Below are 57671 nucleotides of genomic sequence, written 5' to 3'. Positions count from 1 at the left end.
CCGATCCTCACCCCCATGAACATGTCGCTCGGCACCTTCTGCGCCCTCAACCTCATCCCCGGCTGGGGCGACGTCCTCGCCCTGCCCGTCCCCGAACGCATCGCGCGGCTGCGGCAGCCCGCCGTACGCGCCGAGATGCTGCGCCGCGCCGCCAGCCCCGAGGCCGGGGTCTTCCGCCGCCTCGCCGACTTCGGCCGCTACGTGATCGGCGACACGTACAGCGACGCGAATCAGGGGGTGTCGGGGCGGGTCGTCCGCGACATCGCGGCCGAACGCGGGCAGGAACCCTTCGAGACGATCGTCGAGATCTGCGCCAACGACCGCATGCGCACGGTGCTCTGGCCGATGCCCACCGACAACGACCCCGACTCCTGGGCGCTGCGCCGCCGCACCTGGGACCACGAGGACGTCATGCTCGGCGGCTCCGACGCGGGCGCCCACCTCGACCGGATGTGCGGCGCCCCGTACACCACCCGCTTCCTCGGCGACTGCCTGCGCGGACGCCAACTCCTCCCGCTGGAACGCGCCGTCCGCATGCTCACCGCCGACCCCGCCCGCCTCTTCGGCCTGCGCGGCCGCGGCGTGATCACCCCGGGCAACGCCGCCGACCTCGTCCTCTTCGACCCCGAACGCATCGACGCGGGCCCCGCCACCCTCCTGCACGACCTCCCCGGCGACAGCCCCCGCCTCGACTCCCGCGCCACCGGCATCCTCAGCGTCCGCGTCAACGGCGTCGAGACGATCCGCGACGACACCGTCACCGGTGCCATCCCCGGCACCGTCCTGAGATCCGGCCGCGACACGGCAACCGTCCGAACCACCCCCTGACCGGCGGGGGGCCGCGCGGCCGGTGCCATGCTGGGCGCTGCCGTGCTGGGCGGTGCGCGGGTGCCGAAATCCCCTCGCCGACACGGTCGTTGGCTCCCTAGCATGCGAGCGTGACCGAGGACGTGGAAGAAGAGGGTGAGCGGCGGAGGGTGCCCGTGCTGCGCGGGCGGGGCGTCGCGCTCACCCCGCTGGAGGCGGACGACGCCGAGTTGCTGCACGCGTGGCGGGCGGACCCGGTGGCCACCCACGAGATCGGCATCTGGCCGCGCCCGCTGTCCTGGCTGCGCGAGCGCGTGGAGCGCGACATCGACGACAACGACCGCGACGACTTTCTCGTCCTGTTGCCGGACGGCACCCCGATCGGGCACGTCGCCTTGATCGAACAGGACCTCGCCGACGGCACCGCCGAGCTGTACCTGTTGCTCGACGCCGCCCACCGCGAGCGCGGCCACGCCACCGCCGCCCTCGACGCGCTGATCGACCTCGCCTTCGGCGACCTTCCGCTGCACCGCCTCCAGGCCGTCACCCACACCGCCAACACGCCCGCGCTCGCCGTACTCGCCGCCTCCGGGTTCGTCCACGAGGGCGTACGCCGCTCCTGGTGCCAGCACCGGGGCCGCCGCCACGACGCCGCTGTCCTCTCGCTGCTCCGCCCCGAGTGGGAGGCGCTGAGCAGGCCCCGCGCGTGGGACCACTGAGGTACGGCCGCCGGTCCGCGTCGGTCGTCGCGTCGGTCGTCCCGTCGGTCGTCGCGTCGGCCGCCGCATCCGTCTTCGCGTCGGACTCCGGTCCTGGGCCCCGGGCCCGGCGGGACTGACAGACTGGCGCGTACGCGCGGCATTCGCGGCACCCCTGGCTCCCGCCCTCCTGCCCCCGTGCGCCGAGATCGGAGCGAAGTGATGAAGGCGGCCCGTTTCAGCCGGTTCGGGGGACCCGAGGTCCTGGAGATCGTGGACCTTCCCGATCCGCACCCGGGCCCCGGCCGGATCCGTATCGCGGTACGCGCGGCGGGACTCAACGCGAGCGACTGGAAGAAGCGGAAGGGCCTCATGGACGAGGAGCTTCCGCAGACCCTGGGGTACGAGGCGGCGGGCGTCGTCGACGAGGTCGGCGAAGGGGTCACCGATGTGGCCGTCGGCGACCGCGTGTTCGGCCTCTGCGCCGAGGGCGCCGCGCAGGCCGAACTGGCGGTGCTCTCCTTCTACGCGCCGATCCCGGCGTCGCTCGACTTCGCCGGGGCCGCCGCGCTGCCGTCCGCCGTCGAGACGGCGGCGCGCGGCCTGGACCAGCTCGGCGTCCGCGGCGGCACCGTCCTGATCAACGGCGCCTCCGGGAGCGTCGGCGCCGCCGCCGTGCAGCTCGCCGTGGCGCGCGGCGCCCGTGTCATCGGCACCGCGAGCCCGGCCAACCACGACTTCCTCCGCTCGCTCGGCGCCGAACCCGTCTCGTACGGCGACGGTCTCTCCGACCGCGTCCGCGCGCTCGCCCCCGACGGCGTGGACACCGCCCTCGATGTCGCCGGGAGCGGCGCCCTCCCCGAACTCATCGCCCTCGCGGGTGGCCCCGACCACGTCGTCACCCTCGCGGACTTCCTCGGCGCCCGCGAGCACGGCGTCACCTTCAGCCGCGGTGACAGCGGCCGGGCCCTCTACGTCCTCACCGAGATCGGCCCGCTGATCGAGGCGGGCCGCTTCTCACTGCCCGTCGCCCGGACGTTCCCCCTCGCCGACATCGCACAGGCGCACCGCCTCAGCGAGGAGGGCCACGTACGGGGCAAGATCGTGCTGACGGTCAACGCCGCGTAGCCGCCCGCGCGGTTCACGCCGTGCCAAGTGCGTGCGACTCACGGTCAACTCCCGCTCGGCGGGGGCGCCTTAGCCTTCCCGTACGAGGTGTCACCCCGACGTGTCACGCACAGAAGCGGAGCTGCCGTGTTCGCCGCCTATCTGACGGTCACCATCCTCGGCGCCCTCTTCAACGGCGCCGCCGCCGTCACCTACCTCATCGGCCACGAATACCCCAAGACCCAGGCCGACATGAAGGGCCTGCCCCGCAAGTGGGTGCCCGTCCTCGGCGCGTTGCTCGCCGCCGGCACGGTCGGCCTGCTGGCCGGGCTCGCCGTCCCCGTCCTCGGCACCCTCGCCGCCTGCGGCCTCATCCTCTACTTCATCGGCGCCGTCACCGCCCACCTCCGCGTCGGCTCCCGCGACATCCTCGGCGGCATCGTCTTCCTCGCCACCGCGGCAGCCGCCCTGACCCTGGGCCTCGCCCACCACGGCGCCTGGTAGTCCTCCGAGCGTGACGGTGCCGTCGGGGTTTCGGGAGGCCGACGGCCAGTAAGGGCGTACCGCGTACCGGACGCGCTCAGTGATGCGCCGATAACGCTCTGGATTTGAGCCGTTCACTGAAGCTAGGCTGCCGGGAGGGGGAACTGCGACCGTTTGGCCGGGCAGTGCTCGGCCGGGGAGGGACGGGCCGACGCGATGGAACTCGACCGAATCTTCGATCAGCGGAGAACGTCACCCGTTACCGTGGGTGACGTATTCGTCGATCGTGTCCGTTATGTGACGGCGTTCGAGGAGGCGTTGCGGGGGCTGCGAGACCATCCCGCCGCTGCCGGTTCGTCGGCGCCGCCTCGGCACAATGTCCTCGTCCTCTACGGGTTGGGCGGAATCGGGAAGTCGACGCTGTCCCGGCAGTTGGAACGGCGATTACGCGAAGGGGAATTGGACGGGGCGTCGGCGGACGGTCCTGAACGCCGCGTGACCTGCCGGATCGACCTGGAGGACAGCTCCCTGGCCGATCTGGAGACCGCGGTGATCGCCGTGCGGGGCACGCTCGGTGAGGTGATGCGTTCCTGCCCCGCATTCGACTTGGCCTTCGCCGTGTACTGGCGGCGCTGCCATCCGGGTGTCCCTCTTGAGGCCGCGATAGCGCGGAATTCCTCGCTCGGCAGGCTCGGCGAATCCCTGTCGCTGGCCGAACAGTTGGACGGCACACTGGATGCGCTGCTCGGCCCGATACCGCTCGCGGGTGTGGCCCGGCGGGCCGCGGGAATTCTGGTGGGCAGGATCCGCGAGCATCTGCGCAAAGACCGGCTGCTCGCGGAATGTCCCGGATTCGCCGAACTGCTGGATGTCGAGTCGCCCGCGGACATGCTGCCGTTCCTGCCGGCTCTCCTGTCCTGGGATCTGGCCGAGTACCGCCGTAGGAAATCCCTGGACGTCGTCATCTTCTTCGACACGTTCGAGCGGGTCGACGGGAGGCGCCGGGAAGCGGGTGGGCTCGAGGACCGGTTGGCCCGGCTGGTCTACCTGATGCCGAACGTACTGTTCCTCATCACGGGGCGGAACCGGCTGACCTGGGGCGACGGTCATCACCCGGCCATCCACTACTCGGGGCCCAACTACTGGCCGAGTCTGGTCACCGACCCCGGCACGCTTCCGGCCATGCAGCACCGGCTGTCGGGGCTCGAGGAGGACTACGCCGACACCTACCTCCGGCTTCGCCTGACGAGGGACGGGGAGCCCGCCATTCCGGCACCGTTGCGGCGTCGGATTGTCGACGCGGCAGGCGGGGTACCGCTGTATCTGGAGTTGTCGGCCGAGTATTTCGACCAACTGAGCGCGGAAGGCCGCGTCCCCGCGGTGGAACAATTCGGAGGGACTTTCGCCGAGATGGTGATCCGTGTGATGCGTGATCTGTCCGCGCAAGAGCGCGCGCTTCTGCGGGCCGCCTCTCTCGCCGAGCGCTTCGACGCCGACGTGCTGAGGGCGGCGGTCCCGAGCGTGGCGGACGCCGTCGTACGGCGATTCCTCGAACGCCCCCTGGTACAGAGCGATTCGTCGAGGTGGCTGACACACACCGTGGACGAGTACGTCCGCAACGCCGTCCGTCTCCACGACGGGAACACGGACGACGCCTGGTCGCAGGAGGAGTGGCGCGGCGCGGCCGAACGAGTCCTGGAACACCTCCGGGATCGGCTGCGCGGCGGGGTCAGAAATCCGACGTCGACCGACAGGAGCGAACTGGGCGAGGGCTTCACCACCGCCGGGCTCCTCACACTGAACACGAGCCGTGTCCCCGACTGGTTGTACGACCTTGCCTACGGTGTCGACCTGTGCGGCCTCGGGGCGGTGCTCACCGGGACCCGGAACTGGCCTGTGCAGTCCGGCAGTCACCCCGCCGGAGCGTTGGCGCTCACCTGCCAGGGGATGGCCGCGCGCAGCGCGGGCGACCGGACAGCGGCCCTGTCGCTGACCGAGGCGGCGCTGGCCCATCCGGGCCTCGGACCGTACCAACGCCTCTTCATCTCGCACCGGTTGGCCAAGACGCTGGAGGAGTTCGGCCGGTACGCCGAGGCGGAACGGCTGACCGCCGAGGTCGCCGCCGAGCCCGGACCCCTGCGGGAGAACGCGGAGAAGGACCTGGCCTGGATCCAATGGCTCCGGGGGGACGGACGGCGGCTCCAGACCTGGGCGCTGCCCCACTGCGACAGCCCCCTGGGCTTCCGCCGCGCGCAGTCCCAGGATCTCCTGGGCCAGTTCAGTTTTCTGCAGGGGGACTTCGCGGCGGCCGAGAGATATCTCCGCAAGGTGGCTGACGACGCCGAACTGGCCGCCGCGGGCATGTCCCGCGACACCAGCTACCGCCACCTGGGCATGGTGCTGTCGCTGGCCCGTCCGCTGGACGCCGAGACGGTGCTGGAGCACGCACATGAGGTCAACCAGGACGTCGGAACGCCGGTCGGTGTGGCGCAGACGCTGATCTGGCGGGCGGCGGCACGCACCGGGCGCGAACCGGCCGCGGAGGTATTGACACTTCTGACGAACGGTGAGGAGATGCTGGCGCGCAGCGGTGGCGGCGCCGACCGGTGGATGGTGCTGACCGTGAAGCTGTTCCTCGCCGCCGTCGAAGGCACGGACGCCGAGGTCCTCGCCGCGGGGCAGGAGCTGATCAGCCATGTGGAGGAACAGGACTGTCACCCCGGCCTCGGGGAGATCGCCCAGCGCTGGCTGGAGGTACGCGGCCTCGACGCCGCCGTTCCCCGGCGGGAGTTCTGGACGGACCGGGACCGGTCACTCGCGGCCTGGGAGAAAGTCCTCACCGACCGGCGCGGTCTCAGGGCCGCCACCTCGGACGGCTGAGATGTACGTTCACACCCGGTATCCGTCGACAATCCACCGGAGGTGCCCGTGCGGATCGCCGTCACGATCTTCCTGACCGATCAGACCATCGGGCCGGTGCGGCTCGCGCGGGAGTTGGAGCAGCGCGGGTTCGCCGGGCTCTATCTGCCGGAGCACACGCACATTCCGGTGTCGCGGGCGACGCCGTATCCGGCGGGGGAGCCGCTGCCGGAGGAGTACGGGCGGACGCTGGACCCGTTCGTGGCGCTCAGCGCGGTCGCGGCGGTCACCGAGCGGCTGGAGGTGGGGACGGCGATCACGCTGGTGGCGCAGCGCGACCCGGTGGTGCTGGCGAAGGAGATCGCGACGCTCGACCACCTGTCGGGCGGGCGGTTCACGCTGGGGGTGGGCTTCGGGTGGAATGTGGAGGAGGCCGCCGACCACGGGGTGGACTGGCGGCGCCGCCGCGAGCTGGTACGGGACCGGATGGCGGCGATGCGCGCGCTGTGGGCGGCCGAACCCGTCGCCTATGCGGGCGAATTCGCGTCCGTGCAGGCCAGCCAGGCGTATCCGAAACCGGCGGGCGGCCGGGTGCGCACCCTGGTGGGCGGCGCGGCGGGTCCGAAACTCTTCAGCCATGTGACGGATTACGCGGACGGGTGGATGCCGATCGGAGGCGGCGGTCTGGGTGAGTCGCTGCCCGGACTCCGGGCCGCGTGGCGGGAAGCGGGCCGCGGGGAGAAGGGCCCGGAGGTGGTGCCGACGGCCGTACGCCCGGACGCGGGCAAGCTCGCGTACTACCGCGACCTCGGCATCGAGGAGATCGTCGTCCAGCTCCCGCCGGCCGGGACCGACGAGGTGCTGCGGGCGCTCGACGACTACGCGCAGTATTTGTAGCCGGAGTATTCCTCGGACGGTCCGATCTCCGGGTGATATTGCCGACAGGGGGATCGGGCCGAAGACGGCCTGAGCCCCCAGCGAATTGTCGGCGGGGCCGCCTATCCTCGGAGAATGACTTCGCCGACGCCCACCGCCAATGCCATGCGCCGCGCCCTGCACCGCGCGGATGAAGGTGTCGCCCTGGACACGGGCGAGGCCGCCGTCCTGCTGCAAGCCCGTGGCCAGGACCTGGCCGGACTCGCGGGCACCGCGGCCCGGCTGCGGGACGCCGGCCTCGAAGCGGTGGGACGGCCGGGCGTCATCACGTATTCGCGGAAGGTCTTCATTCCGCTGACGCGGCTGTGCCGGGACAAATGTCATTACTGCACATTCGTGACCGTGCCCGGCAAGCTGCGCCGTGAAGGGCACGGCATGTACTTGTCGCCCGACGAGGTGCTGGACATCGCCAGGCGCGGCGCCGAAATGGGCTGCAAAGAAGCGCTGTTCACCCTCGGCGACCGCCCCGAGGAGCGCTGGCCCGAGGCGCGCGAGTGGCTGGACGCGCACGGCTACGACGACACGCTGGCGTACGTACGGGCCATGTCGGTGCGGGTGCTGGAGGAGACGGGCCTGCTGCCGCACCTCAACCCGGGCGTGCTGAGCTGGACCGACCTCCAGCGGCTCAAGCCGGTCGCGCCGTCCATGGGCATGATGCTGGAGACGACCGCCACCCGCCTGTGGTCGGAGCCGGGCGCCCCGCACTACGGTTCGCCGGACAAGGAGCCCGCCGTACGGCTGCGGGTCCTGGAGGACGCGGGCCGGTCCAACGTGCCGTTCACCACCGGCATCCTCATCGGCATCGGCGAGACGTACGAGGAGCGCGCCGAGTCGCTCTTCGCGATCCGCAGGACCGCCCGCCGCTACCACGGCATCCAGGAAGTGATCATCCAGAACTTCCGCGCCAAGCCGGACACCGCCATGCGCGGCATGCCGGACGCGGAGCTGGAGGAGCTGGCGGCGGCGATCGCGGTGGCCAGGATCGTGCTCGGCCCGTCCGCCCGCATCCAGGCGCCGCCGAATCTGGTGGACGGCGAGTACGCGCGCTTCATCGAGGCCGGCATCGACGACTGGGGCGGCGTCTCCCCGCTCACCCCCGACCACGTCAACCCCGAGCGCCCGTGGCCGCAGATCGACGAACTGGCCGCCCGTACGGCCGAGTCGGGCTTCGCGCTGCGCGAACGCCTCACCATCTACCCGGAGTTCGTCCAGCGCGGCGAGCCCTGGTTGGACCCGCGCCTGATCCCGCACGTCACGGCGCTCGCCGACCCCGCCACCGGTCTGGCGGACGAGGACGCGCCGGTCGTGGGCCGCCCGTGGCAGGAGCCGGACGAGGGCTTCACCTCGGCCGCCACGGGCCGCACCGACCTGCACCGCACGATCGACACCGAAGGACGTACGGCCGACCGCCGCGACGACTTCGACGAGGTGTACGGCGACTGGGCCGAACTGCGCGAGCAGGCCGCGCCCGGCATGGTCCCCGACCGGGTGGACGCCGACGTCAAGCAGGCCCTGTCGGTGGCCGCCGACGACCCGACCCGGCTCACCGACGCCGAGGCGCTGGCCCTGCTGCACGCGGACGGCCCCGCCCTGGACGCGCTGTGCCGGATCGCGGACGACCTGCGGCGCGCGGTCGTCGGCGACGAGGTGACGTACATCGTCACCCGCAACATCAACTTCACCAACGTCTGCTACACCGGCTGCCGTTTCTGCGCCTTCGCGCAGCGCCGCACCGACGCCGACGCGTACACCCTCTCCCTCGACCAGGTCGCCGACCGCGCCGAGCAGGCCTGGCAGGTCGGCGCCACCGAGGTGTGCATGCAGGGCGGCATCCACCCCGACCTGCCCGGCACCGCCTATTTCGACATCGCGCGCGCGGTCAAGGCCCGCGTCCCCGGCATGCACATGCACGCCTTCTCGCCGATGGAGGTCGTCAACGGCGCGACGCGCACCGGCCTGTCGATCAGCGACTGGCTGGCCGCCGCCAAGGAAGCGGGCCTGGACTCCATCCCCGGCACCGCCGCCGAGATCCTGGACGACGAGGTCCGCTGGGTCCTCACCAAGGGCAAGCTGCCCACCGCCACCTGGATCGAGGTCGTCAAGGCCGCCCACGCGCTGGGCATACGGTCCTCGTCCACCATGATGTACGGCCACGTCGACCAGCCCCACCACTGGCTCGGCCACCTCCGGCTGCTCGCGGAGATCCAGAAGGAGACCGGCGGCTTCACCGAATTCGTCACCCTCCCCTTCATCCACACCAACGCCCCGGTCTACCTCGCGGGCATCGCCCGCCCCGGCCCGACCGCCCGCGACAACCGGGCCGTCACCGCCATGGCCCGCCTGCTGCTCCACCCGCACATCACCAACATCCAGACCAGTTGGGTCAAGCTCGGTGCGGACGGCGCCGCCGAAATGCTCCGCTCCGGTGCCAACGACCTCGGCGGCACGCTGATGGAGGAGACCATCTCCCGTATGGCGGGCTCCAGTTACGGCTCCTACCGCTCCATCCGCGACCTCGTCGCCATCGCCGAGGCCGCGGGCCGCCCCTCCCGCCAGCGCACCACCCTCTACGGTCAGGTCCCCGAAGAGCGCATCACCACCGGTCTCGCCTCCGACGGCCACCTCCCCGATCTCCTCCCGGTCCTGGGCGACTGACGCCCGCCGCGCACCTGAGGGGTGAATTCGCACCACCGTCATGGCCGCGTTTCACCGTGTTCCGGTGCGGGGAGTGCGGGGGTGGTGGAGTCCTGTGGGATACACGGGACCTGAGACACCCTTGGGGGAGCAGTGGCGTGGAGCGGGCGGGCGGGCGTGGCCCTGGCGGTCGCGGCGGGGGTGCTCGCCGGGGGACTGGCGGGGGCGTCGGCCGTCGCGGCGGACAGCGGCGCCGGCGGCGGGCCGCCGTACGAGCGGGTGGAGCGGCTCGGGCCGGGCGTGGAGTACCGGGAGTTCTCGGTGGCGGCCTCGCGGGGGACCGTGCACGGGCATGTGCTGGCGGTGGATCTGCGCGAATCCCGTACGCGGCTCGACCTGTTGACGCCGGGGTCGGTGGCGGCGCGGCAGGCGGTGTCCGGGCTCGCCGACGACCGGCAGGCGGTGGGCGCGGTGAACGGCGACTTCTTCAACATCACCGAGGACCAGCACCCCGGCGTGGCGCCGACCGGTTCCTCGGTGGGCCCGGAGATCGGTTCCGGCCGGGACCTCAAGGCCGCCGTGCCCGACGGCCAGCGCTTCGGGCCCGCGATGCCGCCGGGGGAGACCACGCACGACGTGCTCGGCATGGGCAAGGACCGCAAGGTGCGGCTCGACCGGCTGGACCTGCGCGGGTCGGTCCGCACCCCGCGGGGGAGCATCCCGCTGGGCGGCTACAACCAGTACGCGCTGCCCGTCGGCGGCGTCGGCGCGTACACGGCGGACTGGGGGACGGTCTCCCGGCAGCGGGCGGTCTGCGGCACGGACACCTCGCGCGGCGCCGGATGCAGCACGGACACCTACGAGGTGACGGTACGTCAGGGGCGGGTCGCGGCGGTCGCGCAGGCGCCCGGCGCGGGAGCCATTCCCGCGGGCAGCACCGTACTGCTCGGCCGGGACGCGGGCGCCGACACACTGCGCGCCCTGCGCGTGGGCGACCGCGCGGAGGTCGACAGCCGCCTCACCCCGACGCTCTCGCGCGTGCCGTACGTCTTCGCGGTCGGCGGCTTCCCCGTCCTGCGCGGCGGACAGCCGCTCGCGGGCCTGGACACCACGACGGCGGCCACGCGTACGGCCGCCGGTTTCGACGCGTCGGGCAGCACGCTGTACCTGCTGGCGCTGGACGGCTCCGCCGAGTCCGGCGCGGGTCTGACCATCGCGGAACTTGCGTCCGTCATGAGGGAATTGGGTGCAGATTCGGCGGTGAACCTCGACGGCGGCGGTTCCACGACGCTGGTCGCCCGCGACCCCGGCGCGGCGGCGGTGACCGTACGCAACCACCCGTCGGGCGGCGTCGAGCGCCCGGTCGCCAACGCCATCGGCGTCTTCTCGCGCACGTGAGCCGCGTATGTGCGCCTAACGCCCGAGTCGCGCGGCCCGACGCGCGGACCCGGCTCCCGCGCCCGAGTCCGACACCCTGAGTCGCGCGTCAGAGCATTTCCGGCGCCCGGTCGTATCCGATCGGACCGGCACCGTTCGCGGACCGGCGTCACCAACCCCAGGGCCCCCTTCCGCTCCTGGTGACGTCGGCTATCGTGCTGGCGCAGAACGGGTTCGGATCGGGGTTGATCGAAGGGGACCGCTTTGACCGCTGTCTGGGGTCGCGCGCAGCAGCAGGACTTCCGCAGCCGCGTGCGGGGCTGCCTGCTGGGCGGGGCGATCGGGGACGCGCTGGGCGCGGGCGTCGAGTTCGACTCGTTCGAGGCGATCCAGCGCAATCACGGCACGGACGGCGTCACCGACTACGTTCCGGCGTACGGCAGACGCGGCGCGGTCACCGACGACACGCAGATGACGATGTTCACGGTCGAGGGCCTGATCAGAGCCCAGGTGCGCCGGGACACCGGCGCCTGGCACCCGCCCACAGACATCCACCGCGCCTACCGCCGCTGGTCGGCCACCCAGACCGAGTGGGGGCCCGACGAGCGCCGCAAAGACACCGGCTGGCTGGCCCGCGAGGAGTGGCTCTACGCGCGGCGAGCGCCGGGCGAGGCGTGCCTGAGCGGCCTGTCCGACGACCGGATGGGCACCTTGGAGGAGCCGAAGAACCCCGGCTCCAAGGGGTGCGGCACCGTGATGCGCTCCGCGCCCTTCGGGCTGCTGGTCGGCTGGGAGCCGCAGCTCGTCTTCCAGCTCGCCGTGGAGTGCGCCGCCCAGACCCACGGCCACCCCACCGGGCAGCTCGCCGCCGGAGCCTTCGCCGTCATCGTGCACGGCCTGGCGCGCGGCGAGGCCCTCGACGGCTCCGTCCAGCACGCCCTCGCCCTGCTCGGCGCCCGCCCCGGCCACCAGGAGACGACGGACGCGCTCCAGGGCGCCCTGGGCGCCGTACGGCAAGGGATGCCGTCGCCGCAGCGCGTGGAGGCGCTGGGGGAGGGCTGGACGGCCGAGGAGGCGCTGGCGATCGGCGTCTACTGCGCCCTGGTCGCCGAGGACGTGCGCCACGGGCTGCTGCTCGCCGTCAACCACTCGGGCGACAGCGACTCCACCGGCTCCGTCTGCGGCAATCTGCTCGGCGTCCAGCACGGGGAGACGGCGCTGCCGCCCGCGTGGATCGCCGAGGTGGAAGGGCGCGCCACGCTGCTCCAGCTCGCCGACGACTTCGCCATGGAGATGACGCAGGCGCCGGCCCTGCACGGGCCTTCGGGCGCCAGCCCGGCGTGGCTCGACCGCTACCCGGCCGCCTAGGGCCTGTCCGGCGGATCACCACCGCCCCCGCCGCGGCTCCCCCCGGGAAGGGGAGCCGCCGGACAGGACCTAGTCCGAGACCTTGGTGGGGGTCGGCTCGGAGGAGGGCTCGGGGAGGGAGACGGAGGCCGGTCCGGGGCCGCCCCCGTCATCGGAGTTGATCTTCGCGAGGAGCGCGTCCCGCTCCGGCGTGTCCTCCGGCTTGATCCAGCCGATGACGATGTAGAGGACGAGCGAGACGGCCAGCGGGAGCGAGATCTGGTATTCGAGGTTGACGCCGCCCGAGACGGCGTCGTTGACGGGGTAGTTGAGCAGGTAGAAGGCGAACAGGCCGAGCGCCCAGCTCGTGAGGGCGGCGGTCGGGCCGGAGGTGCGGAAGCGCGGCAGCAGTCCGAGCATGAACGGGATCGCGATCGGCCCCATCAGACCGGCCACCCACTTGATGACGACGGTGATGATGTCCTTGAAGGTGGGGGAGTTGACCTGGGTGGCCACGGCCATGGACAGGCCGAGGAAGGTCAGCGTGGTCAACCGGGCGGCGATCAGGCCGACATGGGCCGACCATTCGCGGGCGGTCTTCGAGAAGGCCGGGGCGATGTCGCGGGTGACGACGGCGGCGATGGCGTTCGCGTCGGAGGAGCACATGGCCATGGTGTGCGAGAAGAAGCCGACCACGACCAGGCCCAGCAGCCCGTGCGGCAGGAGCTGTTCGACCATCAGACCGTACGAGTCCGAGCCGTCCGGCTTCTTGGCGTGCACCAGAAGCGGCGAGATCCACATCGGGAAGAAGAGGATAACCGGCCAGACGAACCACAGGGCCGACGACAGCCAGGCGCTGCGGGTGGCCTCGCGGGCGGAGCCGGTGGCCATGTAGCGCTGGGCCTGGTTCCACATGCCGCCGTTGTACTCGAAGGTCTTGATGAACAGGTACGCCAGCAGGAAGACGGTGGTGTACGGGCCCGCGACCGGGTTGGCGTGGTGCTTGAGCGCGGGCTCGTCCCACACGTTCCAGATGCCGCTGATCCCGCCGACCTTGTTGAGCGCGGCGACCAGCATCGCGAGCCCGGCGATCAACTGGATGACGAACTGGCCGAGTTCGGTGAGCGCGTCCGCCCACAGACCGCCGACCGTGCAGTAGACGGCGGTGATCGCGCCGGTGATGACGATGCCCTGGGTGATGGTGACCCCGGTGAAGACGGACAACAGGGTCGCGATGGCGGCCCACTTGGCGCCGACGTCCACGATCTTGAGCAGCACGCCGGACCAGGCGAGCGCCTGCTGGGTCGTCAGGTTGTAGCGGTTCTTGAGGTATTCGAGCGGCGAGGCCACGTGCAGCCGTGAGCGCAGCCGGTTGAGCCGGGGCGCGAAGAGCTTGGCGCCGATGGCGATGCCGAGCGCGATCGGGAAGGACCAGGTGACGTACGAGGTGATGCCGTAGGTGTAGGCGATGCCCGCGTAACCGGTGAACATCACCGCGCTGTAGCCCGACATGTGGTGCGAGATGCCGGACAGCCACCACGGCATCTTGCCGCCCGCGGTGAAGTAGTCGCCGACGTCGTCGACGCGCTTGTGGGACCAGAGTCCGATCGCGAGCATCACGCCGAAGTACGCGATCAGCACGGTCCAGTCGAGACTGTTCATGTCCCCTCCAGAGGGGTCCGCCTTGTGAACAGGAGCGCACTTCGCTGTGGCGCCGGTCCGGGCGGGTCGCCCCCGTGCGGGAGTGGGGACTTCCGGGATTGAACCCCTCGCGCGGGGGGCCGGTCAAGGGTCTCCGCGTTCAAGAGTCTGAACTCAGATCAGAAAGCCGAACGATTTTACTCGCTCTTTGCCTACCTTGGCATTGTCGTGACCCTGATCACCCACCCACGATGAGCGGACACTTCGCTGGACGTCGCACGAGGCCCGCGGGACGCGCGGGACACAGGAGGCAGCCGTCCGGGATACGGGATCCCGTGCGGACGCAGAGGGGAGCGGCCGATCGCCGACGTGAGCGTGACCGCCGCGGCCTTCCCTCCTGCGGGCGCCCGCCCTATTCTGACGCTCCGTCAGACAACGGTTGCGGAGGCCGACATGCTGCTGAAGGGGAAGACCGTGGTCGTGACCGGCGTCGGCGCCGGACTCGGGCAGCGCGTGGCGGCGGCCGTCGTACGCGACGGCGGACGGGCGGTGCTGGGCGCGCGGACCGCAGAGCGGCTGGCGAAGACGGCGGCCGAGATCGACCCCGCGGGCACCTCGACGGCCTGGCTGCCCACCGACATCGCCGACGGCGCGCAGTGCGAGGCGCTGGCGGCGCTGGCACAGGAGCGGTTCGGCGGGATCGACGCCGTCGTCCAGGTCGCCGCGCTCGACGACTACTTCGGCGGCCTGGAGGACGCGGACTTCGCCGTCTGGCAGCGGGTGCTCGACGTCAATCTGCTCGGGTCGCTCAGGCTCGCCCAGGCGTGCCTGCCCGCCCTCAAGCGCCAGGAGCGCGGCGGCTCCGTCGTGTTCATCGGCACCCAGTCCGCGGTCGCGGCGCCCAGCCAGGTCCGCCAGGCGGCGTACGCGGCCTCCAAGGGCGCCCTCACCTCCGCGATGTACTCACTCGCGCGCGAGCTGGGCCCGTACCGGATCCGGGTCAACACCGTGCTGCCCGGCTGGATGTGGGGGCCGCCCGTGCGGTCCTTCGTCGCGCTCACCGCACGCGCCGAGGGCGTCGGCGAGGACGAGGTGCTGGCCCGCCTCGCCCGCCGCATGGCACTGCCCGAACTGGCCACCGACGGCGACGTGGCGGAGGCCGCCGTGTTCCTCGCCTCCGACCGCGCCCGCGCGATCACCGGACAGTCCCTGCTCGTCAACGCGGGCGAACTGATGCGGTGACGCGCGCCGTTGGACGCGTACGGCGCCGCGCCGTCCGTGCGTACGGCACCGCGCCGTTCCTCGTGCGGGCCGCCGCGCTACCTGCTGTCAACGGCCTCAGGCGAAGACCTTCGCCAGCCGCCGCAGCCCTTCCCCGATCTCCTCCGGCGTGTGCGTCGTGAAGGACATCCGCAGCGCCCCCGCCTCCGGCGCCTGCGCGAAGAACGGCAACCCCGGTACGTACGCCACGTCGTGACCGACCGCGGTCGGCAGCAGCGCCGTCGCGTCGTACCCCGCGGGCAGCCGTACCCACACGAACATGCCGCCCTCGGGCCGGTTCCAGGTGCTGCCGGAGGGCAGCGCGGCCGGCAGCCCGGCGAGCAGCGCGTCGCGCCGGGCGCGGTAGGCGGTACGCACCCGGTCCAGATGGACGTCCAGGTCGTGGTCGGCGAGGTAGCGCGCGGCGGCGGCCTGGTCGACGGTCGAGGTGTGCAGGTCGGCGGCCTGCTTGGCGATCACGCAGGCGCGCAGCAGCGCCGCGGGCGCCCGCAGCCAGCCCAGCCGCATCCCCGGCGACATGATCTTGGAGAAGCTGCCGAGCAGGATCGTCCGGTCGGCGGCCTCGGGCAGCGCCGAGATCCACGGCACGCTCTCGCCCTCGAACCGCAGATCCCCGTACGGGTCGTCCTCCGCGATCCACAGCCCGTGCCGCTCCGCCACCTCGGCCACCGCGCGGCGGCGTTCGAGCGGGAGCGTACGCCCGGTCGGATTCTGGAAGTTGGGCACCAGGTAGAGCAGTTTCGGCCGTTCCCGGCGCGCCACCTCCTCCAGTGCCTCCGGGATCACCCCGTACGCGTCGGTCGGCACCGGCACCACCCGGGCGCCCGCGAAGCCGAAGCACTGGAGCGCCGCCAGATACGTCGGGTTCTCCACCAGCACCACATCGCCGGGCTCGATCAGCGCGGTCGCGATCAGCGCGAGCCCCTGCTGCGAGCCGCCGGTCACCAGGATGTCGTCCATGCCCGTCGCCAGGTCGCGCCCGCTCAGCCGGGCCGCCACGGCCGCGCGCAGCGCGGGATCGCCCTCGGTCGTCGAGTACTGGAGCACCTTGTGCGGCTGCTCGGCCAGGACGCGGGCGTACGCCTCCGCGATGGCCGCCGCGTCGAACAGCTCGGGCGCGGGCAGCCCTCCGGCGAAGGAGATCACCTCCGGCCGCGCGGTCAGCGCCAGGATCTCCCGTACCGGCGAGGCGCCCACCGAGACGGCGCGTGGGGCGAGGGCGGGCACGGCGGCTCGGGTCGAGGTCATGTCCGGCAGCCTACGAAGAATCGTTGCCATGTCCAGGTACTTTCCAGCATCCGGGCACCTTCACTTCTCCCCGGAGCTGACGTAGCGTCAGATTCATGGCTGAGGACGTGAGAACGGGCCCGGACGGCGGAACGGACGTCGAGGCGTACGGACGGCTCGCGGCCGTCGGACCGTACGGCGTCGACGTCGGGCACGCGCTGATCACCATGGTCGAGCCCCACGCCGGGCACGAATACGCGTACAACCGGTGGTACGAGGACGACCACTTCATCGCCGGTGCGATGGCGATGCCCTGGCTGTACGCCGGGCGCCGCTGGGTGGCCACGCGGCCGCTGCTGGACCTGCGGTACCCGGCGGACTCCGCGGTCGCGCGGCCGGTCACCGCGGGCTGCTACCTGTCGCTGTACTGGATCACCGCGGGCCGCTACGACGCGCACATGCGGTGGACGGTCGGCATCAACAAGCGGCTCAATCGCGACGCCCGCGTCTACCACGACCGCACCCACGTCTTCACCGCCTTCCAGGACCGCGCCGCGAGCGTCTACCGGGACGGCGCCGCCGGTCCGCGCGACATCCACGCGCTCGACCACCCGTACCGCGGACTCGTCCTCGAAGTGCTGGAAGCGGAATCCGCGGAAGGCCGGGACGAATTGCTGGAATGGCTGCGGGCCCGCCACCTGCCGAAGAAGCTCGCCGGATCACCGGCGGCGATGGTGGTGATCTTCACGCCCACTGCGCTGCCGCTCGACCGGATGTCTTATGTGAAACAGGTCGAAGGCGTCGAAACCCGGCTCACTCTCCTGTGGTTCCTGCAACAAGATCCACGCGAGGGGTGGGAAGAGCATTTCGCCGGTCACGCCGCCGAGATCGCCGGCCGGACCGACTCGGCGGGGCGCTCGGCGAAAGTGGAATTCATCGCTCCCTTCATTCCGACCATTCCCGGCACGGACACCTACGTCGATCAACTCCGTTGATCCGCTGACGTGATCACCCGGTCCGCTGGGTTGATCACCCGGTCCGCCGCGTTGATCACCCCGTTCGCCGCGTGGATCACCCGGTCCGCCGCGTTGATCACCCTGCCCGGAACATCAGGACAGCAGTGAGCCCCCTCGGCTAGGACGGCGGCCAGACGAGAGGGCTCTTCTGCGGTACTGCTGAAGGTGCGCGCGCTGTACTAGTTGATCGTGAACGCGCCTCGGTCGACGTCCGTGACGAACGCGGTCCACGCCTCAGGGGAAAAGCTGAGGACCGGACCCTGCGGGTCCTTGGAGTCGCGGACCACGACCGACTCGACGGCCGGGGACTTCACTTCGACACAGGCGCCATTTCCGGTGGACCGCGAGGACTTCATCCACGCGGGAGTACTGCCCAGCTTGATTGCCATCTCTGCTCCGGTCTGTGCTGATGGCGGCGGCGAGGTACGCCATTGCCTGACTACGCGCTCGACGCTACTAGCCAACATCACGGACCGGTGAGCCACTTCACCCAAGTGGATGGCATATTCCCAGTAACTCTTCCAATGGGAGTGAGCGGGGGTGTACCGTATCGCCCGCACTTCAGCGGGTGTATCGTTCCGCCGCTTCGGTGATGAACTGCCGGGTCTGTTCGGCGCTGAGCGCCTGGGCCCGCAGATGCTCGTACATCACGCTGTACGCCTGCACATCGGTGTCCTTCTCCAAGTACAGGTCGCTGTTGACGCCTTCGAGATAGACCACCGTGGCATCGGTCGCGTCGGTGAACTCCAGTACCGCGAACTGCCCGCTCAGACCGGGGTGCGCGCCCGCCTCGAACGGCAGCACCTGCACGGTCACATGCGGCAGATGGCTCAATTCCACCAAATGCAGAAGCTGGTCACGCATCACGTGCTCGTCGCCGACCTTGCGGCACAGCGCCGCCTCGTCCACCACGGCCCACATCCGCAGCGGCCCGTCCCGGTCGGTGATCCGCTCCTGCCGGCGCATTCTCACGCTGACGCGCTTGTCGACCTGTTCGGGAGTGGCCTCCGGCAGATTGCCCGCGATCATCGCGGCGGCGTACTCCGGCGTCTGCAACAGGCCAGGCACCACCTGGGGTTCGAAGACCCGCAGACTGGCCGCCTCGGTCTCCAGGCCGATGTACACGCTGTACGGGATGTCGCCGAAGGCATGCCACCAGCCCTGCTGGCGCGACTCCTTGGCCATCTGCATCAGCGAGTCGACGATCCGCACGTCCTCGACGCCGTACACACCGCACAGGTCGCGCACATCGCGCTGGCTGATGCTCCGGCGCCCGTTCTCCAACCGGCTGATCTTCGACTGCGACACCAGGAGCCGGGCGGCGACCTCCTCGGCCGTCATGCCCTTCTGCTCCCGCAACTTGCGCAGTTCCGAACCCAGCCGGCGGCGCCTGACGGTGGGATTGACGTTGGCGACCACTGGACGTGCACCTCCACGCTGAACCTACTGATGGTCAGCAGCCTGCCACTTGCGGTCATCGGCGCGCTGGCGAATGAGGGTAACCCGGCAGGGGCGTGTACGCGGTGGTACACGGGGGTGTATACGGCGACGCGCGGTGCGACGAATCCCGGAACGTGTTCCGAGTCCCGCCGCCCCGCGCGTCACAGCGGCTCCCGGAACGGGTCGCTGAGGACGGCGCGATGGTCGCGGATTGCGGTGCCCCGTCCCTGCCGACGGGCGCCGCAGCCGTCCCTGATGAGGGGGTTGCCGAGCGCTACGTGCTCACCTGCGCACGCGCTCTCACGTGCTGAACGTGCCGAACGTACTGACCGTGCTGCCTGTGCTGCCTGTGTCCACTCGCTGTCGCACGCCGACTCAACGGGCGCCGGCGCGGGCCATGGTGCTGTGCCCCGCCGCTCGCGGTGCCGGAGCGGCTGGCCGCTTCGGCTGCGCCGCCACGCCGTTCTGCACATCCATCACGGCATGCGCGACGAGGCCGCCCATCGGGTCGTACCTGATCAGGTCACGCAGGCGCGATCGTGACGACCGGCCCTCGTTGCCCGGGTAGAGGTGCTTGCCGAGTCCCACGGCGTGGGCGAGCGCGGCGAGCGCGGCGGTCCGCGGGTCCGGCGGCACGCCGGTACGGATCGCACTGTCCAGCCGGGTACGGATCTCCCGGCTGACCGCGCTGTCGGACGCCTGGTACCGCGTCGTCGGCAGCACCCCGCACATCTGGCCGGGCACGGCGTGCACCATGCCGCACCGCTCCAGGTGCGCGAGATACGTCTGGCGGAGCCCGAGGCGGGGTCCGCCGATCCAGTGGACGGCCCGCACCGGACTGCCGCGTCGCCGCAGCAGTTCGAGAGCGGAGTCCAGGGTCGGATCTCCAGTCGGCCGTGGGTGCACCACGGCTATACGATCCCCGTCAGGGGCTATCCGTCCGGCCAGGGCCAGCTCGACGAGCTGCGCCCCGGCGAGGCCGAGGTCGAGCGATTGAGGCTGCGCCGTGGTCCCGGTCGTCGGGTCCAGTGCGAGCAGCAACAGCTCTTCCGGAATTGTTCTGCGGCTCTTGCCCATCCATGCCTCCCCGCGTGGATGAATGACAGGGTGACGCCTCTCACACCGGCCTGTCGAGAGCGCCTTTGCCTTATCGACGGGAACCGGGTGGTATGTCGTTCTCGTCTACGGGGTGGGCGGTGGTGTCGCGGACGGGTCGCGGGCCTGTCGGCGGGACACTGCCAGTGTGAGCTTTGAAGGGGTATGGGTGCCATTCGGCATCCGCCCCCGCACGATGTGTGCGGCCATTTCGTGATGTGTGGAGGAGGTCTGCGTGGCGGGCGAGTCCCCCGGCAGGGAACAGCGGCAGAGCACGTCGGGGGAGGCGGTCGAGCGGTCGACCGCTGATCCGAGGCTGGTGGTGTTCCGGACGCCCACCGAGGGGCACGGGACACGCGTGGCGGAGGGCGTACGGGAGGAGCACGCGGGCGCCGCGGTCGGAGCCGTCCCCTCCGCGCCCCCCGAATCGGCGGACTCCGCGGGCTCCGGCGCACGCCCCCACCCGGCCGCCGCCTCCTCCGCCGCCTCCACGGCGAATACGCCGGACGGCGTAGCGGCCGTAGACGAATCCTCCGACGCGGCTACGTCCACGACGCCGCCCGCGCCCCGCACCCCGGAGGTCCTGCCTCCGGAAGCGGAACCGAATCGTGACCTCCCGGACCCGGATGCCGCCGCCGGGGAAGCCTCCGAGGACGGGCCGGACTCCGAAACGGGTCCGGAAGCGGAAGACTCCGCGCCGGCCGGGCCGCCCGCGGCGGAGCGCGACGAGCACACCGCCGTGCTGCGCGTCGGGGGGCGCGGGGGCCTGCTGGGCGCCGGCGCCACCGCCGGCGGCTCTGCGGCCGGTGACGGTACGGCTGAGGGCGCCGACGGGGACGGCGTGGACGACGCCGAGGGCGCGGACGGCGTGAACGGCGCCGAGGCCGTGACCGAGGCCGACCCCGACGCCGACGACGTACCGGGCGACGTATCGGACGCGGCCCCGCCCTCCGGCGACGGTCAGGACTCTGAGGACGCGGCCCCCGCGGCCCCCGCGGACCCCGAGGACGCCGCCCCGGCGGCCTCGACCGACGCCGCCGACGACGTGGCGGACGCAGCGCCCTCTGCCGGTGACGCCGGTGACGCCGGTGACGCCGAGGACGCCGCTCCGGATGACTCCGACAGCTCCGCGTCCAGGAACACCTCCGAGGACACCTCCCAGGACGCCCCCGAAAGCGCCCCCGAGGACGACGCCCCCGAGAACAACGCCCCCAAGGGCCCCGGCGCCCGGAGCGCCTCCGTCCTGCGCCCGCTTGTGTCCGATCTCCCCGCCGAGCGCCCGGCGGCGCAGGGCGCGGAAGGCGCCTCAGGAGCCCGTAGCGCGCCCTCTGGCGCCTCCGCGCCCTATGAGGCGCCCCAGCCGCCCCCGGCGTCCGCCAAGCCGCGTACGGGCCCCGTGAAGCCCTCGGAGAGTCCGGCCGCGGGCCCGATCGGGCAGCCGTCCGCCCCGCCGAAGCCCGCCGGGGGCGCGCCGCTGCCCCCGTACGCCGGGAGCCCGTCCGCGATCGGCACCCCCACGGCGGCCTCGCCGGACGGCGCGGCGGCCGGGCCCGACGGGACGCGGTCGATGCCCGTGCCGCCGGAGCCCGAGGCGCCGCTGAAGCTGCTCGCGGAGCTGACGAACACCCCGCCGCCGCGCCAGACGGTGCTGCGGACGGTCGCGCGCCGGTTCAAGATCTGGACCCCGCTGGTGGTGCTGCTGGCGATCGTGTTCGTCGTGGTGCAGGCGCTGCGCCCGCTGCCGGCGCCGTCGATGGCGCTGACCGCGGCCTCGTCGTACACCTTCGACGGCACGCCGCTGCCGCAGTCCATGCCGTGGCCGTCGCAGGGCCAGTCGGTGGCCGAGGTCGAGGGCCTGGGCTCGCTCGGCGTGCACGGCGCGCAGACCCCGGTGCCGATCGCGAGCGTCACCAAGGTGATGACCGCGTATCTGATCCTGCGCGACCACCCGCTGACGGGTAAGCAGACCGGTCCGACGATCCCCGTGGACGCGCAGGCGGCCGACGAGGCGAGTTCGAGCGACGAGTCGACCGCGCAGGTCAAGAAGGGCCAGCAGTTCACCGAGCGGCAGATGCTGCAACTGCTGCTGATCCCCTCGGGCAACAACATCGCCCGCCTGCTGGCGCGTTGGGACTCCGGCACCCAGGAGGCGTTCGTCACGAAGATGACGAAGGCCGCCGCCGACCTCGGCATGACCAACACCACGTACACCGGCGCGAGCGGCTTCGAGGAGACCACGCGGAGCACCGCCGTCGACCAGTTGAAGCTGGCCCGCGAGGTCATGAAGAACGACGTGTTCCGGTCGGTCGTCGCGCAGCCGAACATCGACATCCCCGGCGTCGGCACGATCTACAACAACAACAACGACCTGGTCAACGTGGGTGTGATCGGCATCAAGACCGGTTCGAGCACCCCCGCGGGCGGCGCCCTGATGTGGGCGGCGAACAAGAAGGTCGACGGCAAGGACCAGTTGATCCTCGGCGTCGTCCTCCAGCAGCGCGGCGGCACGACCGTCTACGACAGCCTCCAGGCGGCGCTGGTCAACTCGCAGAAGCTGATCAACTCCGTGCAGGGCGGCCTGACGTCGTCGACGATAGTGAAGAAGGGCGAGGTCGTCGGCTATGTGGACGACGGGCTCGGCGGTCACACGCCGGTCGTGGCGAGCAAGGACCTGAAGGCCGTCGGCTGGCCGGGCCTGAGGACGACGCTGTCGCTGACCCCCCTCAAGGACGGGCTGCCGCACACCGCGACGTCCGGCGCCGAGGTGGGCACGATCGGCTTCGGCACCGGCTCGGCCCGCACCACGGTGCCGGTCGTCCTCCAGTCCGACCTGAGCGAGCCGTCGTTCGGCACGAAGCTCACCCGGGTCGGCTGACCCCGAGCCGCCCGCGGGCGGCACCGCGCAGGCTCCGGTACGCGGCGGCCGGGTCGATCCGACCCGGCCGTCCGCGTGTCAGCGGGTAGCAGGCCAGGCCGAGCAGCACCGACGTGAAGTGCCCGACGTCGGTGAAGGTGCGGCCCTCGCCCAGCGCGAGCCCGTAGAAGAGCAGCACGCAGGCGCCGTACAGGTACCGCCAGGGCATCGTGACCGCCCAGGTCAGCACCGCCTCGACCGCCGCGAGCCCGTAACTGACGCCCACGTCGAGGGTCTCGGCGGCCGACTGCGGCGCGTGCCCGTGCCGGATCGCCCACAGCAGCACGCCCTCACTGATGTACGTCGCCGCGACGTGCCCGATCAGCACGACCGCGAGCCACCGCCAGGTGCCCAGCCAGCGCTCGGCGGTGGCGTGGAAGACCGTGTAGAGCAGCACGTACGGCAGCCATCCGCCGCCGTCGGTCCACAGCGCGCTGCGCACCAGGGCGCGGACCGGCTGGCTCGACAGATTGTGGATGTTCGTCGACCGCAGCCGCAGGAAGTCGTCCACCGTGGCGGGCGCCATCCGGTGGATCGCGACCGTGGTGAAGAACAGGATCGCCAGCCAGATGTACGTGCCGGGGGCGCTGCGGATGTACGCCCACACGGCGCGGGCCACGGCGCGGGTGACACGCGCGGGGCGTGAGGGGAGATGCACGCTCCGGATTCTGTCCGGAAAGCGAGGTTTATACGGCCGCGCCGCGCGTAAGCGCGGCCTACCGAGTCCAGCGGGTGCGCGGGTCCCGGCCGGGTGCGCGGGTCCCGGCCCGGTGCGCGGGTCCCGGCCGGGTCACGCGGACAGTTCGCGCTCCAAAGGGGTGCGGAATCGCGGTGTGACCGTCACACCGCCGCCCGCGAGAAAAGCGGTGAGACGCTCCGCCGCCGCCTCGACCGCGTCCGCCGCCCGCGCGCCCCGGTCGGCCAGCAGCCGCCAGGCGACAGTGCCGTCCGCGCGATGCGCCCAGCCGCCGATCACCTCGCCGCCCCACCACACGGTGGGCCCGACGTTGCCCGAGCGGTCGAAGAGGGACGCGCGGTGCTCGCGCGGCAGGAACCAGTCGCGCTCCTGCCACCCCATGGGCGTCGGGTCCAGCGCGGGCAGCAGCGTCGCGGCGGGCGGCGGCGCGTCCGCCGACGGCCCGGCGTCACCGGGCAGTACGTGGCCGACGGCGTCCCCGTCCAGCAGCACTTCCTCGGCGCCGACCGCCGCGAGCGCCTTGCGCACCTCCGTCAGCGACCAGCCCGTCCACCACTTCAGATCGGCCGCCGTCCCCGGCCCGTACGCCCCCAGCCACGCCTTCACCACCCCGGCGCGCGCCTCGGCCACCGGCACGTCGGGCAGCGGCTCGGCGTTCGCCCACCGGAACTGGCTGCTCGTCCACGACCCGGCCGGCCTGCGCCGCTCGATCCGGCCCTCGGCGGCCATCGTCCTGATGATCCGGCTCGCCACGTTCTGCCGCGCCTCGTACGGCTTGCCCGCCGCCACCAGCACCTGCTCGCGCAGCTCGGGCACCAGCTTCGACAGCCCCGCGCCGCTGGTCTCGCCGTGCGCGTCGAGCGCCGCGCGCACCCGCGCCTCGACGCCTTCCAGCCACGCCTCGTCCCAGCCGCCGCCCTCCGCCAGGAACGCCAGCAGCCCCTTGCGCTCCTTCGCCGCGATCTGCCGCCCGGCCGCCGCGTACACCCCCGGCGCCGCCGCCCGGCCCACGACGAACATCGTGCGCCGCATCGCCAGCATCCGCACCAGCGACCCGGTCTCCCCGTACAGCGCCTCCTCCAGCGCCCCGACGCCGTCGCCCGGCTCGCGCAGCCGCGCCGCCACCGTCAGGAACACCGTCGCCGGATCGGTCGCGTGCAGCGCCACGAGCGCGTCGGCGACCTCCTCGCAGGTGCCCACGGCCCGGAGCTGCCGCCGCGCCAGCCGCCCCCGCCGCTCCTCGTTCCCGACCTGTCGCCGCCGCGTTCCGCTCATGACCTCATGCTCACACGCCCCGCCGTCACTACCGGCTCAGCGGCCGGAAGCCGCGCAGGCGCAGGCTGTTGGCCACGACGAAGACGGAGGAGAAGGCCATGGCCGCGCCCGCGATCATCGGGTTGAGCAGCCCCGCCGCCGCCAGCGGCAGAGCGGCGACGTTGTAGCCGAAGGCCCAGAAGAGATTGGACTTGATGGTGCCGAGCGTGCGCCGCGCGAGGCGGATGGCGTCGGCGGCCACGCGCAGGTCACCGCGGACCAGGGTGAGGTCCCCGGCCTCGATGGCGGCGTCGGTGCCGGTGCCCATGGCGAGCCCGAGGTCGGCCTGGGCGAGCGCGGCGGCGTCGTTCACACCGTCGCCGACCATGGCGACGCTGCGCCCCTCGGCCTGGAGGCGCCGGACGACGGCGACCTTGTCCTCGGGGAGGACGTCCGCGAAGACGTCGGCCGCGTCGATGCCGACCTCGGCGGCGACGGCCGCCGCGACGGCCGCGTTGTCCCCGGTGAGCAGCATCGGCCGCAGGCCGAGCGCCCGCAGCCGCCGTACGGCCTCCGCGCTCGTCGGCTTGACGGCGTCGGCGACGACGAGCACGGCCCGCGCCCGCCCGTCCCAGCCCACGACGACCGCCGTGCCGCCGTGCGCCTCGGCCGCCGCCTTGGCCTCGGCGAGGTCGGCGGGCAGGACGAGCCCGCGCCCGCTCAGCAGCCGCTCGCGGCCGACCAGCACCTCGTGGCCCTCGACGACACCGCGCACACCGAGGCCGGGGACGTTCTCGAAGTCCGTGACCGGCGGCAGTTCACCGGCCGCCTCGCGCGCCCCGGCGGCGACGGCCCGCGCGATCGGGTGCTCGGAGGCGTCCTCCAGCGCGCCCGCCAGCCGCAGGACGTCGGCCTCCTCGGCTCCCGACACACGCACCCCGGTCAGCGTCATCGACCCGGTCGTGACCGTCCCGGTCTTGTCCAGCACGACCGTGTCGACGGCCCGCGTCGACTCCAGCACCTCGGGCCCCTTGATGAGGATGCCGAGCTGCGCGCCGCGCCCGGTGCCGACCATGAGCGCGGTCGGCGTGGCGAGCCCGAGCGCGCACGGGCAGGCGATGATGAGGACGGAGACGGCCGCGGTGAAGGCGGCGGTCGCGCCCTCCCCGGTCAGCAGCCAGAAGGCGAGCGTGCCGAGCGCCAGCACGATCACCACGGGCACGAAGACGGCCGAGATCCGGTCGGCGAGCCGCTGCGCGGCGGCCTTGCCGTTCTGCGCGTCCTCCACCAGCCGCGCCATACGGGCGAGTTGGGTGTCGGCGCCGATCCGCTCGGCCTCGACGACGATGCGCCCGCCCGCGTTGACGGTGGCGCCGGTGACCCGCGAGCCGGGTCCGACCTCGACCGGTACGGACTCCCCGGTGAGCATCGACGCGTCGACGGCGGAGCCCCCGTCGCGGACGACGCCGTCGGTGGCGATCTTCTCGCCGGGGCGTACGACGAAGCGGTCGCCGACCGCCAACTCGCCGACGGGGACGCGCACTTCCCGCCCGTCGCGGAGCACCGCGACGTCCCTGGCGCCCAGTTCGAGCAGCGCGCGCAGCGCCGCCCCCGCCTTCCGCTTGGCGCGGGCCTCGAAGTACCGCCCGGCCAGGATGAACGCGGTGACCCCGGCCGCCGCCTCCAGATAGATGTGGCCGCTGCCGCCGCCGCGCGAGACGGTGAGGTCGAAGGAGTCCTTCATGCCGGACATGCCCGCGTCGCCGAAGAACAGCGCCCACAGGGACCAGCCGTACGCGGCGAGGGTGCCGACCGACACCAGGGTGTCCATGGTGGCGGCGCCGTGCCGCAGATTCGTCCAGGCGGCGCGGTGGAAGGGCCAGCCCGCGTAGACCACGACCGGTGAGGCGAGCGTCAGCGCCAGCCACTGCCAGTTGTCGAACTGGAGCGCCGGGACCATCGACAGCGCGACGACCGGCACGGCGAGGACGACGGCGGTGATCAACCGCTCCCGCAGGGAGGTCGATTCGGGGTCGCGCACCGGGCCGGCGGCGGTCCCGTCGGCGTCGGCCGGGGGCGCGAGCGGGGGCGGGGGGAGCGCGGCGGTGTACCCGGTGGCCTCGACGGTCGCGATGAGATCGCCGACCGCGACTCCCTCGGCGTACGCCACCTTGGCCTTCTCGGTCGCGTAGTTGACGGTGGCGCTGACGCCGTCCATCCGGTTGAGCTTCTTCTCGATCCGCGCGGCGCAGGACGCGCACGTCATGCCGCCGATCTCCAGCTCGACCGCCTGCTCGGCCGCCGCCGTCCCGCCGTCCTTCGCCGCCGTGGTCATGGCCACTCCCGCTCCCCTCGTGTCCCCGTCGTACCTTTCCTGCCGCCCGGCCCCTGCCCCCGGCCCCCGCCGTGGAGGCCGCGAAGCGCCGGTCAGGCGCGGCCGACCAGTTCGTAACCCGCCTCGTCCACGGCGGCGCGCACCGACTCGTCGTCCACCGGCTGCTCGGACGCGACGGTCAGCAGACCGGTCGAGGCGACCGCCTTGACGGAGGTGACACCGGGAATCGCGGTGACCTCCTTGGTGATCGCGGACTCGCAGTGACCGCAGCTCATCCCGGACACGGAGTAGACGGCCTCGCTCATGGTGTTCTCCTCGATACGTGCGTGCGTGCCTGCTTGCGCGGACGTGCTTCTCCGTCCGCCGGGAACAACCATATACCCCCTAGGGGTATTCTACGAAGCTGAGATCTTCGGCACTCCGGGCGCCCCGCCGCTCCCGGCGCGCCGGGCGCTCGCCTAGGCTGGACACGTCGGCGCGTACCCGTGGCAGGGACGCGACCAGCTCTTTCACCAGGAGGCGGCAGCGTGCTGCGCACCATGTTCAAGTCGAAGATCCACCGGGCCACCGTGACCCAGGCGGATCTGCACTATGTGGGCTCCGTGACCGTCGACGCCGATCTGATGGACGCCGCGGACCTGCTGCCCGGCGAACTCGTCCACATCGTCGACATCACCAACGGCGCCCGGCTGGAGACCTATGTCATCGAGGGCGAGCGCGGCTCCGGCGTCATCGGCATCAACGGCGCCGCCGCCCACCTCGTGCACCCCGGAGACCTGGTCATCCTGATCAGCTACGCGCAGGTCGAGGACGCCGAGGCCAGGGCGCTGCGCCCGGCCGTCGTCCATGTGGACGCCGGCAACCGGATCATCACGGTCGGCGGCGACCCGTCGGAGCCCACCCCCGGCGCGGACACGCTCCGCCACCCGCACGCCTTGGCGCGGGTCTGACGGCCGAAGCCGGATCACTGATGTGCCGGGGCCCGCTCGCTGTTCGCGGAATGTTCGCGGACCGCTCGTGGCGCGTCGCGCCTCGTGTGTCCGACGGTGAGCGTTACGCGGCGGTGACGACCGCCGCGCCGCTCACCGGGCCGACGGCCGGGCCCTGGACCGGGCGTATCGGCATCTGGGTACCCCGCGCGGCGGCGGTCCACTCGGCGCGCAGCCGCGCCAGCTCCGTGAGCTCTTCGGCCGTCCAAGGCCGGTCGCCGTGCTCCTGCACATAAGCGCGCAGGGCCGCGTTCGCTTGATCGAGACTTCCCCCGTACATGTGAACCACAGTAGACGGCGGCACTGACAATCCCGAATCCGTTAAACACCGCGCGTGACCGTGTCGATGCGGCCCGGCGCCTTCCGTTTCACCGGCCAAGGCGGTGACCTGCGCACGAACGGCGATTGTCGGGACCGGCTGCCATGCTGGGTGTGAGAGAGGACACTGCGTCCCAATCGGACAAAAAGCCCGGCACCCACCCGATCCGCCCGGCACCCACCCGATCCGCCCCGCGCCTGCGATCCGCCCGGCACCCCTGATCCGCCCGACGCCTCCGATCCGCCCGGACGGCTCCGATCCGCCCGGTCACCGCACGACAGCTCCAGGAGGAAGGCACCCATGCTCACCAACGACTACGTGCCCGGCGCGCCCGACTGGATCGACCTGGGCAGCCGCGACACCACGGCCGCCGCCGCGTACTACGGCTCGCTCTTCGGCTGGGAATTCGAACCGGGCGGCCCCGCGTCCGGCGGGTACGGCACCTTCGTGCGGGACGGCGCGACGGTCGCCGCGCTGGGCCCGCTCCAGGACACCGGCGCCCACCCGGCCTGGACGGTCTACTTCGAGACCGCCGACGCCGACGCCACCACGGCGGCCGTCGAGGAGAACGGCGGCACCGTACGGGTGCCGCCGATGGACGTCTTCGACCAGGGCCGCCTCGCCTCCTACACCGACCCGACCGGCGGCGAATTCGGCGTCTGGCAGCCCGGCACCAACAAGGGCCTGGACCACGTCGGCCCCTGGGGCCTGTGCTGGACGGAGCTGTACACACCGCGGGCCCAGCGCGCCAAGGACTTCTACGCCGCGGTCCTGGCCTGGGACTACGAGGACATGCCGCTGCCCGGCGACGCGTCCGCCGACGTCTACACCGTGGTGTCCCGCTCCGGCGGCGGCCAGGACGGCTCGCACGGCGGCATCCTCCAGCTCGGCTCCGACCTGCTCCCCACCGGTACGGCCTACTGGCAGCCCTACTTCGGCGTCGACGACTGCGACGCCGTCGTCGCCAGGGCCACCGAGGGCGGCGGCACGGCCCTCCTGCCCCCCACCGACATGGCGGGCGTCGGCCGCCTCGCCCTGCTGACCGACCCCGAGGGCGCGTTCTTCGCCGTGCTCACCCCGGCGGCCTCGATGACGTCCTGAGCCCGTACGGCCCGTAGAGCCCGCGAAGCCCTTACAGCCTCCCGCAAAGCCGCCACAGCGTGCCCGGCCCGCGCGGCCCTCAGGCCCGCGGGTCCTGGCCCGTGGAAGGGGCGGCCTGCTCGGCGGCGGACGGCTCCGCCGCACCGGCCCCGGTCGCGGGGAGCGCCGTCAGATGGGCGAGCGTGCCGGTGATCGTCAGCAGCCGCTCCAGCGCGGGGGACCGGTCGTCCAGGTGGAGCCGGACACCGGCCTCGTCGGTGCGGCGGCGGATCATCAGCAGCGCCGAGAGCCCGCTGGAGTCCGTGCTGCCGAGCCCGGCGCAGTGCAGGTGCAGGTCCGCCAGGTGCGGATTGTCGGCGATCTTGTCGCTGACGACGGCCAGCAGCCGGTCGGCGTTGTCGTAGTCGAGGTCGCCGTGCAGTTCGATCCGCACGGTCGTCTGGGTGTCGACGGCCGTCAGCCGCAGATGGCTCGGGGGAATCGTGGTCATGCGGTGGTCCTGGCGGTGGTGAGTGCGGACGAGGTCAGACAGTCGGTGCCGAGCCGGAGTATCCGGACCGCGCGCGGGAAGTCCTTCAGCTCGTCGGACAGGATCCGCAGCGCGGGCGGCAGGCTGTGCGCGGGAACGCCGCGGGCGGCGAGAATCCCCGCTGTCCAGGTGAGGAAGTCCGCGAAGAGGTCCTCGTCGCCCGTGTAGAGGGCGATGGTGAGGAAGTCCACGATGTGCGCGAGGTCTTGCGCGGTGTGCTCGCGTTGGAGCTCGCTGTACGCGCGCATCGCGGGGAAGGCGGCCTCCAGCCCGCTGAAGACGGTCCGCACCAGGGCCGTACGGGCGCGCGCGACCATCGTGTACTCCTGGTCGGCCAGGTGCGGCAGATCGTCTATCGGCTGGTGCTCGGGCTGCGGGCGCGGCAGCGGGCCGCGCGCGAGGCGCTCCGCGGCCGTACGCGCGTCGGGGGCCCAGGCGTCGGCGCCCAGCAGCCGCGCGTGCCGGCCGTCCGGGCCGAAGGCGGCGCCGCCGACGAGGACCGGCACCCCGACGGCCTGGCAGGCGGTGATCGCGGCGTGCGCGGTCGGCAGCCGGGTGGCCAGCGAACTGGAGAGCGCCACCGCGTCGCACGCGGTGCGGTGCAGGTGGGTGATGAGGTGCGGGGTGGGCACCTGGGCGCCGAGGAAGTCGACGCGCCAGCCGCGCAGCTTCAGCACCTCGGCCAGGATCCGGGCGGGCAGCGCGTGCCACTCGCCCTCGACGCAGGCCACCGTGATCCTGCCCCGCCAGGGTTCGGTACGGGCGGCCGGGTGCAGGGACAGCGCCGCCACCGCCCGGTCGTTGATCGCGGTGGCGGCGTGCTCCTCGGCGACGCTCAGCCGGTTGGCCGCCCACTCCTCGCCCACCTTGCCCTGCACGGGCGCGATGACGTCGAGCAGCACGCTCTCCGCGTCCACCCCCGTGTCCAGCGCGCCGAGCACCACACCGGCCGCCGCGTGCTCGTCGCCGTGCGCGACGGCCTCCCACAGCTCCGTCACGCGCCGCCCGAGCCCCTGATCAGGTCCGGAGCGGGCTCCGGACGGCGGGGCGGGCGGCGAGGACGCGGAGTGCGACGAGGGTGCGGTCGGCTCGGTGTCGGTGCTCACGCTGTGTACCTGCCCCGAGTACGGCCGTTCACCGCACTCAGGTGGTGCGTCCGGGGCGCGGAGATCACGACGACGGCCATGTCGTCGTGACGCCCCGTGCCGACCCATTCGGCGGCGAGCATCTGGACCCGCTCCACGATTCCTTCCGCGGGCATGCCCGCGCACTCCGACAGCACGCGGCGCAGCCGCTTCTCGCCGAACAGCGCACCGCCCAGGGGGCCGCCGCGCGCCTCGGTGATCCCGTCCGTGTACAGCACGCAGGTCTCGCCGGGCGCCAGGGACAGCGTGACGGTACGGGAGACGGCGTCGGGGATCGCGCCGACCAGGGTGCCCTTGGTGTCGGCCTGCTCCACCTCGCCGTCGGCCCGCACGATCAGCGGCGCGAGGTGCCCCGCGCTGGTCAGCCGCAGCCGCACCTGGTGCCCGTCGCGGAGCGCGGAGGCAAGGATCAGCGTCGCGAAGCGGGTGTGGTGGGAGTTCAGCAGCGCCGTGTTCAGCAGGCTGAGCATCCGCTGGTGGTCGTCGGCCATGGGCAGCAGCGCGTGCAGGGTGTTGCGGATCTTGCCGGTCAGCACGGCCGCCTCGAGGCCCTTGCCGCACACATCGCCCAGCACCGCCAGCGACGCCTCGCCCTCGGTCACCGACGGGTGCACGTCGTAGAAGTCCCCGCCGATCCGCTCGTGGTCCTGCGAGGGCCGGTAGCCGCCGGCGAAGTCCACCCCGCCGACCTGGTGCAGCGACGGCGGCAGCAGTTCCCGCATCAGGACGTCGGTGATCGCCGACTGCTCCGCGTACAGCCGGGCCGCCGACATGGCGGCGCCCGCGCGCGCGGCGAACAGCCGGGCGAAGACCTCTTCGCGTTCGGTGAAGGCGTCGGTCTCCGAGCGCCGCAGCAGGACGAGGGCGCCCGCCGACACCCCGTGCCCCGGCAGCGGGGTGATCACTATCGAACCGACCGGCCCGAAGCCCTCGGGCACCAGCCAGGAGGGGGCCGTCGCCGGGTCGAGCCAGCGCGAGGGCACCGGCGGGAAGCCGCGCAACGCCTCGCCGAGCCCCGGCACTTCGTCCGGATCGACGCCCAGGTGCGACTGCGAAGGGCTGCCGCCGCGCACACAGGAGACCACCGGCAGCCGGTTCGCCCGCGACGGGGCGATGACCATGGCGGCGTCGGCCAGGTGCTCGGCGGCCATCTGCGCGGTGACGTCCATGCACCGGTCCAGGTTGAGCGAGGAGAGCAGCAGGTTGGACGAACGGCTGAGGAATTCGGTGCGCTCGCGTTCCATGCGCAACGCCTCGCGCGCCAGCCGCCGGTCGGTGTCCTCGACCAGCCACCACACGGCGCTTCCGTCGGCCAGCACCGTCGGATGCGCCTCGAAGGTGCGCCCGCCGACCGCGCCCCAGGCCACGTCGACGTCAGCGGTCGCGGCCACGTCCCCGTCCACGTGAGCGGCCACGTCCCCGTCCACGTCAGCCGTCGCGGCCCCGTCCGGGCCCGGGGATTCCTCCGTCGGCGCGTGCAGCGTTTCGTGTGCCCGCGACAGCCACGGTGGCGCCACATCCGCGAGCGCCACCCCTTTCCCGGCCCCCGGCAGCAGAATCCCCGCCGCCTCGTTCGCGAGTATCAGCCTCCCGTCGGCCTCGACCACGAGCACCGGGTAGGGCGCCAGCAGGGGGTACGGAGTGTCGCTCCTCGAAACGCTCACCGGTGCGTCCGCACCGGCTGCCGTCGTGACGGAACCAACCACACATTCAGGATCCGCTGAGCGAATCCCTCACCTCATCGACTAGGGGACAGTTGCGTACGGCGACCAGAAGACCGTTGCCGTCCAGCAACCATCCCGTACTTCCCCGCGGCCCCGCAACCAGCCCACCGGAGCGTGGCCGACCGGTCACAGGGCCTCGCGCCACGCCGCCAGCTCCCGCGCGCTGTCGAACCGCAGCGCCCGTCCGGTCACCGGATCGGTGAATTCCAGCGCCCGCGCGAGCAGTTGCAGCGGCCGGGAAAAGTCCTCCCGGCCGCCCTCCGATTCGGGCTCCGGCAGCACCCGCGGATACACCGGGTCGTACAGCAGCGGCAGGCCGAGCGCGCTCATGTGCAGCCGCAACTGGTGGGTACGGCCCGTCGCGGGCAGCAGCCGGTAGCGGCCCCGCGCACCGCGCCGCTCCAGCAGTTCGACCCGGCTCTCCGCGTTCGGCGGCCCCGGCTCCTCCCACGCCGCGATCCGCCCGCGCTCCTTCACGATCCGGCTCCGTACCGTCCTCGGCAGCTCGACCCGCGGGTCGTACGCGGCGACCGCCTCGTACTCCTTGCGCACCCGCCGGTCCCGGAAGAGCGTCTGGTACGCGCCCCGGTCCCCGGGGCGGACCACGAACAGCACCAGGCCCGCCGTCAGCCGGTCGAGCCGGTGCGCGGGCGACAGTTCGGGCAGCCCGCAGTCGCGCCGCAGCCGCGCCAGGGCGGTGTCCGTGACGTGCCGCCCGCGCGGGGTCGTCGCCAGGAAGTGCGGCTTGTCCGCCACCACGATCCGCTCGTCGCGGTACACCACCCTCACCTCGAACGGCACGGCCGTCTCCGGTGCCGCATCGCGGTGGAACCATACGTACGCGCCCGCCTCGTACGCCGTCCCCGCCGTCACCGGACCGCCGTCCGCGGTCACGAAACGCCCCTCGGCCAGCATCGCCCCGACGCGCTCCGCGCCCACCGCTCCCGCGTACCGCTCCAGCAGATACGCCGCCACCGTCGGCGGCTCCCCGCCCCCGCCGGGCAGCCGCAGCCGCACCGGGTCCACGCCGTCCCGCTGCGCCAACGGCGACGGCGGCGCCTTGCGCCCGCCCCTGCGTGCCATGTCCCCGCCCCCCCGTCAGCGCGCGACCGGGTAGCCGATCCGCTCCAGCTCCCCGGCCACCGCCTCGAAAGGAGCCGCCGGATTCAGGGCGGCGACGGTCTCGCGGTCCAGTGGCCGCAGCGCGTACACCCCGCGCACGGCCTCGGCCGCGAGCCCGCTCTCGCGCGCGTACGCCTCGGGATCGGGATCGGTGAGCGGCGCGAACAGCCAGGCCGCGCCGTCCGGTCGGCCCCGCACCCCGGACTCCGCGGCCGGGAAGACGATGCCGTCGCCGGTACGCCACCGGTCGTCGTCCGCCGTACGCCACGCGCAGGCCGTGACCAGCGGCACCTCGGCGGCCAGGAACTCCGGCGGCTCCGCCACATAGGGCGCGAACACCGGCGGCACCGCGTCCAACACCCCCGGCCAGTTCCGCGGCGGCGGCCCCGACGCGTACGGGCTCATCGGCGACGCGTGGTCGAAGCCCAGCACGAGCGCCCCGTAACACGTGAACGCCACCGCGTATCCGTCACCGCTCCCCGTCCGCCACACCCCCACGTCGGCGGCCGTCCGCCAGCCCCGTACGAAATCCCGCTCCCGTTCCCCCCGGCCGTCCCCCTGAATCTCCCCCGCCCCCGGATACCGCACGATCTCCAACGCGGCCAACGCCCGGCACACATCCCGCAGCCCCGCGATCGACGGCAGCGCTCGAGCGACGTCATGGATCGTCACACGCTCAGTCATGCCCCATCCCTATCAAGCCGCACTGACATTCCGGACGCATGACGAGCCACGCACGTGGAGTCCGAGCATCTTCAGAGCCGCGGAGCGGGGTTACGGCCGTTGGCCGTCACTGGTCCCGACCTCGCCGCAGAGCCGGATCCGGTCCTGGGTCCTGGCGGCCTCCAGTTCGTTGAGCCCCTGAAAGATCGCGTGTGCAGAATGGAGCTGCTGCAGCGCCTCGTTCCTGCGGCCCGCCTCGAAATGGACGTCAGCGATTGCGGCGTGCGCGCGGGCTTCTTCCTCCGACGAGCTGATCTGCCGGGCCATCGCCAGGGCCTCGGTCAGACGGTCGACGGCCGAATCGCGGTGGTCGGAGCGGTGTTCGGCCATTCCCAGCCCGCGCAGCGCCTGGACTTCCTCCTGCGCCGCCCCTATGTCACGTGCCAGGGTGAGAGCGACCGAATGATGAGCGGCGGCCTCCGCGTAGTGTCCCCCGGCGTACAAGTCGGAACCGATGGCGATGAGAGCTACGGTCTCATTGCGCCGGTCCCCTACATGGCGAAATGCCGCCAGAGCCTGCCTGTGGAGGCTCAGAGCCTTGGCCAAGTCCTCAGGGGCGTCGAGGGTGTTGCCGAGGTTGAGCTGGGCAATGGCCTGCTCGGTGCGGCTGCCGAATTCTGTGGTGAGAGCGAGGACACGGTCGAACGCTTGTCGCGCCTGGTCGTCTTGCCCCATGTGGTGGTGCAGATCGCCCAGATTGTTGAGCGCTTGTGCCTCACCCCGAGGATCCCGCGTGCGGATGAAGCCGTTCAGCGCCGCGCTGAAGCACTCCATCGCCTCTGCGTGCTGACCCAGTTGCAGTAGCGAAATACCGAGATTGTTGCGGGACCTGGCGATGTTCCACTCATCCCCAGACCGCACACGGATGTCCAACGACTCCTGCTGGAAAGCGCACGAATCCGCCAGACGCCCCAGATTCCAGCACACCAACCACAGCGCGCTGAGCGCTTCCGCCTCGATGTTGGCCTCGGATACTGCCCTGGCCGCGTCGAGTGCGCGCTGGCTGTCACGTTCCGCCATCTCATAACGACCTGTCTGCGCATGGACGGTGGCGAGGGCGAGAAGCGCATGCGCCTCGGAGGACTGGTTGCCGGTCGAGCGCCAATGCCGAGCCGCGTGCGTGTGTACGGTCTCGGCCTCTCTCCACAACCCTTCCGTCTCCAAGAACCCCGAAGCAGCGTCGGCGAGTTGAGCGGCGGGCTCGTCCAGGCGGTGTTCGCGGAGATAGGACGCGGCGCCAACCACCGCATCCGTCTCGGCGAGAAGCCACTTCTTCGCTTGGCGGGCGTCGGGCCAGTCGGGGAGGTCGAAAGAGCATGAAGGCGCCCCGTCGGCAAGCCGCGCCCGCCGCGGATGGAGCAGCAGGTCGGCCGCAGCCACTGCACGCGCGTAGAACAACGCCAAGCTGTCCAGCGCCTCGTCGCGCATGGTTAGCGGATCGTTGAGCGCAAGCGACTGTGCGTAGGCGCCGATCAGATCGTGGAATTCGTAACGGTCCGCCGCGGGCTCCTGCAACAGGTGCGCGTCCAGCAGGGACTCGAGAATCCGTTCCGTGGTGTCCAGCGGAAGTCCGACGAGCACGGCTGTCGCATACGGGTCGAAGGCGCGTGTGAAGTGCAGGCTCAGCAGCCGGAAGACGCGCTGCTCCTCTGCGGTGAGCGAGTGGTACGAGAAGGCGAAGACGGTGGCGAGCTCCGACTGACCGTCGCGGATCTCGGCCAGTCTGCCGGGCCCTTGGGACATCTTCCGTACCAGGCGGCCGACGGTCCAAGTGGGTCGGGATCTGAGCCTTCCCGCCGCCAGCTCCAATGCCAGGGGTAAGTAGCCGCACAGGCGGACGAGTTCGGCGACGTCGGTCGGTGCCTCGGCGGGTGTGATGCCGGCCAGCGTCGTGAAGAGGGCCTCGGCATCCGCGGGCGACAGAACGTCCACGAAGACGTGGTGCACACCCGGGATTCCGGTAACCCGGCGGCGACTGGTGATAAGGACGAGCGATGGTGAGTCGCCGGGCAGCAGCGGCTGGATCTGGGCCGCGTCCGCCGCGTCGTCCAGCACGACGACGGCCCGCCGGTTCCCCAGCACGGTACGCCACAAGGTGATGAGGGCCGCCAAGTCGTTTGGCATGGTCTTGTGAGGAATGCCAAAGTCTCGCAGCAGCGCGATGAGCGCGGCCTCGGGGGAGAGCGGGTGCTGCCCGGCGTGCGCTCTCAGATTGATGTAGGCCACACCGTCCGGGTACTGATGAGCCACTTCGCGGGCGGTGTGCAGGGCGAGCAGCGTCTTGCCCACACCGGCCATTCCCGAGATCGCCTGGAAGGCGATGACGCCGGCGCCAGCGGTCTGGAGCGCCCGTATTTCCTCGGTCCTGCCCAGGAGCAGTCTGCTGTGCGCCGGCAGATTGTGCGGGGCGGGCGCCGAACTGCCGGGCGGGCCGCCGTCGGGGATCAGTTCGCTCACGGGCGCCTGGTCGAGAATGCTGCGGTACGCCCGATAGAGCGCCTCACCCGGCTGTGTTCCCACCTGCCGCAATCGGCGCCGGAGGGATTCGAACGCGCGCAAGGCATCGGTCTGTCGGCCGCTGCCGTATGCCGCGGCCATGAAATGCTGCGCCACCGTCTCGTCCGTGGGGTACTGCTCGGCCAGGCCGGAGAGTTCCACTACAAGAGAGCCGAAGTGCCCCAGGCGCAATTCGATGGCTGTGCGCAGCAGCGTCGCTGACAGCCGATGTTCCGTGAGCCGACGTCTGACCTGCTCGGCCCAGAGGCTGGAGAATCCGGTGAGGGGCACTCCGCGCCACATCGCGTCCGCGTTCCGCAGCAGAGTCAGCGCTTCGGCGTCGTCCCCGCTGGACGCCAGCGATCGGGCCTGGGTGATCAGCCGCAGGAACCGGTGGTAATCGACGGTGTGCGGAGGGACGTGGAGTGCGTACGTGTGCGCCTGCTGCTGCAATTGCTCGGCGCCGAGCTTTCGCCTGATACGGGTGGCGTACGAGTGCAGGGACGCGCGCGGTTTGGCAGGTGGTGAATCACCCCACAGCCGACGAGCGAGGTTGTCCAGCGAGATCGCCTTGCCCGCGTCCACTGCCAACGCCGCGAGCAATTGCAGTTCTTTGGCGGCTCCGCGCATTTCCTGCTGCTGCTCTACGCACAGTTCCATCGGCCCCAGGACGACAATGTCGAAGTCCACAAGCAAGCCCCCCAACGCTGGCCGCTGTGCAGCCATGTACGGCCGTGCTCCGCCATGTCCAGAGTGACATGCGTCAACTCCGGTCGACAGAGCCACCTTCCCGTGGATGATTTGTTGGCCGAAACGTTTCTTACTCATCCAACGTCTGTCTTTCATGGTCAGGAACGGGCGGCGTGGAACATCGACCGCCGGACGGGCTCCATAGATTCACCGAGATGTCCGTCGGGCGGCACGGGCTGCAGGCAGTCCTGAGGGAGGGCGCTCAGTATGCATGAGGCGACGGTGGAGGAACTGACCGCTGCGTTCGTACGGGCCGACGGTACGGCGATGGAAGTGTTGGCACGGCTGTTGCCGGACAGTTGTAGGCCGTGGTTGCAGGATCTTCCGGGAGGGGCGTTTCACAAGGACGTTGTGGCCGTGCGTGCCGCAGCGCGCCGGGTGATGTCCTTCGCCGCAGCTCGGCCGGACCTCCTGACGGCCGTGCGGATCTGGCTGGCGGCGGTTTCCGCGAACGACATCGCCCCAGCCGGCGACGTCACCGTGATCGCCAACTCGATCTCCGGTGGCACCAGGATCAACGGCCCAACCTTGCAGGCCCGGGACATCAGCGGCGGCATTCACGTCCACGGGTCCGCCCCTCCCGTGCCATCGCCGCTGCGGCCGGTTCCGCGCCAACTTCTCCCAAGGCCGGTCCATTTCACCGGCCGGAACGCCGACCTGGCCGCCCTCGAATCGATACGCTCCGCACGAACCGGCGCGTCTGTACTCGTCGTGATCAGTGGAACTCCTGGCGTTGGCAAGACTGCACTGGTCTCGCACTGGCTCAGCGGCCTCACCTCTGAGTATCCGGCAGGACAGCTTTACGTGGACTTACAGGGATATTCAGATATAGGTCCTGCTGATCCAGGGGCAGTCCTCGGCCAATTCCTCCGAGCGTTGGGCATCGACCACGCGCCGGCCTCGCTGGCGGAACAGGCCGCCCTATGGCGTACGGTCACCGCGGACCTCCGAATCGCGGTCATGCTTGACAACGCTTACAGCGCCGCACAGATCAGGCCACTGCTGCCCGCGTCGCCCGGTGCGCTCGCGGCGGTCACCAGTCGACGGCGGTTGTCCGGTCTAGGCGTGAACGGCGCGGCCTTCCACCATCTCGACGTCCTGGAACTTGGTTCCGCGCTGGAGCTGCTGAGTCGAAGGATCGGCGCAGAACGGGTGGCACGTGAACGGGAGATCGCGTACGGGCTGGCCCGCATGTGTGGTGGACTGCCGCTCGCCCTGTGTGTGGCCGCGGCTCGGATGTCCGCCCGGCCCAAACAGCCACTCTCCTCCCTGGTCGGGGCCATGGCCCGGGAGGACGACCGGTTGGCCGTCCTGGACGCGGGTGAGGACCGGGCAGTACGCACTGCGCTGGATGATTCGTACGCGGCTCTGCCTCCCGATGTTGCCCTCGGCTATCGGCAGTTGGGGTTGTCCTTCATTACTGAATTCGGGCCGGACGTCGTCGCGGCGGCCCGGGGTGGCTCCCGCGAGGATGCCGCGCGTACCCTGGATGAACTCGTTGACGCCAGCCTGGTCGAGGAGTTGGGACCCGACCGTTTTCGTCTGCACGATTTGATACGGCTACATGCTTTTCGGCGCGCCACGAAGGAGGATTCGTCCGCAGCCCGAGAGACCGTCGTACGACGTGTACTCGACTGGTACCTTGCGACCGCCACCGAAGCCAGGAAACTCCTCTCCCCCAGCCACCGGGAGCTGAGGCGGGACTACGCCCACCCACCCGCGCACGTATTCTCGGATGGGTCCTCCTCGACCGCGTTCTTCAGCGACGACGCCGAAGCGCTGGCGTGGTTCGACCGGGAGCGGCTGCACCTCTTGGCAGCGGTAAGACTCGCCGCTGAGCGTGAACTCTTCCCTACAGCATGGCAATTGGTCGACAGCATGCAACCACTGTTTCTCCGGCTGCGCCCATACGATCTGTGGATCGAGGCCCATGTGATCGGTCTGGCCGCAGCAGAGCGGGCCGGGCACCCCGAGGGCGTCAGCCGCATGCTCACGACCGGCGGCAGCGGCTTCTACAACGTCGGCCGCTACGACGAAGCGATCGACTGGTTCGGCCGCGCGCTCGAGGATGCCCGCGGCCGCGCGGACCGCCGGGCCGAGGCCCAGGCACTGCACGGTCTTGGCCAGTCCCACCGACTTGCCCAACGTCTGGACCGTGCGTTCTCGTTCTTCCAACAAGCCTTGGCCATAAGGGAAGTCATCGGGTACGTCAGGGGCGCTGCGTTGAGTCGGCTGTGCCTCGGTGACATCGCGCTCGCGTCCGGCGACCCGCGAGGGGCGATCGACTTCCTGAGCAGGGCGCGGGCCGATCTGCTGGCCGTCCCCGACCCCTATGACGCCGCGCGTGCCCTGGCCTTCCTCGGCAGGGCTCACGCGGCCGAAGGCATCCGGGACCTCGACGGTGCCGAGCGTCAACTGACCGAAGCATTCGCGGAGTTCGCGGCGGCGGGATCAGTGCATTGGCAGGGGCATGTGTTGGAAATGCTCGGACAGACCTCGGCAGAACGAGGCGACAGGGAGAAGGCCAGGGACTGGTACGAGCAGTCCCTGGCTCACTATGCGCCGGTCAGTCCCTTGGACGCCCGGCGTCTCAAGGATCGACTGCGTTCGTTGGAAGAGGATCCGTCGGCAGAAGAGTTGGGTGAGTCGGGAGAGAGTTGATGTCGATGAGCCATCGGTACAGCGTCGACACGAGCAGTGCGTGCTCCCTGTCATCCCGCACAGGGGCGATCGTGCAGTGCGGCCCGGTGCGCGAGACGGTCACACAGCGGCCGCACGTGTCCCTGAGGGAGACGAGGAGGCAACCCGGGTAGCGGGTAAGCAACTCCAGCGCCGCTTCCGGGTCGCCGATGCCATACAGGATGTCCGCGCAGCGGCGGGAGGTCTCGGCGCCCTGGGTGCCGTCCTCCGGGGCAGCGGTCACGTTGACGCATACCGTGTCCTCCGGGACTCGTGCTGCCTGCTCGGGAAGGGGACGGATCACGCGGACGCCTCCCACGCCGGGGCAGCCACCGGTTCGGTCACCGGGGGGAAGGCAGGCTGGCCGATCCCGAGAGTCCGGTACAGCAGGCGCCGCATCCGTTCGTTGAACCGGCCTGGCTCGGACGAGATCCGCCGTGAGATCCGGTTGAAGTCGCGGCGCGGATACGTGGCGGAAGCGTAGTCGAGCTGTTCCGCGAGCGGTCTGTGGGGCGACAGTGCGGGCGCGGTGAGGGCCAAGTCGACACCCGGTGACGCGGGGTTGGCATCATGCTGGGGGTAGCGGGCCAGCACGATGGGTGTGCCGGTCAGCGTCGCGTACAAAGTGGTGGAACCGTAGTCGCCGATCACCGAGTCCGCCGCCACCAGCGCCGCGCGCCAGTCGACCTCGGGCGGCAGCACCATGATCCCCGAACGACGGCAGTCAGCCAGCCATGCCCTGACCTGGAACTGTCCATGGCGCGACCACACATTGGGGTGCACCAGCAGCGCGATGCGGTACCGGTCGCGGGGCAGTTCCGTGAGGAGCCGGGGGAGCAGTCCGTCAAGCCGGTTGAAGGACGAACGGCGTCCCCACGTGGACGTCACCAGAGCCAGGTGTTCCTTGTCCCCGACGCCGAATGCCTCCCGGTAGTTCGCCCGATACGGCAGGCTCGCGGCGATCCGGTCGTGGGTGGGATCTCCGACCACCTCGGCGACCGGAAGTGCCTCCGGGCACCAGCGTGCCAACTCCCGCAGGTCGTCCCGGTGGGGCAGCGCGACCTTACGTGGCACCACCTTGCCGTTCCACGTCAGACCCGCGCGACCCGTGATGCCTCCCGGCTCGCGGCTCCCCCCGCCAGGCGTCTGACCTCTCGCCAGCGACATGTGGCCGGCCCCATGTGAGATCCGGATCAGCGGAGCGCGGACCTGCTCCATCCCCTGAGACCCGGCAGCCAGGGCCAAGTCGAATTCGTCGCTGCCTGTGGCCTCCTCCCACGGAACCACGGTGGCGCCCAGCCCGCTCAAGTACGCGGCCACCCCGTTGTTGAAAGCGTGCGGCGGGATCGTGAACACGACCTCGATCCGGAGATCTGACTCAAGGAGTGGCAGCAAATCCTGCAACCGCCTTCCGTACACCTCGGTGTGCACGAGCACCAGCACCTTCTTGCGCTGGGGCAGCGTGAGCCACTCGCTCCCGTCGCCCCGTGTTGCCCTACCGTCCACCGTCACCTGCCCGGCAGACCTGTTCTCCCCCGACACGTCAACACCCCTCTCCGCTGTGCGAACCGTCCTTCGCGGAGTGAGATGCCCGCACAGCGGACGGAGAGCTTGCTGAAGGCTTGACACGTCCTTGCAGGGTGCCGAGTACCGCGGGCGGGTCAGGCACCCTGAGCTGCGGACGACCGTGTTACCGGCTGTCGTGCAGGACGGCGAATACGACGCTGGTCGGAATGCTCGAAGGCATGCACTGCGCGAGTTGGACGAGGGGCCCGGGTCGGGCAAGGGTTGCGGATTGCGCGAGGCGGAATATCCCGTCATTCCATCCAACTATGCGCACGTGAACCCGTGTGTTGCCATTTTCAATAGTAGACGAACCATTCTCGACAGTGCGGAGAGATTCGTCTTGCGCCCAAACAATCGGATGCGGGGGAGGTGGTACGGCGAACAAATTTATCCTCAGAGAAGTGGGGCGCGACGGTGCCCGAGTATCGCGTATCTGGGGAATCAGAGCACGGGTGCTGGGGTCCCCGCAAGCTGGTTCGTCCGCCATTCCCTTAGGCCTGCTTCGCATGTGTATCTCCCCGCATAGTTTATGCGGACTACGTGCGTAGTATGCGTAGTCCTCTACTGGCCTATGCAATGGGCGTATGTGAAACATGCTTGAGGGCAGTCGCCGGGCCTTTCGATGCATAGGGGATGAGTTGTCCGAAGTGTGCTGCGCGTCAGGGTCCTCGACTGTCCGCCAAGGCGAGCCCGGAACGACTGTCGGTGTGGCCGATGCTCTGCCTCCTCGTCGGCATTCCCCCGTGAGATGAAGGCGTATTTCTACTCGACCTCGACACGAGCCCAACGTGCGTACTAATGTTTCCTTGTGAAATGCGTAGCGAATGCTATCGAGTGTTCATTGAAATCGGCGCACGCTGGAATTCCCGCGCCTCGATTGGCGCCTGTGAGATCGGACCGGTTGCCCGCGAAGGAGGTGGCGGTGACGATGATGACCGAGGGCCGCGGCTTCTCCAATGCCAAGGCCCGGCGGGAACTGGGCTGGGAGCCGCGCTACTCGTCGTGGCGCGAGGGGTTCGAGAAGGGGCTGAAGTGACGCGGGCGGATGCGCGGCAGGGGCAGGGTTCGGCGCGGTCTGACGGGGCACGGTCCGGTGCGGCGCGGGCGGGGGAGTTCGAGGACCTGCGGCCGCTGCTGTTCTCGATCGCGTACCGGATCCTGGGCAGCGTGAGCGAGGCGGAGGACGCGGTCCAGGACACCTGGCTGCGCTACGAGGCCGCCGGGACCTCGCCCGCCTCGCCCAAGGCGTACCTGTCGGCCGCCGTCACCCGCGTCTCCATCGACGTGCTGCGCTCCGCCCGCTTCCGGCGCGAGGAGTACGTGGGGGAGTGGCTGCCGGAGCCGCTGCTCGCCGACCCCTACGACGACCCGGCGCGCTCGGCGGAACTGGCCGACTCCGTCTCGACGGCCGCCCTGTTGCTGCTGGAGCGGCTCAGCCCGCTGGAGCGCGCCGTCTTCGTGCTGCGCGAGGTCTTCGGTTTCGGCTTCCCCGAGGTCGCCTCCGCCGTCGGCCGCTCCGAGGCCGCCTGCCGTCAGCTCGCGGTACGCGCCAGGCGGCACATGGACGAGGGCCGCCCGCGCTTCGAGGCCGACCGGCGGGAGCGGGAGCGGCTGGCGGGACGGTTCTTCGACGCGCTGCGCGAGGGCGACGTCGAGGCCCTGCGCGACGTGCTCGCCGCGGACGTCCAGGTCGTCGGTGACGGCGGCGGCAAGACCCCGCAGTTCGCCCGCGCCATCAGCGGCGTCGAGAACGTGACGCGCCTGCTCGCCACCACCTTCCCCTGGTTCTTCCGCATCGACGTGACCGTCGAGTCCCACGAGATCAACGGCCAGCCCGGCATGATCTTCCGCGACCGCGACCGCAAGTTGCTCAACGTGTGGACGCTGGACGTGCTCGACGGCCGGATCCAGATGATCAACTCCGTCAGCAACCCCGACAAACTCGGGCACCTGGGCCCGGTCGGGGACGCGTGGGCGGTCTACCGCGAGTGGAACGCGGCCCGCCGCCCGTAACGCCCCCCGCCCTCGCCGTCCCGTGTCCGTCGTCCCGTGTCCGTCGTCCCCTCTCCGCCGTCCCGCGCCGTCACTTGCGGTCCAGGTCGAGGTTCAGATCCAGGTTCAGGTTCAGATCCAGGTCGAGACCGAGGTCGCGGCGCAGACGCGTCAGGGCGCTGCGGACACGGGACTTGGCCGTGCCCAGCGGGATGCCGAGCGTCTCCGCGACCTCCTGGTGGCTGCGCTCGGCGTAGAACGCCAGGTGGATCGCCTCCCGTTGCAGATCGGTCAGCACGCTCACCCCGCGCCGCACCGCCGCCTGCCTCATGCGCCGCTCGACGATGTCCAGGACGTTGTCGCCGGCCGGCAGCCGCGTCCTGCGGGCCGCCAGGTCCTCACTGCGCAGCAGTACGGCGTTGCGCCGGATCCAGTCGACGGCACGGCGGTGCGCGATGGTGACGACCCAGCCGCGTACGCTCCCCTGCTCCGGCCGGTACAGCGACGCCTTCGCCCACACCTCGGCCATGACGTCCTGGGCGATGTCCTCGGCTTCGGCGCGCAGCCGCACCCGCCGCTGGACCAGCGACCTGACCATGGGAAAGAGCAGCGTGTACAGCGCGGTGAACGCCTCCTGGTCGCCGCGTCCCGCCGCCAGCATGTGCTGTTCGAGGCCGTCGCTCTCCCAGCACTCCGCCTCCGGCGGCGACGGGAGACGCGTCGGACCTGCGTCCGGCATTCGGCTCACCTCCTCAGCGCCCGGTGCTGAACCGGGTGCCGTGCGGACCAAGGGGAGTTCGTGGCCCCGGTCCTCAGGTATGGCCGCTCCGCCCGATGGCCACCTGGAAAGGGGGTACGGACGTACGGATGTGCGGGCGCCCTGACGTGGCGCCCGTCGGCCGTCCGCCGGGGTCATGGGCGGAGTCGGGGGCCGGTGGCGCGCTCAGCGCCGGGTGAGGTCGCCGTAGAGGGTGTCCCAGGCGTCGTCCTGACGGCTGGCCGGTTTTCCGTCGCAATAGGGCAGCGCGTGCTGGGCCGTGTAGTAGCGGAGCATCGACAGTACGGCCATCGGGTCGCTGTTCTTGCCCGCCGTGTAGTCGCGGTCGGGCAGCGTCGCCTGGTGGACGCGGCAGGTCGGACGCGGGCTCGCGGGGCCGGTGACCAGCGCTCCCGTGTGCCGGTCGGCGGCGCAGGAGGTGAGCGCGAGCGCGAGGACGGCGGCGGTCAGGGCGGCGCCGAGGAGGGCGGCCGGGCGGGAGGCCGTACGCGGTGACGTGCGCGGTGTCATACGTGTGGCCGTACGTGTGGCCGTACGCGTGGCCGTGCGGGTCGTGCCGGTCATATCAGTCGTGCGGGTCGTCGTACGCGAGGGTGTGCGCATGGTTCTGTCCTTGTGGCGTCCGTGGGACAACGGGTGCGGGTGTTGTCGATCCGTCAGAGGGGCATCGCACGCAGGGCGGTTCCCACGCCCACGGCGAGAATGAGGAGCGCGGTGCCCAGAGGGGTGAGGCGACCGCTCCACGCGCCGACGGCGTGCCATCTCCCGCCGCTCAGCGCGGGGAAGCGGTCTCTGAGCGTCAGCAGGAGCAGGCCCGCGGCGGCGAGGGTGGCGGCCATGCCGAGGCCGTAGCAGACGACGAGCAGCACGCCGAACGCCGTACGGCCGAGGGCGATCGAGCCCAGCAGGACGACCAGCGCCGAGGGGCTGGGGACCAGGCCGCCCGCGATGCCGATGCCGATGAGACCGCCGCGCTTGCGGGTGCCGCCCGCGGAGTGGGAGTGGTGATGGTGGCCGTGGCCGAAGAGGCCGTGGCGGTGCGGGTGTTCGTGGGCGGTGTGATCGTCGGTGTGGTGCGAGTGGTGACCGTCGTGGCCGTGGTCGTGCTCAAGGCCGTGCTCAAGGCCGTGCTCGTGGTCGGGTTCGTGTTCGGGGGCCTCCCGTTCGTCCAGGACCGCGACCCGCGTGGTGGCGACGGTCGTGGCCGCGCTCTGCTGGGTGATGCCCTCGGCGCCCTCGGGGACCTCGACGAGCGGGCCGGACGACGGGTGCGGGTGCTGGTGCTCAGCCCCGTGTCCGTGCGCGTGTCCGTGCCCGTGCCCGTGTCCCGGTCCGTGCTCGTGTCCGTGCTCGTGGCCGTGGTCGTGCGAACCGTGAGCCGCGCCCCCCGCGTGCCCGTGCTCCGCCTGCCGCGCCCGGAAGACCCGGATGGCCGACGGCAGCAGCCACAGACCGGCCGCGGTGATGACGATGCCGCTGACCGTACCGAGCCAGGCCAGGACGTCCTCGCCGACGAGCGCGGAGGACACGCTGAGCGCGATGCCGAGGACGAGGACGGAGGCGGTGTGGGTCAGCGTCACCGTGCCCGCGACCGTGACGGCGTCGCGCGGACGCCCCTGACGGCCCGCCAGATACGCGGCCATGATCGTCTTGCCGTGACCGGGCAGCGCCGCGTGCCCCGCGCCCAGCACCATGGCCATCAGCACGGCGAGCAGCCCGACGGGGAGGGTGAGCCGGTCGTGGTCGGTGAGCGCGCCCAGCCGCCGGTCGAGGGCGGCGTACCAGGAGGAGGGCCAGCCGGTGCCGGGCGCGACGGCCGCGACGGCCCCGGGACCCGAGCCCAGGACGAGCCGCGTACGGCGCTGGTCCAGCGGGTCGGCGAGCAGGTCCGCCGGATACGCGCGCAGCTCGCGCGAGACCGAGACGGCAGGGACGTCCGAGGAGCCGATGCGTACGCCGTCCCCGTGCGCGGTGATCTCGTGCCAGCCGATCCGGCTGCTGTCCACGCCGGTGGCCAGCGTGATCGTGTCGCCGCGGCCGGGGGAGGCGGGCGCGGACAGCCGGCACTCCAGCCGTCCGGTGTCGAGCCCGGCCTGCCCGGGCACCAGCCGGAAGGACGCGTCCGTCAGCCCGAACCGCAGGGCCCTGGACCGCCGCGCGTCCCCGGCACCGCCCGCGGTCCCCGAACCGCCGGCCGCGCCCGTGTCGCCGCCGAGCGTCGCGTCGATACCGCGCGCCAGGTCGGTGCAGGCGGTGTGCGCGTGGGCCGCGGCCTCCGCCGGGCTCAGGGCCCCGTCGTGGTCGGTGTCCATGGCGGCCTTGGCCTGGAGCGTGGGGATCTCGGCGGTGTCCACGACGGCGAGGTCGTCGATTCGGTCGGGGCGTACGGTCAGACCGTCGTACCGGTTGACGGTGAAGTTGCCCAGCGGGTGGGCGGAGACGGCCGGGGCGGCCAGCCACAGCAGCGAGGGCACCGCCACCAGCAGCAGGGCCGCGCCGCGCCGGGCACGGATCGGGGTCGTCATCGCTGTCCTCGCCGTCCTTGCGGTGGTTGTGCCGCCGGTTCCTTCTGATCCTTCTGAAGGGCGGTCAGCCGGGCGCGCGCGTCCGGCGCGTACAGCGGCGAGAAGGCCGGGTTGGCGGCCAGGGCCCCGGCCAGGTCCGTACGCGCCGCCTCGTCGTCGCCGAGCGACTGCTCGATCACGCCCCGGTGGTAGCGCAGCAGCGCGTCGCGCCAGCCGAGCCGGTTCGCCTGCTCGGCCAGCGGCAGCGCGTCGCCGTCCCGGCCCGCCCGGTGCAGCGCCCAGCTCAGCGCGTCCGCGACCAGCACACTGTGCCGCCGGTCCCACTCGGCGCTCAGCAGCTTCACCGCGAGGTCCGCGTCGCCGTGATCGGCCTGATATTGGCCGAGGTTGAGGTCGTCCACCACGCCGTTGGCCGCGAACAGCCTCTGCTCCGCCTCCAGCACCCCGTACTGCGCCCTGGCTTCCGGCGCCCGGCCCAGCGACTCCAGCAATTCGCCGAATTCCAGCACATATTGCGGCTGCGGTACCCGGTCGATCGCCGTCCGGTAGTCCGCGACCGCCTGGTCCGTCCGCCCGAGCGCGGCCTCCGCCCTGGCCGCGCCCGCCAGCGACGCGGTGTACGTCGGATCCAGCGCGAGCGCCGTCCGGTACTCCCGCAGCGCCTCGCGCGTCTTGCCGGTGTTGAAGGCCAGCTCGCCCAAGTAGTGGTGGCAGAACGCCTGGTCGGCCGCCGTCGTCGCGTCCTGGAGCGCCCGCCGCAGCGCCTGCTCCGCGTCCGCGGTGCGCCCGTGCAGCTCGAAGGTGTACGACGCCCGGGTGAACGACGCCGTCGACGGGTGCAGATCGAGCATCCGCTGCACGGCGTCCTGCGCGGCGCTGTCCTCACCCAACTGGGTGAGCGCGTCGTTGAGCGCGCCGTACGGCGCCCAGGCGTACGGGTCGTCGCTGATCGCCTTGTCCGCCCACGTCCTGGCCTGCGCGAACTGGTGCCGCGCGTTGGCCAGTCCGGCCATTCCGGTGAGCGCGGCGGTGTTGTGCCGCGGCTGGAGCGCGAGCGACTTGCGCAGCGCCGCCTCCGACTTCGGGTACAGCGTCGGATCGACGTCGAGCCGGGCCTGTTCGACGTATTCCGAGCCGAGCTGGGCCCAGGAGGAGGCGTCGTTCGGCTGTGCGCGCAGCGTGCTCTGGAGCTTGGCGACGATGGCGTCGACGCTCAACGGCGCCGCCTGCGTGCCGGAGACCGGGCCGGAGACCGGGCCGGGACCCGTACCGGAACCTGTTCCGGAACCCGTATCGGAACTCTGGCCCGGGACCGCGTCGGACGGCGGCGGGGACGAGGCGCCGCCCGAGCGCTCCAGCGCTGCGAAGCCGGTCAGGCCCGCACAGAGCACGGCGGTGGTGGCGATCAGGGCGAGGCGGCGCATGGGGGTCTGTTTTCTCCGCTCGGGGCGAACAGGGGCTCCGGCCGGTCGGACGGGTGGGGCGGTCGGACCGGAGGAGAGGGACCCGGCGTGGGCCTGTCAGGTGCCCACGCCGGGTGGCTTGCTCAGCCGGCCTGGTTGACCGAGCCGGTGTAGGGCAGCGCGACGTACGGGAAGGTGCCGGCGAAGGGGACGCCGGGTCCGTTCACGCCGTCACCCGCGGCGAGCGCCTGGATCAGGTGGCCGGGGGTCGCGCCCTCCAGCGCCTGGATCGCGATGTCCACGACGTCGTCACCGAGGCGGCGGCCGTTGGGGTAGCCCTGGAAGTCGCCGTTCAGCACGCCGAGACGGTCCGGCTTCGCGGTGACCGGGGTGGACATGTTCAGCCGCAGCTCCTCGGCGGGGACGAACCGCTTCTTGTCGGCGTCCTGGTTCATGAGCTGCGAGTTGAGGTCCACGGCCAGCGGGCCGTTCGCCGCCTTCGCGATACCGGTCAGGAAGATCTCCTGAAGGTCCTTGCGCGGTGTCGCGGGCGCCGGGATCCCGTAGATCGACTGGATCAGCATCGGCAGCTCGGGGTTGAGCACCTTCGCCACGACCTTGGGCTGGTTGTGGTCCTGCGACGGCGGCAGCGCGTTGAACGCGTTCTTCAGACCCGCGGGCACCACCGCCTCGTTCACCAGCGGGTTGCCCAGCCGCGAGACCTGCACGTACGGGCCGCTGGCCGTCTGCTTGCCCGGGGAGAGGTTCATGGTGCGGCGCGAGGTGGTGCTCCACACGCCGATCACCGGGTTGCGCTTGGGGTTGCAGTTGAGCGCCAGCGCCGACTTCGGGACCTGGATCGCCAGGGTGTTGACGTTGTAGCCCTTGAGCGTGTTGTGCCCGGTCTCCGACAGATTCCCGCCGTACAGCAGGTCGAAGACGCGCAGGTCGAGGAAGAACGGGTCGGCGGCCTGCGAGGCCACCGTCTGACCGCCGCCGGGCAGCTTCCGCGTCGCCTGGCCGCGCAGCCGCCCGTAGTTCGGCATCGACGCCTTGCCGACGTTCGACGGCGTCGCGATGCCGTCCTTCACCAGCGTGACCGGGCGCTTGCCCGCGCGCAGTTCCTGGAGCGTGTAGTGCTGGCGGAACAGCAGCGTCTTGTCGTTGAGGTTGTTCACCACGCCGTTGTTGTACAGGAATGTCTTGTCTCCGCGCCGGTCCTCGTTGCGGAAGGTCCAGCGGTACGTGAGGTCCGCCTTGCCGGTGCCCTGGCTGTCGATATTGATGTCGTACTGGGCGTCGGTGGCGAACGGGTAGAAGTTCGGCCCCCCGTTGGGCTCCTGGAACGGGTACCAGTTCGCGACCAGCGTCACCGTGTCCGACTTGTCAGGACTGGAGAACGCGTAGAGGTCGGTGTTGTCGACCTGTGGGTCCGCCGCGATCAGCGGCGCCTCGCGGTGGCTGGACGCCTGGCCGACGCCCGTACCGGGACCGGCGAGCGCCGCTCCCGCGATCGCCGTGCCGAGCGTCAGCAGCAGCGCTGCCGACTTCCACCGGCCGACGATGCCCGGTGTTCTGCGTGAACTCATGGGTGGTCTTTCTGTGGGGGTGAAGAGTCCGGCCTCGGGACCGGTCCCTGCACCCCGTTCGTCTCCAGGGGAGGTGCCGGATTGCCCGAAAGAGGTTTTTGTCCCCGATCGGGCGAATATGCGGATACGGATGCCAGGGGTGCGCCGTCCGGCTTGGCGATGGTGCCGATGTTGACGGCACGTCATGTCGTGCGCGGCGCACGGCGCTCCGGCTCTCCCCAGGTATACGGACATACGTATGCGATATGTCCGTATGCCCGGACGCGGAGGTACCGCCGTAAAGAGGTCATGGGCACACCCGTACCAATCCGCGCCCCCCACCGCTCCGAATGCCAGTGCGGAGGCACCCGCCTCCGGTCGCGGAGCCGACGCCATGCCGACTCCGCGGATCCGCGAGTGAAGGGCAGCACCACCATGCGATCCACCAGCGCACGTGTCGTGACCGCGATAGCAGTCGCCGCAGTCCCGTTGGCCTTCCCGGCGGCGGCGTGGGCGGCTCCGACGGACACCGACGTCCCCTGGACCACGTACCAGGCGTCGCTGGACCCGATCACCGCCAACCACGTCACGGGCAGCGGTACGGCGATGATCCAGCTCTCCGGCAACACCGCGAAGATCACCGTCACCGCGTCGGGCCTGGTCGGCGGCGGCTCCCCGCACGCCATGCACATCCACGTCGACGGCGCCGGTGTGTGCCCCAAGCCGTCCGAGGCCAAGGACCACAACGGCCACAGTTCGATCAACGTCGCCGACGCCATGAAGGACTACGGCATGATCGGCACCTCGCTCACCACCAGCGGCGACAGCACCCCCAAGAGCGCCCTGGCCGTCGACCGCTTCCCGGCCGGTTCGAGCGTCAAGTACAGCCGCACCCTCGAAGTCACCGACAACGTCGCCGCGAACCTCAAGTCCGGCAAGGCCGTCCTGGTCGTGCACGGCATCGACTACAACGGCAACGGCAAGTACGACAACGTGCTCGGCGCGAGCGAACTCGACAAGACCCTGCCCGCCGAGGCCACCGACCCCGCCCTCTGCGGCGCCTTCAACGTCTCCCAGATGACCTCGATGCCCGGCGGCGGCGCGGACACCGGTGACGGCGCCACGCAGACCGGAAGCGGCATCCACACCGGCATGGTCGCGGGCGGCAGCGCCGCCGCCCTGGTCGGCCTCGGCATTGGCGGATTCGCCCTGCGCCGCAGGGGCGTCACGACCCGATGAGTGACGACGCCGCCGCCGCGCACGAGGACGGCCGGGACGACGAGACCGGCCGTACGGACGACACCGTACGTACGACCGGCGACGGCCGCACCGGCCGCACCGGCCGCGTGGGCCGCACGCGACGTACGGCGGTCATGCTCGTCGTCCTCGCGGTGGCCTGCGTCGCCGCGGGGGTCACCGCCGTACTCGCCGGGACCACCGGGGGCGGCGGCAACCCGCCGCCGCAGCCGGGCCCGGCCGTCGCGGGAAGCACACCGCGCGACGACATGTCGGGTCACGAGATGTCCGGCCACGACATGGCCGCGATGCCCGCCCCGCCGAGCGGCGCCGCCTCGGCCGAAGCGGCCGGTCCGACGCCCACCCGGCCCGGCACCCTGCCCGCGTCCAAGCCGGTCGCCCTCGACATCCCGGCCATCGGCGTCCACTCCGACCTGCTGGACCTGGGCCTCAACAAGGACGGCAGCCTGGAGGTCCCCTCCAAGCCGCTGCGCGCCGGCTGGTACCGAAACTCGCCCGCCCCCGGCCAGACCGGACCCTCCGTCATCCTCGGCCACGTCGACTCCAAGGAGACCGGCCCCGCCGTCTTCTACCGGCTCGGCGCGATGAAGCCCGAGCAGCAGATCCGCGTCACCCGCGCCGACCACAAAGTCGCCGTCTTCACCGTCGACGCCGTCCGCTCCTACGAGAAGGCCCGGTTCCCGACCCTCGACGTCTACGGCAACACCGCGGACGCCGAACTCCGGCTCATCACCTGCTCCGACTGGAACGCGCGCACTCACTCCTACGAGGGAAACACCGTGGTCTTCGCCCACCTCGCGACCTGAGAACGGCCGACGGAGACCGGGGTGTCCCCAACTTCACCCGTACGACGCCGTATTGACTTCCTCTGATCATCTGACCGCAGAGCACAACCAACCCGACGGGTCGGCTGTCGGACGGGGTGGGACACCAAGGGCGGTGTCCCACCCCGTTACGCACAGGAGGAACGTTCCTTGGTCTCCCCGCTCTCCCTCCGCACCGGGCGCCGCCGTCTCGTCGCCGCGACCGCCACCGTCCTGGCCGTCACCCTGGGCGCGGCTTCGCTGACCACCACGGCCACCGCCACCACCTCCGCCTCAGCGGGTGCGACGCGGGCGTCCGCCGCGACGTCCGGGGTGAGCGGCCTGCTCCCGATGACGCCCGGCGCCACGCTGGCGTCCGCGGGCACCCAGGGCTTCTGGACGTACGTCCCGCACGACGGCGACGACGGCAAGCTCCGCTGGACCCCGTACGGGCCCGGCCCGGTCCGCGACCTGCGCTTCGACACCGCCAACGGGATCGCCGAGATCTCGGGGGACACCGTCACCACCACGAGCGACACGTCCGGAAGCCGCGTGCTGGACATGCCCACCGGCACCTCCTTCGCGCTGCGGACGGTCGACGACGGGCTGGACAGCCTCTACGGGGGCGTCGCGGGCCGCGCGCTGTTCGTCCGGGGCGCCACGAAGCTGTGGGTCGAGACCGCGGACGGGGCGAACCGCGCCGTGCAGGGCCTGCCCGAGGGGACCGACTACGGGCGGGTACGGCCGGGCGACGCGACCCACGGCCTGGTCCCCACCGGGACCGGGGAGAGCGACCGGCGCTTCGGCCTGATCGACCTGACCACCGCCACCCTCACCTTCCCCTACCCGCGGCAGGCGCGGAATCCGGTGATCTCCGGCAACCGCCTCGCCTGGATCGAGGACGACACCGCCGCGAACACGCTGCGGGTGGTCGTCCGCAACCGGACCACCGGCGCGGACACCGCGGTGCCCGTGCCGGGCGTGAAAGCCGGTACGGACCTGACCATCGGCCTGCTCGGCGACTGGGTGACGTATGGGACGACGGCCCTGCGTGTCGGGACCGGCGAGAAGGTCACCTTCCTCGACCGCGCCGACGCCTCGTACGCCGTCCCCGACGGCACCGCGCGGATCGTCCAGGGCAGCGACTCCGCCCAGGGGGCGGGCGTCTTCCGCGTCGCCCTCGACCCGAACGGCCGGCCGTTCGCGCGGCTCCTCGCGCACGCGGGCACCCCGACCTCCGCCCTGCACGACTTCGACAACGACGGCCTGCCCGACCTGCTGGGCCGCGACGCCTCGGGCGGGCTGTGGCGGGACAGCGCCGCCGACGGGCGCCAGCGGGCGCGGATCGGCGGCGGCTGGCAGATCTACGACAAGCTCGAGACCGTCGGCGACATCGCGGGGACGAACAGCCCCGACTACCTTCCCGAACTCGTCGCCCGCGACAAGGACGGGGTCCTGTGGCTCTACTCGGGCCGCGAGGACGGCGGTCTCACCCCGCGCGTCCGCGTCGGCGGCGGCTGGCAGACGTACACCCATCTCACCGGCGGCAGCGACCTCACCGGTGACGGCCGCCCGGATCTCGTCGCGGTCGACACGACCGGTGCCCTCTGGCTCTACCGCAGCACCGGCAGCGCGGCCCGCCCCTTCGAGCCCCGTGTGCGCGTCGGCACGGGCTGGACCGGCTACGACCAGCTCACCGCCGTCGGCGACCTCGCGGGCGGACCCGCGGGCGACCTCGTCGCCCGCGACAAGGACGGCGTGCTGTGGCTCTACCTCGGCAAGTCCGACGGCACCTTCGAGCGCCGCACCCGGATCGGCTCCGGCTGGCAGACGTACTCCCAGCTCACCGGCGCCGGCGACGTCGACCACGACGGCAAGGCCGACCTCTTCGCCTACCAGGCCGCCACCAAGACCGTCTACCTCTACTCCGGCACCGGCGACCCCGCCCGCCCCTTCGCCCCCCGCGCGATCTCCGACGCCCACACGGGCAACGCGTATAACAACATGAGCTGACCGGCCGGGTCTCCTCGGGGGCGTGCGGACTCCGTGGGGTCTCCGGGGGGCCCGTGCGGCCCCCGTGCCGACTTCCACGGCCAAAGAGGCCCTCCCGTTGGACAACGGGAGGGCCTCTCATGGCTGTGACCTGCTACTTCCGGTGTGCCCCAGGCAGGATTCGAACCTGCGACACCAGCTTTAGGAGAGCTGTGCTCTATCCCCTGAGCTACTGGGGCGGGGACAGGCGCCAGTGTAGCGGGTCGGCGGTGGCCGGTCGGGGGCCCGGGGGCGGGGCGGAAGGCCGGTTCGTCAGCCGAGGGTCTTGAGGATCTCGGCGGCCAGGGGACCGGCGGAGGCCGGGTTCTGACCGGTGTGCAGATTGCGGTCGGTGACGGTGTGCGGCGCCCAGGGAGCGCCTTCCTGGAAGTCGGCGCCGAGCTGCACGAGCCGGTCCTGGAGGAGCCAGCGGGCCTTGTCGGCGAAGCCCGCCTGGGTCTCCTCGACGTTGGTGAAGCCGGTCAGCCGGTAACCGGCGAAGGGCGAGGCGCCGCCGGGTCCCGTGGCGGTGGCGAGCAGCGCGGCGGGCGCGTGGCAGACGATGCCGAGCGGCTTGCCCGAGGCGAGGGCCGCGTTGAGCAGGGCGCCGGACACGGCGTCGGCCGACAGGTCCTCCATCGGGCCGTGGCCGCCGGGGTAGAAGACCGCGTCGTAGTCGTCGAGCGAGACGTCGGACAGCTTCACGGGGTGCTGGAAGGCGGAGATCCCGGCCAGCTCGGCCGCCATCGCCGCCGCGCCCTCCTCGCCGCCGTTGAACTCGGGCGCGAGGCTTCCCCGGTCCACCGTCGGCACGACCCCGCCCGGCGTCGCGGCGACGACCTCGTGGCCCGCCTCGGTGAAGACGCGGTACGGGACCACGGCCTCCTCGGCCCAGAAGCCGGTCGGGTGCGCGCTGCCGTCGGCGAGCGTCCAGTGGGTGGCTCCGGTCAGGACGAACAGGATCCTTGCCATGGAGGTGGCTCTCTCTTCCGTGTCGCTGGGGGCGGGTGGGGCGGGCGTTTCCAACGTACGCCGAGGCGGGGGCTCGCGCCGGGTGCGGCGGGGGGTCGGGTGCGGCCGGGTCAGGGTGCGGCCGGGGGCCGGGTGCGGCGGGGTCAGGGTGCGGCCGGGCTCAGGGTGCGGCCGGGTCAGGGGAATAGGTAGGGTGGCCGGAATGTTCGGGATGTTGAATGCTCAACCAAACAGGGTGAGGGCGACAGGACGGTGGGTGTGATGCAGTTCGGGATCTTCACGGTCGGCGACGTCACGACGGACCCGACCAACGGACGGACGCCGAGCGAGCACGAGCGGATCAAGGCGATGGTCACCATCGCGCGGAAGGCCGAGGAGGTCGGCTTGGACGTCTTCGCGACCGGCGAGCACCACAATCCGCCCTTCGTGCCGTCCTCGCCCACCACCATGCTCGGCTACATCGCGGCCCGCACCGAGCGCATCGTGCTGTCCACCTCCACCACGCTGATCACCACGAACGACCCGGTGAAGATCGCCGAGGACTACGCGATGCTCCAGCACCTGGCGGACGGCCGCGTCGACCTGATGATGGGCCGCGGCAACACCGGGCCGGTCTACCCGTGGTTCGGCAAGGACATCCGGCAGGGCATCCCGCTCGCCGTCGAGAACTACGCGCTGCTGCACAAGCTGTGGCGCGAGGACGTCGTCGACTGGGCGGGCAAGTTCCGTACGCCGCTCCAGTCGTTCACCTCGACGCCCCGCCCGCTGGACGGCGTGCCCCCGTTCGTCTGGCACGGCTCCATCCGCAGCCCGGAGATCGCCGAGCAGGCCGCGTACTACGGCGACGGCTTCTTCCACAACAACATCTTCTGGCCCATGGAACACACCAAGAAGATGGTCGACCTCTACCGTCGCCGCTTCGCGCACTACGGCCACGGCACCGAGCAGCAGGCCATCGTCGGCCTCGGCGGCCAGGTGTTCATGCGCCGCGACTCGCAGGCCGCGGTACGGGAATTCCGGCCGTACTTCGACAACGCCCCGGTCTACGGGCACGGGCCGTCGCTGGAGGACTTCGCCGAGCAGACGCCGCTGACCGTCGGCTCCCCGCAGCAGGTCATCGAACGCACCCTGACCTTCCGCGACGCCGTCGGCGACTACCAGCGCCAGCTCTTCCTCATGGACCACGCCGGTCTGCCCCTCAAGACCGTCCTCGAACAGCTCGACCTGCTCGGCGAGGAGGTCGTCCCCGTCCTGCGCGCCGAATTCGCCAAGGGCCGCCCGGCCGAGGTGCCCGACGCCCCCACCCACGCCTCGCTGCTCGCCCGCCGCGACGCCGACACCGCCGACGAAGTCCTGGAGGCCCGGGCATGACGCACCACCCGATCGAGCGACGCCGGCTCGCCGTCGTCACCGCCGGTCTCAGCCAGCCGTCGTCCACCCGGCTGCTGGCCGACCGGCTGACGGAGGCGGTACGCCGCCATGTCGACGGTGACGTGGACGTGGACGTACGGGTCATCGAGCTGCGGGGCCTGGCCAGCGACATCGCGCACAACATGCTCACTGGCTTCCCGGCGCATCATCTGCGCGACGCAATCGATTCGGTGACCGGCGCCGACGGCCTGATCGCCGTGACCCCGGTGTTCACCGGCTCGTACAGCGGCCTGTTCAAGTCGTTCTTCGACATTGTCGACAAAGACGCACTGGCGGGCACCCCGGTACTGGCCGCCGCCACCGGCGGCACCGCCCGCCACTCCCTGGTCCTCGAACACGCCATGCGCCCGCTGTTCGCCTACCTGCGCGCGATCGTCGTACCGACCGCCGTATACGCGGCCTCCGAGGACTGGGGCACGGCAGGCAGCGGCAGCGGTGGTGGCGACGGCAACGGGACCAGCGCCGTCGACGGCACCCTCGCCGCCCGCATCGACCGCGCGGGAGCCGAACTCGCCGCCCTGATGACCTCCCGACCGTCCCGGCCGGGGGCGGGGGGGGGGGGGGCGACGGACGCGAGGATGGGTGGGGGTGTCGACGACGCGGTTGTGCCGTTTGTCTCG

44 protein-coding genes and 1 tRNA gene (1 of these 45 cut by a window edge) are annotated in these 57671 nt (G+C 71.5%); 21 read left to right on the top strand and 24 right to left on the bottom strand.

Annotation, left to right across the window (positions count from 1 at the left end):
* From ACZ37P_RS04630 to ACZ37P_RS04590, 9 genes are all read left to right on the top strand, one after another.
* Positions 1 to 828: the 3' portion of an N-acyl-D-amino-acid deacylase family protein gene (locus ACZ37P_RS04630; protein ID WP_467344857.1), read on the top strand. 915 nt of this gene lie to the left of the window's left edge; the window shows 828 of its 1743 coding nt (coding positions 916-1743); its start codon lies beyond the left edge, outside the window; its stop codon occupies positions 826 to 828.
* Positions 829 to 938: 110 nt separating this feature from the next.
* Entirely contained in the window at positions 939 to 1526 is a 588-nt protein-coding gene (locus ACZ37P_RS04625) for a GNAT family N-acetyltransferase (protein ID WP_467344855.1), read from the top strand.
* 201 nt (positions 1527 to 1727) lie between these two features.
* A complete protein-coding gene (locus tag ACZ37P_RS04620) occupies positions 1728 to 2633 on the top strand; it encodes an NADP-dependent oxidoreductase (RefSeq protein WP_391162412.1) in 906 nt (301 codons plus the stop codon).
* Between the two features lie 126 nt (positions 2634 to 2759).
* Positions 2760 to 3116, top strand: coding sequence for a DoxX family protein (locus ACZ37P_RS04615; protein WP_391043251.1), 357 nt, complete (start codon positions 2760 to 2762; stop codon positions 3114 to 3116).
* Between the two features lie 276 nt (positions 3117 to 3392).
* Positions 3393 to 5975, top strand: coding sequence for a hypothetical protein (locus ACZ37P_RS04610; RefSeq protein ID WP_467344854.1), 2583 nt, complete (start codon positions 3393 to 3395; stop codon positions 5973 to 5975).
* Positions 5976 to 6023: 48 nt separating this feature from the next.
* Complete coding sequence (locus tag ACZ37P_RS04605) at positions 6024 to 6851, top strand: TIGR03619 family F420-dependent LLM class oxidoreductase (RefSeq protein ID WP_355337704.1); 828 nt, start codon at positions 6024 to 6026, stop codon at positions 6849 to 6851.
* Positions 6852 to 6965: 114 nt separating this feature from the next.
* On the top strand, positions 6966 to 9545 hold the full coding sequence (locus ACZ37P_RS04600; protein WP_391043257.1) for a bifunctional FO biosynthesis protein CofGH: 2580 nt from the start codon (positions 6966 to 6968) through the stop codon (positions 9543 to 9545).
* 156 nt (positions 9546 to 9701) lie between these two features.
* On the top strand, positions 9702 to 10922 hold the full coding sequence (locus ACZ37P_RS04595) for a phosphodiester glycosidase family protein (protein WP_467344851.1): 1221 nt from the start codon (positions 9702 to 9704) through the stop codon (positions 10920 to 10922).
* Between the two features lie 243 nt (positions 10923 to 11165).
* Positions 11166 to 12269, top strand: a complete 1104-nt coding sequence (locus ACZ37P_RS04590; protein ID WP_391162408.1) for an ADP-ribosylglycohydrolase family protein — start codon at positions 11166 to 11168, stop codon at positions 12267 to 12269.
* Between the two features lie 69 nt (positions 12270 to 12338).
* Here ACZ37P_RS04590 and ACZ37P_RS04585 read toward each other — a convergent pair whose 3' ends face one another.
* Positions 12339 to 13910: a sodium:solute symporter family protein gene (locus ACZ37P_RS04585; protein WP_467344850.1), complete on the bottom strand. Its 1572-nt coding sequence runs from the start codon at positions 13908 to 13910 to the stop codon at positions 12339 to 12341.
* A gap of 432 nt (positions 13911 to 14342) precedes the next feature.
* Here ACZ37P_RS04585 and ACZ37P_RS04580 point away from each other — a divergent pair, with 432 nt between their 5' ends.
* Entirely contained in the window at positions 14343 to 15131 is a 789-nt protein-coding gene (locus tag ACZ37P_RS04580; RefSeq protein WP_355337718.1) for an SDR family oxidoreductase, read from the top strand.
* A 96-nt stretch (positions 15132 to 15227) separates the two neighbouring features.
* On the opposite strand, the gene ACZ37P_RS04575 is transcribed toward ACZ37P_RS04580, so the two are convergent.
* On the bottom strand, positions 15228 to 16418 hold the full coding sequence (locus tag ACZ37P_RS04575) for an aminotransferase-like domain-containing protein (protein WP_391043265.1): 1191 nt from the start codon (positions 16416 to 16418) through the stop codon (positions 15228 to 15230).
* A gap of 95 nt (positions 16419 to 16513) precedes the next feature.
* On the opposite strand from ACZ37P_RS04575, the gene ACZ37P_RS04570 reads away from it, so the two are divergent.
* Positions 16514 to 17392 (top strand): hypothetical protein, encoded by an 879-nt coding sequence (locus ACZ37P_RS04570; protein WP_355337724.1) that lies wholly within the window; start codon positions 16514 to 16516, stop codon positions 17390 to 17392.
* Positions 17393 to 17592: 200 nt separating this feature from the next.
* Here the strand turns inward: ACZ37P_RS04570 and ACZ37P_RS04565 are convergent, their stop codons facing one another.
* The 3 genes from ACZ37P_RS04565 to ACZ37P_RS04555 all read right to left on the bottom strand — a co-directional run bounded on the left by ACZ37P_RS04565 (position 17593) and on the right by ACZ37P_RS04555 (position 19930).
* The gene (locus ACZ37P_RS04565) at positions 17593 to 17802 is read right to left on the bottom strand and encodes a DUF397 domain-containing protein (protein ID WP_355337727.1); all 210 of its coding nucleotides are present in this window, start codon (positions 17800 to 17802) and stop codon (positions 17593 to 17595) included.
* A 172-nt stretch (positions 17803 to 17974) separates the two neighbouring features.
* Positions 17975 to 18832, bottom strand: a complete 858-nt coding sequence (locus ACZ37P_RS04560; RefSeq protein ID WP_355337730.1) for a helix-turn-helix domain-containing protein — start codon at positions 18830 to 18832, stop codon at positions 17975 to 17977.
* 396 nt (positions 18833 to 19228) lie between these two features.
* The gene (locus ACZ37P_RS04555; RefSeq protein ID WP_355337733.1) at positions 19229 to 19930 is read right to left on the bottom strand and encodes a GOLPH3/VPS74 family protein; all 702 of its coding nucleotides are present in this window, start codon (positions 19928 to 19930) and stop codon (positions 19229 to 19231) included.
* A gap of 253 nt (positions 19931 to 20183) precedes the next feature.
* Here ACZ37P_RS04555 and ACZ37P_RS04550 point away from each other — a divergent pair, with 253 nt between their 5' ends.
* Complete coding sequence (locus ACZ37P_RS04550) at positions 20184 to 22823, top strand: D-alanyl-D-alanine carboxypeptidase family protein (RefSeq protein ID WP_467344846.1); 2640 nt, start codon at positions 20184 to 20186, stop codon at positions 22821 to 22823.
* On the opposite strand, the gene ACZ37P_RS04545 is transcribed toward ACZ37P_RS04550, so the two are convergent.
* From ACZ37P_RS04545 to ACZ37P_RS04530, 4 genes are all read right to left on the bottom strand, one after another.
* Positions 22807 to 23520, bottom strand: a complete 714-nt coding sequence (locus ACZ37P_RS04545; RefSeq protein ID WP_467344845.1) for a rhomboid-like protein — start codon at positions 23518 to 23520, stop codon at positions 22807 to 22809. The two genes, ACZ37P_RS04550 and ACZ37P_RS04545, sit on opposite strands and share 17 nt — an antisense overlap.
* A 132-nt stretch (positions 23521 to 23652) precedes the next feature.
* Complete coding sequence (locus ACZ37P_RS04540; protein WP_391043279.1) at positions 23653 to 24834, bottom strand: winged helix DNA-binding domain-containing protein; 1182 nt, start codon at positions 24832 to 24834, stop codon at positions 23653 to 23655.
* A 28-nt stretch (positions 24835 to 24862) separates the two neighbouring features.
* Positions 24863 to 27148, bottom strand: a complete 2286-nt coding sequence (locus ACZ37P_RS04535; protein ID WP_467344843.1) for a heavy metal translocating P-type ATPase — start codon at positions 27146 to 27148, stop codon at positions 24863 to 24865.
* A 92-nt stretch (positions 27149 to 27240) separates the two neighbouring features.
* Positions 27241 to 27453: a heavy-metal-associated domain-containing protein gene (locus tag ACZ37P_RS04530; protein ID WP_188279701.1), complete on the bottom strand. Its 213-nt coding sequence runs from the start codon at positions 27451 to 27453 to the stop codon at positions 27241 to 27243.
* A gap of 222 nt (positions 27454 to 27675) precedes the next feature.
* Here ACZ37P_RS04530 and panD point away from each other — a divergent pair, with 222 nt between their 5' ends.
* Positions 27676 to 28098: an aspartate 1-decarboxylase gene (gene panD, locus ACZ37P_RS04525; RefSeq protein WP_467344841.1), complete on the top strand. Its 423-nt coding sequence runs from the start codon at positions 27676 to 27678 to the stop codon at positions 28096 to 28098.
* Positions 28099 to 28201: 103 nt separating this feature from the next.
* On the opposite strand, the gene ACZ37P_RS04520 is transcribed toward panD, so the two are convergent.
* Positions 28202 to 28417 (bottom strand): hypothetical protein, encoded by a 216-nt coding sequence (locus tag ACZ37P_RS04520; RefSeq protein WP_188279703.1) that lies wholly within the window; start codon positions 28415 to 28417, stop codon positions 28202 to 28204.
* 339 nt (positions 28418 to 28756) lie between these two features.
* Here ACZ37P_RS04520 and ACZ37P_RS04515 point away from each other — a divergent pair, with 339 nt between their 5' ends.
* Positions 28757 to 29557, top strand: a complete 801-nt coding sequence (locus ACZ37P_RS04515) for a VOC family protein (RefSeq protein WP_467344839.1) — start codon at positions 28757 to 28759, stop codon at positions 29555 to 29557.
* Positions 29558 to 29636: 79 nt separating this feature from the next.
* Here ACZ37P_RS04515 and ACZ37P_RS04510 read toward each other — a convergent pair whose 3' ends face one another.
* The 6 genes from ACZ37P_RS04510 to ACZ37P_RS04485 form a co-directional block, all read right to left on the bottom strand.
* Positions 29637 to 30047 (bottom strand): STAS domain-containing protein, encoded by a 411-nt coding sequence (locus ACZ37P_RS04510; RefSeq protein WP_401310530.1) that lies wholly within the window; start codon positions 30045 to 30047, stop codon positions 29637 to 29639.
* Positions 30044 to 31192, bottom strand: coding sequence for a cobalamin B12-binding domain-containing protein (locus tag ACZ37P_RS04505; RefSeq protein WP_467344836.1), 1149 nt, complete (start codon positions 31190 to 31192; stop codon positions 30044 to 30046). Before ACZ37P_RS04505 ends, ACZ37P_RS04510 begins: the two co-directional genes overlap by 4 nt.
* Positions 31189 to 32814: a PP2C family protein-serine/threonine phosphatase gene (locus ACZ37P_RS04500; RefSeq protein WP_467345224.1), complete on the bottom strand. Its 1626-nt coding sequence runs from the start codon at positions 32812 to 32814 to the stop codon at positions 31189 to 31191. Before ACZ37P_RS04500 ends, ACZ37P_RS04505 begins: the two co-directional genes overlap by 4 nt.
* 267 nt (positions 32815 to 33081) lie before the next feature.
* The gene (locus tag ACZ37P_RS04495; protein ID WP_467344834.1) at positions 33082 to 34038 is read right to left on the bottom strand and encodes a pseudouridine synthase; all 957 of its coding nucleotides are present in this window, start codon (positions 34036 to 34038) and stop codon (positions 33082 to 33084) included.
* A 15-nt stretch (positions 34039 to 34053) separates the two neighbouring features.
* Positions 34054 to 34761, bottom strand: coding sequence for a hypothetical protein (locus tag ACZ37P_RS04490; protein WP_401716353.1), 708 nt, complete (start codon positions 34759 to 34761; stop codon positions 34054 to 34056).
* 90 nt (positions 34762 to 34851) lie between these two features.
* Entirely contained in the window at positions 34852 to 37986 is a 3135-nt protein-coding gene (locus tag ACZ37P_RS04485; RefSeq protein ID WP_401716350.1) for an AfsR/SARP family transcriptional regulator, read from the bottom strand.
* A 267-nt stretch (positions 37987 to 38253) separates the two neighbouring features.
* On the opposite strand from ACZ37P_RS04485, the gene ACZ37P_RS04480 reads away from it, so the two are divergent.
* Positions 38254 to 40707 (top strand): tetratricopeptide repeat protein, encoded by a 2454-nt coding sequence (locus tag ACZ37P_RS04480; protein ID WP_467344833.1) that lies wholly within the window; start codon positions 38254 to 38256, stop codon positions 40705 to 40707.
* 318 nt (positions 40708 to 41025) lie between these two features.
* Here the strand turns inward: ACZ37P_RS04480 and ACZ37P_RS04475 are convergent, their stop codons facing one another.
* Positions 41026 to 42237: a hypothetical protein gene (locus tag ACZ37P_RS04475; RefSeq protein ID WP_467344831.1), complete on the bottom strand. Its 1212-nt coding sequence runs from the start codon at positions 42235 to 42237 to the stop codon at positions 41026 to 41028.
* Between the two features lie 1086 nt (positions 42238 to 43323).
* Between ACZ37P_RS04475 and ACZ37P_RS04470 the strand changes: the two genes are divergently transcribed.
* Positions 43324 to 44304 carry an RNA polymerase sigma-70 factor gene (locus tag ACZ37P_RS04470; RefSeq protein ID WP_467344830.1) on the top strand — a complete coding sequence of 327 codons (981 nt, stop codon included), beginning with the start codon at positions 43324 to 43326 and terminating at the stop codon, positions 44302 to 44304.
* Between the two features lie 70 nt (positions 44305 to 44374).
* Here the strand turns inward: ACZ37P_RS04470 and ACZ37P_RS04465 are convergent, their stop codons facing one another.
* From ACZ37P_RS04465 to ACZ37P_RS04445, 5 genes are all read right to left on the bottom strand, one after another.
* Positions 44375 to 45022, bottom strand: coding sequence for a sigma-70 family RNA polymerase sigma factor (locus ACZ37P_RS04465; RefSeq protein ID WP_355337769.1), 648 nt, complete (start codon positions 45020 to 45022; stop codon positions 44375 to 44377).
* Positions 45023 to 45226: 204 nt separating this feature from the next.
* Positions 45227 to 45571 carry a hypothetical protein gene (locus ACZ37P_RS04460; protein ID WP_366823709.1) on the bottom strand — a complete coding sequence of 115 codons (345 nt, stop codon included), beginning with the start codon at positions 45569 to 45571 and terminating at the stop codon, positions 45227 to 45229.
* 146 nt (positions 45572 to 45717) lie between these two features.
* Positions 45718 to 47586, bottom strand: a complete 1869-nt coding sequence (locus ACZ37P_RS04455; RefSeq protein ID WP_467344826.1) for a HoxN/HupN/NixA family nickel/cobalt transporter — start codon at positions 47584 to 47586, stop codon at positions 45718 to 45720.
* The gene (locus tag ACZ37P_RS04450) at positions 47583 to 49010 is read right to left on the bottom strand and encodes a tetratricopeptide repeat protein (RefSeq protein ID WP_467344824.1); all 1428 of its coding nucleotides are present in this window, start codon (positions 49008 to 49010) and stop codon (positions 47583 to 47585) included. The genes ACZ37P_RS04455 and ACZ37P_RS04450 overlap by 4 nt, the downstream gene beginning before the upstream one ends.
* 122 nt (positions 49011 to 49132) lie before the next feature.
* Positions 49133 to 50578: a DUF4331 domain-containing protein gene (locus ACZ37P_RS04445; RefSeq protein WP_355337781.1), complete on the bottom strand. Its 1446-nt coding sequence runs from the start codon at positions 50576 to 50578 to the stop codon at positions 49133 to 49135.
* Between the two features lie 438 nt (positions 50579 to 51016).
* On the opposite strand from ACZ37P_RS04445, the gene ACZ37P_RS04440 reads away from it, so the two are divergent.
* The 3 genes from ACZ37P_RS04440 to ACZ37P_RS04430 all read left to right on the top strand — a co-directional run bounded on the left by ACZ37P_RS04440 (position 51017) and on the right by ACZ37P_RS04430 (position 54630).
* On the top strand, positions 51017 to 51796 hold the full coding sequence (locus tag ACZ37P_RS04440; protein ID WP_391043313.1) for a hypothetical protein: 780 nt from the start codon (positions 51017 to 51019) through the stop codon (positions 51794 to 51796).
* Entirely contained in the window at positions 51793 to 52620 is an 828-nt protein-coding gene (locus ACZ37P_RS04435) for a class F sortase (RefSeq protein WP_467344822.1), read from the top strand. Before ACZ37P_RS04440 ends, ACZ37P_RS04435 begins: the two co-directional genes overlap by 4 nt.
* A gap of 168 nt (positions 52621 to 52788) precedes the next feature.
* Entirely contained in the window at positions 52789 to 54630 is a 1842-nt protein-coding gene (locus tag ACZ37P_RS04430) for an FG-GAP-like repeat-containing protein (protein WP_467344820.1), read from the top strand.
* A 145-nt stretch (positions 54631 to 54775) separates the two neighbouring features.
* Here ACZ37P_RS04430 and ACZ37P_RS04425 read toward each other — a convergent pair.
* Positions 54776 to 54848 (bottom strand) — tRNA-Arg (locus tag ACZ37P_RS04425).
* Between the two features lie 73 nt (positions 54849 to 54921).
* Entirely contained in the window at positions 54922 to 55620 is a 699-nt protein-coding gene (locus ACZ37P_RS04420; RefSeq protein ID WP_467344819.1) for a type 1 glutamine amidotransferase domain-containing protein, read from the bottom strand.
* Between the two features lie 261 nt (positions 55621 to 55881).
* On the opposite strand from ACZ37P_RS04420, the gene ACZ37P_RS04415 reads away from it, so the two are divergent.
* Both ACZ37P_RS04415 and ACZ37P_RS04410 read left to right on the top strand, forming a co-directional pair.
* On the top strand, positions 55882 to 56991 hold the full coding sequence (locus tag ACZ37P_RS04415; RefSeq protein WP_355337796.1) for an LLM class flavin-dependent oxidoreductase: 1110 nt from the start codon (positions 55882 to 55884) through the stop codon (positions 56989 to 56991).
* Positions 56988 to 57671, top strand: a 684-nt coding sequence (locus ACZ37P_RS04410; protein ID WP_467344817.1) for a CE1759 family FMN reductase, incomplete at its 3' end; no start/stop codon positions are given. The genes ACZ37P_RS04415 and ACZ37P_RS04410, both read left to right, overlap by 4 nt.

The sequence above is a fragment of the Streptomyces sp. NPDC024632 genome, from assembly GCF_055559175.1.
Note: the sequence above shows the minus strand (reverse complement) of the source record. Positions and strands in the feature narration are given on the sequence as shown.

Bases quoted from the DNA above. Each gene is read 5' to 3' on its own strand.
- ACZ37P_RS04510 (WP_401310530.1), bottom strand. From the start codon at position 30,047: ATGACCACGATTCCCCCGAGCCATCTGCGGCTGACGGCCGTCGACACC.
- ACZ37P_RS04575 (WP_391043265.1), bottom strand. From the start codon at position 16,418: ATGACCTCGACCCGAGCCGCCGTGCCCGCCCTCGCCCCACGCGCCGTC.
- ACZ37P_RS04460 (WP_366823709.1), bottom strand. From the start codon at position 45,571: ATGACACCGCGCACGTCACCGCGTACGGCCTCCCGCCCGGCCGCCCTC.
- ACZ37P_RS04445 (WP_355337781.1), bottom strand. From the start codon at position 50,578: ATGAGTTCACGCAGAACACCGGGCATCGTCGGCCGGTGGAAGTCGGCA.
- ACZ37P_RS04490 (WP_401716353.1), bottom strand. From the start codon at position 34,761: ATGACTGAGCGTGTGACGATCCATGACGTCGCTCGAGCGCTGCCGTCG.
- ACZ37P_RS04515 (WP_467344839.1), top strand. From the start codon at position 28,757: ATGCTCACCAACGACTACGTGCCCGGCGCGCCCGACTGGATCGACCTG.
- ACZ37P_RS04450 (WP_467344824.1), bottom strand. From the start codon at position 49,010: ATGCGCCGCCTCGCCCTGATCGCCACCACCGCCGTGCTCTGTGCGGGC.
- ACZ37P_RS04520 (WP_188279703.1), bottom strand. From the start codon at position 28,417: ATGTACGGGGGAAGTCTCGATCAAGCGAACGCGGCCCTGCGCGCTTAT.
- ACZ37P_RS04585 (WP_467344850.1), bottom strand. From the start codon at position 13,910: ATGAACAGTCTCGACTGGACCGTGCTGATCGCGTACTTCGGCGTGATG.
- ACZ37P_RS04570 (WP_355337724.1), top strand. From the start codon at position 16,514: ATGGCTGAGGACGTGAGAACGGGCCCGGACGGCGGAACGGACGTCGAG.
- ACZ37P_RS04415 (WP_355337796.1), top strand. From the start codon at position 55,882: ATGCAGTTCGGGATCTTCACGGTCGGCGACGTCACGACGGACCCGACC.
- ACZ37P_RS04435 (WP_467344822.1), top strand. From the start codon at position 51,793: ATGAGTGACGACGCCGCCGCCGCGCACGAGGACGGCCGGGACGACGAG.
- ACZ37P_RS04540 (WP_391043279.1), bottom strand. From the start codon at position 24,834: ATGAGCGGAACGCGGCGGCGACAGGTCGGGAACGAGGAGCGGCGGGGG.
- ACZ37P_RS04530 (WP_188279701.1), bottom strand. From the start codon at position 27,453: ATGAGCGAGGCCGTCTACTCCGTGTCCGGGATGAGCTGCGGTCACTGC.
- ACZ37P_RS04495 (WP_467344834.1), bottom strand. From the start codon at position 34,038: ATGGCACGCAGGGGCGGGCGCAAGGCGCCGCCGTCGCCGTTGGCGCAG.
- ACZ37P_RS04620 (WP_391162412.1), top strand. From the start codon at position 1,728: ATGAAGGCGGCCCGTTTCAGCCGGTTCGGGGGACCCGAGGTCCTGGAG.
- ACZ37P_RS04535 (WP_467344843.1), bottom strand. From the start codon at position 27,148: ATGACCACGGCGGCGAAGGACGGCGGGACGGCGGCGGCCGAGCAGGCG.
- ACZ37P_RS04455 (WP_467344826.1), bottom strand. From the start codon at position 47,586: ATGACGACCCCGATCCGTGCCCGGCGCGGCGCGGCCCTGCTGCTGGTG.
- ACZ37P_RS04465 (WP_355337769.1), bottom strand. From the start codon at position 45,022: ATGCCGGACGCAGGTCCGACGCGTCTCCCGTCGCCGCCGGAGGCGGAG.
- ACZ37P_RS04600 (WP_391043257.1), top strand. From the start codon at position 6,966: ATGACTTCGCCGACGCCCACCGCCAATGCCATGCGCCGCGCCCTGCAC.
- ACZ37P_RS04420 (WP_467344819.1), bottom strand. From the start codon at position 55,620: ATGGCAAGGATCCTGTTCGTCCTGACCGGAGCCACCCACTGGACGCTC.
- ACZ37P_RS04565 (WP_355337727.1), bottom strand. From the start codon at position 17,802: ATGGCAATCAAGCTGGGCAGTACTCCCGCGTGGATGAAGTCCTCGCGG.
- ACZ37P_RS04555 (WP_355337733.1), bottom strand. From the start codon at position 19,930: ATGGGCAAGAGCCGCAGAACAATTCCGGAAGAGCTGTTGCTGCTCGCA.
- ACZ37P_RS04580 (WP_355337718.1), top strand. From the start codon at position 14,343: ATGCTGCTGAAGGGGAAGACCGTGGTCGTGACCGGCGTCGGCGCCGGA.
- ACZ37P_RS04480 (WP_467344833.1), top strand. From the start codon at position 38,254: ATGCATGAGGCGACGGTGGAGGAACTGACCGCTGCGTTCGTACGGGCC.